This is a genomic window from Croceibacterium salegens, assembly GCF_009827435.1.
Lineage (GTDB): Bacteria > Pseudomonadota > Alphaproteobacteria > Sphingomonadales > Sphingomonadaceae > Croceibacterium_B > Croceibacterium_B salegens.
Genome location: NZ_WTYM01000023.1, coordinates 111,383 through 168,629, shown reverse-complemented (window position 1 = coordinate 168,629; position 57,247 = coordinate 111,383). Strand labels below are relative to the sequence as shown.

Below are 57,247 nucleotides of genomic sequence, written 5' to 3'. Positions count from 1 at the left end.
GGGCATCGATCAGGGCGATGGCCTGCTCCTCCGTCACGTCCTCGGGCTTCACGTCGCGCGGGATCGTGGCGTTGGTGGTGCCGTCGGTGACGTAGGGACCATAGCGGCCCGGCATGACCTTGATCTCGCCACCGCTGGTAGGGTGCGTTCCGAGCGTCTTGATCGGCTCCGCCTTGGCGCGCCCCCCGCCCGCGCCGCGGTTGGCGGCCTGGGCTAGGATGTCGACCGCGCGGTTCATGCCAACCTCGAACACCTCGCGCGTGCCCTGCAGCTTGCCGTACTTGCCGTCGTGACGGAGGTACGGGCCGTAACGGCCTATATTGGCTTCGATTTCCAGGCCCGTTTCTGGATGCGTTCCGACGATCCGCGGCAATGCCAACAGCTTGAGCGCCCATTCGAGATCGAAGTCGGGCAGGTCCTTGGGAATGCTCGCGCGCTTCGCCTCCTTGCCCTCGCCGAGCTGGACGTAGGGTCCGAAACGGCCGACCTTGCGCTCGACCGGCAGGCCGGTCTCGGGATCGTTGCCCATACGCTCGTCGTCGCTCTCGCCGTTCTCGCCCGGTTGGCCAAATTTCCGGCGAAAGTTGCATTCCGGGTAATTGGCGCAGGCGACGAAGGCGCCGAAACGGCCGCCCCGCAGCGACAGGTGGCCGCCCTTGCGCCCCTCGGCGATGCACTTCGGACAGGCGCGCGGATCGCTGCCGTCGGCCTGCGCCGGGAACAGGTAGTCGGACAGGAACTCGTCGAGCACTTCAGTGACTTCGGACGGCTTGCGCTCCATCACCTCGTCGCTCTTCGGCTTGAAGTCGCGCCAGAACGCGTCGAGAAGCGACTTCCATTCTTCGCGACCACCCGAAACGTCGTCGAGTTCTTCCTCCATCCCGGCGGTGAACTCGTAGGCGACGTAGCGTTCGAAGAAGCGTTCGAGGAAGGCAGTCAGCAGGCGGCCTGAGTCCTCGGCGAAGAAGCGGTTCTTCTCCATCCGCACGTATTCGCGGTCGCGCAGCGTCTGGATGGTCGAGGCGTAGGTCGAGGGCCGGCCGATGCCGAGCTCTTCCATGCGCTTGACCAGGCTCGCTTCGGAGAAGCGCGGCGGCGGCTGGGTGAAGTGCTGGGTGGCGGTGACGTCCTTCTTGGCCGGTGAATCGCCCTGGCGCATCAGCGGCAGCAGACCCGAATCCTCGTCATCGTCCGCCTTCTGGTCGCGGCCTTCCTCGTAGACCGCGAGGAAGCCGGGGAACTTCACCACCTGCCCGGTGGCGCGTAGCTCGTGGCGACCGGTGGGGTCACGCAGGGTTACCGTCGTCCGCTCGAGCCGGGCACCGGCCATCTGGCTCGCCATCGCGCGCTTGAAGATGAGGTCGTAGAGCTTGGCCTCGTCACCTGCACCGGCGCGGTCGCGGGAAAAATCGGTCGGGCGGATCGCCTCGTGCGCTTCCTGCGCGTTCTTCGCCTTGGTCTGGTAGAAGCGCGGCTTTTCGGGGAGGTAATGCCCGTCGTACCGATCGGAGATGGCCTTGCGCACGGCGCTGATCGCGCTGCCGTCCATCTGCACGCCGTCGGTACGCATGTAAGTGATTGCGCCGGCTTCGTAGAGGTTCTGCGCGCAGCGCATCGTGTGACTGGCCGAGAATCCCAGCTTGCGCGCGGCTTCCTGTTGCAGCGTTGAAGTGGTGAACGGCGGCGCCGGATTGCGCGTGAGCGGCTTTTCCTCGACCTCCTCGACGGTGAAGCGCGCCGCTTCGACGGCGGCCTTGGCCGCCTCGGCGGTGCCCTTGTCGGAAATCGTCAGGCGGTCGATCTTGCCGCCGTCGTACTTGACAAGCCGGGCCTCGAAACCTGTCCCGTCGTGCTCCATCTGCGCCGCGACCGACCAATATTCCTGCGGCTTGAAGGCCTCGATTTCGCGCTCGCGGTCGACGATCAGGCGCAGCGCGACCGACTGCACGCGGCCGGCGCTCTTGGCGCCCGGCAGCTTGCGCCACAGCACGGGCGAGAGGGTGAATCCGAACAGGTAGTCGAGCGCCCGGCGCGCGAGGTAGGCGTCGATCAGGTCCTGGTCGAGGTCGCGGGGGTGCTCCATGGCCTCGGTCACCGCACCCTTGGTGATGGCGTTGAAGGTCACGCGCTCGACCTCCGCCGGAAGCGCCTTCTTCCTGGCCAGCAGTTCCTTCACATGCCACGAGATCGCCTCGCCCTCGCGATCGGGGTCGGTGGCGAGGATCAGGCGGTCGGCCTTCTTCGCCGCGTCGGCAATGGCCTTGACCTGGTCGCGGTTGCGTTTGTCGGCGTAGACCTCCCAGTCCATCGCAAATGCCTCGTCCGGGCGGACCGAGCCGTCCTTCGGCGGCAGGTCGCGGACGTGACCGTACGAGGCGAGGACCTTGTAGTCCTTGCCGAGGTACTTCTCGATAGTCTTCGCCTTTGCCGGCGACTCAACGATAACAAGCTGCATGTCTGTGAACGGTAGTCCCTACGCGTATACGTACGCGCGAGGGTGAATCGGGATTGGCGATCTCGTCAAGCGGTCAGGAAAAAGTATCTTGTAGGTGCGAAGCCGGAGCGTGCAGCCGGCCATAGACCCATATTCCGAGCGCCATCTTGAATACTCCGACCACCAGCGAGCTGAACTGGGTTACCAGAGTGAAAAGTAGTCCGTCAGTGCCAAGGCCTTGCATAGTGAGGATCCCGCGCATGCCTGCGACGAGGAACCCTGCGAAGACGATGTAGTAGATGATCATTCCTGCAAGGATAGCCAAGGCAATCGCAGTGGTGTTGCCTCTCACGGCGTCCCACGACGAGCCCATGGCCTCGAACACCGGCCCGTCCTCCGCGATCAGAAACGCCACAGCTGCGGACCAGCGCGCCATCAGGAAGAGCCCCGGAACGACAAACAAGATAAGTCCGATGCCGTTGGCCAGGGCCAGCAGAACAATCATCAAGATGTAGGAAAATATTCGAAAGCGCGTCGTTTCGGGAAGGTAGCCACGTTGCCGCAGCAAGGCCTGCAAGAGCAGGTATTGCGCAACGACAGCGGCGATAGCGACAACGATTCCGCTGAGTCCTGCCCCAATGCCGAACCAGTCCAACAGGTCTTTCGGGATGGCCGTGGTCTGCGCCAATGTGGGTGCGGCATTCCTCAGTATCCATTGCAGGAACGAGGTCCCGAGCGTCATGCCTATGACGTAGATGGCTACTACGCGAAGGTTGTCCCCGATGACCGAGAATGTACCGTTGACGACTTCGCCAACGGAAATCTTGTCTTCCATGCGACCCGGCCCCCGCTGATTTCAGAAGCCCAGCTGCCTCCGTTTTCACCTTATAGTCAAGCACCTATGCGCGGATCGACCTTCCCTTCGTTGGCCTTGTCGCGCGCCACGACGATCTGCTGGAAGATCGCAACGCCCATCGCCATCGAGACCGCGCTCATGCAGCTCGCAGCGAGCTGGGAAATGCCGATGCCAATGGGGTCGGTCTGCTCGAAGAGGTAACCCGCGAGCGCCGAGACGATGATCAGCGAGAAAACCAGCGACAGCATGGCGACGAGTATCGGGAATTCGCTGCCGCTCGTGCGCTCCCAGCTTTCCTTGAGAGAATCCACCACGCCCCCGCGGCGGGAAAGCAGCAGCGGCTGGGCGATGATCCACCGGGCCATCACAAACAGTCCGGGAAGGATAAGCAGGATGAAACCGGCCAGCACCCCGAGTGTGTAGAGCACCGAAAGACCGCAATAGGCGAGGAACACGTCGTCGCCGCCTGCCGGCTTGTTGCCGGTCTTGCGAAGCAGCGCCTCGAGCAATTGGTAGGCAGCGACCACGCCGACCACGAAGTTGATACCGGACTTGGCGAGGGCTTGCAGGACCGCCGTGTTCTCGACGGTGTAGTAAGCGACCACGCCGTTGATGATCGTCAGCGCGATGATGAAGATCGCCACCGGCACCTTGCAGAGCTCAATCACCTCGAGCGTCCCCTCGACGATGGCGCCGATCTTCAATTCCCGCGATGGTGTGATTTGCATGGCTCGCCCTCCCCTGTTTCCCTCGCCCGACCGTGGCCATTGCCGACAACGGTCAGGACGACAGGCTTACCCGCCCCCCGGCGTGGCGTACGAGACTGCCGCCGATTTCGAGTTCGAGCAAGGCCATCTGCACTTCGGCGGCACTTGCGCCCGATTGACGGATAAGCTCGTCGACCGACACAGGGGCAGTGGTGAGCAACGCGCCGACATCGGCAGGCTCGGCTTCGGCCCAGTCGTCGGGATCGATTTCGATGTCCTGCACGGGGTCGCGAAAAGTCGAACGAGGCGTACCGTCGAAGCCGGTAAGCAGTTCGATCACGTCGCCGGGGTCCTGCACCAGCACCGCCCCCTCGCGGATCAGCGTGTTGCAGCCCTGCGCGCGGGCATCGAGCGGGCTGCCGGGGATCGCCATGACCTCCCTGCCCGCCTCTCCGGCCAGACGCGCGGTGATGAGCGAGCCCGACTTCGGCGCTGCCTCGACCACCAGCGTGCCCAGCGCGAGGCCGGCGATGATGCGATTGCGGCTCGGAAAGTGACTACCGCGCGGCTCGGTCCCCGGCGGCTGTTCGGCGACAAGAAGGCCCTGCAGCGCGACCTGTTCCTGCAATTCGTTGTGCTGCGGAGGGGAGGCGATGTCGATCCCGCTGGCGATGACGCCGATGGTCGCCGAGAGGGCGCCGCGATGCGCCGCGCCGTCGATGCCTCGCGCAAGGCCTGAAACGACGGTGAACCCGGCATCGGCCAGCGCGGCGGCGAAATCGCGCGCCAGCTTGACTGCAGCCGCCGAGGCGTTGCGCGCCCCGACCATCGCGACGCAAGGCTTTGCCGCCAGCGCTGTTTCTCCCCTGACGATCAGGATCGGCGGAGAGCCGTCTGTCTCCCCGAGCAGCGCCGGGTATTCGGGAGAATCGTGGAACAGGTAGCGCGCGCTGGCGCGACGGACCTCTGCGATCTCGGTTTCGATCCGTTCACGCGGTGCCGGTCGGTAGTCTCGGGTGCCGCGCTTCGCGAGGTCCGGCAGCGCATCGAGCGTTTCGACGGCTGAGCCGAACCGGCGCAGGAGTTGGACATAGCTGACCGGGCCGATATTGGGCGAACGCAGCAGGCGGATGCGGGCAAACGCCTCCTCCTGCGAAAGCGCGATTGCCGTCACTGCCGTCACGACTTGCTGCCGACCTTCGGTTCCTCACCCGCGAGCAGGCGGCGGATGTTGGCCCGGTGCAGCCACAGGACCACCAGTCCGATGAAGGCCAGGTAGGGGACGAACTCGGGTTCTCCGAGCAGCCAGGCAGCAATCGGTGCCGCGATCACCGCGCTGATTCCGCCCGCCGAGGAAATGCGCGTGATCGCCAGCATTCCCAGCCAGACCGCGGCGAAGGCCAAACCGATCTGCCAAAACAGCCCGAAGCACACCCCGGCCGTCGTCGCCACGCCCTTCCCGCCCTTGAACCTGAGCCAGACCGGGAAGCAGTGCCCCAGGACGGCCCCAACCGCGGCGAACCCGGCCATCGCCGGCCACAGGTGCCAGGCGATCATCACGGCAAGGAAGCCCTTGCCGAGATCGAGCAACAGGACCAGTGCGGCCAGCTTCTTGTTGCCTGTGCGGAGCACATTGGTCGCACCGATATTGCCGCTGCCGATCTGGCGGATGTCACCTTGCCCGGCAGCCTTGGCGAGCAGCAGCCCGAAGGGCACGGAGCCGATGAAGTATCCGGCGAGAAGGGCGAGCAACCAGTCCACGACTCCTCCTATCCGCTTGTCTTGCTTGCCTGCAACCGCGAACGCGTTGATTAGGGGCCGCAATGGACGCAACTGCCCCGATCCTGATCTTCGATTCCGGCGTCGGTGGGCTGACCGTCCTCGCCGAAGTCCGCAAGCTTCTGCCCCAGGCACCGCTGATCTACGCCGCCGACTTCGCCGGTCTGCCATACGGCGAGAAGAGCGAGGCAGAGGTAGCCGCGCGGGTTTCGGGGCTGCTTGGCCGGATGAGCGAACGCTACCGCCCGCGCCTCGTCACAATCGCCTGCAACACCGCCAGCACGATCGCGCTGGGAATGGTTCGCGACGTGCTAGAAGTGCCGATTGTCGGCACGGTTCCAGCGATCAAGCCGGCCGCCTCGTTGACGAGCAGTGGCGTGATCGGCCTGCTCGGCACATCGGCAACAATCCGTCAGAAATATGTGGATGACCTCGAGGCCGAATTCGCGAGCGACAAGGTCCTTTTGCGCCACGCCTGCCCCGAACTGGTGAGCGCCGCTGAGCAGAAGCTGCGCGGCGAAACGCCCGACCCGGCCGTCTTCCGCGCCGCAGCCGATGGACTTCGCATCCAGGCCAATGGCGACGCGATCGATACCGTCGTGCTCGCCTGCACGCACTTCCCGCTGGTCGAGGAGGAGCTTCGCGCGGAGTTCGGCACCGACGTGACCTTCGTCCATGGCGCATACGGCATCGCGCGGCGTGTCGCCCATTTGACTCAGGGCAATGATTTCCGGCGCGAACGGCCCGATTTCGCGGTGGTCACCGGTGCCTTGGAGGATGCCGCCGATCTCGCTCCGGCATTCGCCAGGTACGGCTTTGAGGAGGTGGCGGCGTTCTAGGACGAGTGGAAGGAGAATTCCTGTTGCAAGTGGTTCGCAAACTCCGCCCTTTAAAGCCCGTCAAGCTTCGCCTAAGTCGCACCGGACTCGGCAGCCGCAGACCCCCTGACGGCGCGGACGGGAAAAGTACGCTGAATTACGAACACATCTTCGACCAGGCGATCGACCGGCTCCATTCGGAGGGCCGCTATCGCGTGTTCATCGACATCCTTCGCAACAAGGGAATGTTCCCCAACGCGCGCTGTTTCCACCACCACAACGGCCCCAAGCCGATCACCGTGTGGTGTTCGAACGACTACCTCGCGATGGGCCAGCACCCCAAGGTCATCGCGGCGATGGAAGAAGCGCTGCATGACGTCGGCGCCGGTTCGGGCGGCACCCGCAACATCGGCGGCAACACCCACTACCACGTCGATCTCGAGCGCGAACTGGCCGACCTGCACGGCAAGGAAGGCGCACTGCTCTTCACCAGCGGCTACGTCTCCAATGACACCACACTCTCGACGCTGGGCAAGCTGTTGCCGGGCTGCGTCATCTTCTCCGACGAGCTCAACCACGCCAGCATGATCGCCGGCATCCGCAACTCGGGCTGCGAAAAGCGCGTCTTCCGCCACAACGACGTGGCGCACCTCGAGGATCTGCTCGCTGCCGAGAGCCCCGACGTTCCCAAGCTGATCGCATTCGAGAGCGTCTATTCGATGGACGGCGATATCGCCCCGATCCACGCGATCTGCGACCTTGCAGACAAGTACAACGCGCTGACCTACATCGACGAGGTCCACGCGGTCGGCATGTACGGCCCACGCGGCGGCGGCATTTCCGAGCGCGACGCGGCGGCGCACCGCATCGACATCATCGAAGGTACGCTGGGCAAGGCGTTCGGCGTGATGGGCGGCTACATCGCGGCGGATTCGAAGATCATCGACGTGGTCCGCAGCTACGCCCCCGGCTTCATCTTCACCACTTCGTTGAGCCCGGTGCTGGTCGCCGGCGTGCTCGCCTCGGTGCGCCACCTCAAGGCGTCGAGCGAGGAGCGTGACGGCCAGCAGGCTGCGGCCGCCAGCCTGAAGTCAATGTTCCGCGAAGCCGGCCTGCCGGTGATGGACTCGGTGACGCACATCGTTCCGCTGATGGTCGGCGATCCGGTCCGGGCCAAGCGGATCAGCGACATCCTGCTCGCCGAATACGGCGTCTACGTGCAGCCTATCAACTTCCCCACGGTGCCGCGCGGCACCGAACGCCTGCGCTTCACCCCAGGGCCGGCCCACACAGAACAGATGATGCACGAACTGACGGTCGCCCTGGTCGAGATCTGGGACAGGCTCGACCTCGAGCTTTCCAGGGCCGCCTGATCTGGACCGCCTCGTCGCCGCGCCCGAGGCGTCGCATGGCCCGGCAACGGGCGCGGATGGAAGCCGTTACGGCCCATTCGCTCGCTTCTTCGGCAATCGCTCAGGCAGGATAATCGCCTTCACCAGGCTGGTCCTGGCCGTCGTGTTCTGCATCGCGCTTTGGGTGGACCCCGACCAGCCGGTCCGCAGCCACTTTGCAGGCTATGCGCTGCTCTTCGGTTACATTGCGCTGTCCGCCGGACTCTTCGCCCTCGCCTGGCGAAGCTGGTGGTGGGACTACCAGCTTTCCTGGCCGGCACATGCCGTGGATGTCGCGGTGTTCCTCGCCGCAGTCTATTTCACCGAAGGGGCGGCGGACGACTTCACCAGTCCCTTCCTGGCGTTCTTCGCCTACCTCATGCTGGCTTCAACCTTCCGCTGGAGCTGGCGCGTCACCGCGCTGACCGGGCTCACCGCGACGGTCCTCTACATGCTGGTTGGTCTCGGCATGCAGGCACTGCACATCGAGATGGACATTTATCGCTTCGGGCGCCGCGTCATCTACATGCTGGTGCTGGCGATGGTGCTCATCTGGCTCGGTGACCGGCGCTTCACGCTGATCGCCGAACGATTCGTCGAACCTCCCGGCGCCACCGACGACCGGCTGCCCCCCCTCGACGAAGCGCTGCGCTTCGCCATGGCCCAAATCGGTGCGCGCAGCGGCGCAATCGCCTGGGCCGACGACGAGGAGCCGCAGATCGAACTGCGCGTTGTAGGTCTGGATCGCCCCCGCTCGATCCTCGGCCCCGGCGAACTGCCAGGAGAAATGCCGTTTCCGGCCAGCGCGCGCCTGTTCGACAGCAAGCGCCGGAGGGTCCTGCGCAGCACCGGCGACGGCAATTTCGCTGCAAGCCGGAACCAGCCGGACGAACCGCTGGCGGCGTTCTGCGGCATCAGCAGCGGCCTCGCCCTGCCGTTCGAGGGAGTCACCGGCCGCGGGACCTTGCTATTGGCAGGGATCCCCGGTGCATCGGTTGACCACATCGCCCTTGGCGAACCCATCGCTCGCGAAGTCGGTGCCGGTTTCGACCGCCAGTCGACCGTCACGCTGGTCCGCGAAGGTGCGGTGACGCGCATGCGCGACGCAGTGGCGCGCGACCTTCACGACACTATCGCCCAGTCGCTGGCAGGGGCGGCCCTGCGGCTCGAGGGACTGCGCAAATGGATCGCCTCCGGGGGCGACCCCGAACCGGAAATCCAGGCAATCAAGGCAGCGCTCAAGACCGAACAGGTCCAGGTCCGCGCGCTGATCGCACGCCTGCGCCGCGGCGAAGCGGTGATTCCCGATGCCTCGGCCGCAAGCTCGTTCGGCAAGCTCCTCCGGGAGCTGTCGAGCTACTGGGGCATAGAGGCGGTCCTGCAGGCGGAAAGCCGGACCACCGCCATCCCGGGCTGGCAGATGCACGACTTGCGGCAGATCGTGCGCGAAGGCGTCGTCAACGCTGTGCGCCATGGGGCTGCGACGAGAGTCGAAATCTCGCTGGCGGAACGTGCCGGCATGCTCGAGCTGGTGATATCCGACAACGGCAGCGGGTTTTCGGTGATCAATCAGGGTACGCGCCCGCGCTCGATTGGAGAGCGCGTTGACCAGCTTGGCGGGAGCCTAGTTGTCGAGAGCGGTATTCGAGGGACGAGATTGCATATAGTATTGCGCGCGGACGGGGCATGATGATCAGGGTTCTACTTGCAGACGATCACACCTTTATGCGCGCAGGCGTGGAGGCGGTGTTGCGCGGGTCGCGCTTCGAGATCATCGCCACCGCCACCAATGGCGACGACGCGCTGACGGCACTGACCCGTCACGATCCGCAGGTCTGCATATTCGATGTCCGCATGCCCGGCAGGAACGGTGTGGAGGTGCTCCAGCACATGCGCCAGCGGGGCGACGACCGTCCCGTCGTACTGCTCACCGCCGGGCTTGAAGACCATGCGCTGCTCGCCGCCGTAAAGGCCGGGGTGAACGCCATCGTCCAAAAGGACGAGGCTGAGGACAGCCTGCTCGATGCACTGGAGAAGGTGGAAGCGGGACAGCGCTGCGTGCCCCAGCGCCTGTTGCAGCGCGCGCTTGACTTGTCGCTGGCCGGCGGCAACGTCGACCCGCTTGCCCCGCTCGCCCCGCGCGAACGACAGATCGCCACCCAAGTCGGGCGCGGGCTGCGCAACAAGGAAATAGCCGAGGCCCTTACCATGTCGGAAGGCACGGTAAAGGTCTACCTGCACGCCATTTACCAGAAGCTCGGCGTCAAGAATCGCACCGAGCTGGCCCTGATGGCCCACAAAACGGGAGAAGCGGGGGCCAACTTTAGTTAGCGGATCGAAGGCTCAGGGCGTTCCGACCTGGACCCTCATATTAACCATCGATAGGTGTCGATTTGGCCGAACGCCAGATCGTCAGCCGGCACCAGAACGACTAGTCGGACCGTGTAGCCGGGGAAGTGCGATATTGCCCGTTCACCCTAAGCCGGCGACGCGAGCGATTACGGGCGGGATAGCCCCCAAGCACTATCCCGCCCAGCTCAACCCATCGCCACAATCAGGCGGCAATTCGTCTCCATTGTTAGGCTCATGGTAACCAACCTGTGCCATGCCGGATTGGACCGGCGCCACGATTGGTGCGCCTAATTCGCGAGCAGCAATAACACATGGAATTGTCGGGCTTCTTCAAGAGCAAGGCGTCTTCAGCGCAGGACGAAGACTCTGCGCCCCTCCTTCCGGCAGGGGTGATCGGAGCCAATGATTCGGCCGCCCGGCTCTCTGTGATCGACGATTTCGAACAAGCCGGAATCGGCTGGATCTGGGCCTCCAATCACCAAGGCAAGCTGATCTACCTTTCCAACAGCGCGCTGAACCGACTCGAGCTGGAGGGATCTCAGCTACTCGGACAGTCGCTCGTCGACCTGTTCGAGACTGATGCCGAGAACCCCGAACAGGGCAGCGAGCGGCCGCTGAAGTTCCAGCTGACCTCGCGCAACAAGCTCAAGGACCTGGTCGTTCGTCTGGTCCCTGCCAGCCAGAACGGCAGCCGCCGGATATGGTGGGCGATTTCGGCTCACCCGAAATTCGACAGCCGCGGCAAGTTCGAGGGCTATCGCGGCAGCGCCAAGGACGTGACCGTCGAATACGAGCGCAAGCTAGAAGACTCGCGCCTGGCTGAATACGATTCGCTGACCGGCCTCGCCAATCGCCACCGCATGACGCGCCGGCTCGAAGGCACCCTCGCCGCTTTCAAGAGCTCGCGCCGCGCCTGTGCGCTGATGATGCTCGACCTCGACCGCTTCAAGCAGGTCAACGACACGATGGGCCATCCGGCGGGTGACGAGCTGCTGCGACAGGTCGCCGAACGTCTACGGAGCATAATTGGCGAGCGTGGTGAGATCGGCCGCCTCGGCGGTGACGAATTCCAGGTCATCCTCCCCGACCTCGACGACCGCGGCAAGCTGGGCGAACTGGCCAACAAGCTCATCCAGATCGTCAGCCAGCCCTACCCGATCGACGGCAAGCGAGCGATCATCGGCACGTCGATAGGCGTCGCCATCGCCCCCTACGACGGGCTGGAGAAAGACGAGATCGTCCGAGCTGCCGACCTCGCTCTCTATGCCGCCAAGAAAGGCGGACGCGGCGCTTTCCGCTTCTTCTCCGCCGACCTCAAGGACGAAGAGGAAGAGCGCGCGCTGCTGCTCGACGACTTACGCGAAGCGCTGACCAACGACCAGCTCGAGCTGCACTACCAACCAGTGGTGCGGACCAAGGACGACATGGTCGTCGGCTTCGAGGCGCTGATGCGCTGGGAGCACGAGGAGCGCGGCTTCGTCAGCCCAGGGGTGTTCATCCCCGCGGCTGAGGAATCGAACCTTATCAACACGCTCGGCGAATGGGCGCTGCGCACCGCGTGCATCGCGGCCACGAACTGGCCGAAGTCGGTGCGCGTGGCCGTCAACGTATCGGCGGTCCAATTCGCCAACCCGGGCCTCATCGACATCGTCACGAACGCCCTCGCCCAATCGGGTCTCGAACCCGAGCGGCTCGAGCTGGAGCTGACCGAGAGCGTGTTCATGGGCGACAGCGAAACAGTCGACAACACCTTCCGCATGCTCAAGGACCTTGGCGTTCGGCTGGCGCTGGACGATTTCGGTACCGGCTACTCGTCGCTCAGCTACCTGCGCTCTGCGCCGTTCGACAAGATCAAGGTCGACAAGAGCTTCGTCGATTCGTGCACCCAGAAGGACCAGAACAGCGCCAAGATCATCACTGCGATCATCGGCCTTTCCGAGGCCCTGGGCATGGAGACGACCGTCGAAGGCGTCGAGGCGTTCGACCAGCTCGAACTGGTGATCGAAAAGGGCGCGCGCTTCGTGCAGGGCTGGATCTATTCGAAAGCTCTCCGCATCGACGAGATCGAAGCGCGCATGGGCAGCGGTGAATTCAAGATCAAGCCCGACGGGCCCGAGATCTACCGCGCAGAGCGGCGCAGCGTGTTCCGCCGCATTGGCGTGATCCACGACGATCACCGCTACGACGCGGTCATGCGCGACCTGTCCAAGTCGGGTGCGTTCATCGAAGGACTGCTTGGCGTGCCGCTCGATACCGGGCTCGTCCTCGACCTCGGCGCCGGCCAGCTGGTCGTCTGCAAGGTTACCCGGTCTCAGGACGCGCAGATTGCGGTCGAATTCGAGACCCCGCTGGTCAGCGACGGCGCCGGCGGACTGTGCACGCGCCACCGCGTCAGCCCCTATGCGCTGGCCGCGGCAGGCATGCCCCTGACCTCGCTTCCGCAGGGCAACTACCCGATCGAGCAACTCCAGCAGGGCGCACGCACCAAGCCGCAGTTCCTGCAGGTCACCAGCGGCCGCGTCGCCGCCTGAGGATACTCAGCGCAGGCTGATGACGTTGTCGCTGCTGCGCGGGTCCGCCCGGTCGCCGCGGTAGAGGCTCGCCATCGGCTCGTCGGTCACGGTCACGGCAATCGCTTCGCCGAAGCCGTTGAACCCGGTCTTCATCGCCGCGCCATAGGCGCCGAGCATGCCGATTTCGAAGTAGTCGCCGGCCTGGATGTCGGCCGGCAGCATGAAGGGGCCCTTCATGAAATCGGCATCGTCGCAAGTCGGACCGTAGAACGAAAATTCGTCATGAGGCTGGATGAGGTCGAGTTCGAGCGCCTGCACCGGAAAGCGCCATGCGACGTGCGCAGCATCGAACAGCGCGCCATAGGCGCCGTCGTTGATGTAGAGTTCGGTGCCGCGGCGCTTCTCGACCTTGACGATCAGGCTCGAATATTCGGCGCACAGCGCGCGGCCGGGCTCGCACCAGAGCTCGGCCGAATAGGAAATCGGCAGGGCTTCGAAGTGGCGTGCAATGAGCGCGAAATAGTCCTCCAGCGGCGGAGGTTCCATGCCGGGATAGCAGCTCGGGAAACCGCCGCCGACGTCGACGATGTCGACGGTAACCGCAGCCTCGGCGATTGCAGCACGAACGCGCTCGAGCGCCTGCACATAGGCGAAAGGAGTCATCGCCTGGCTGCCCACGTGGAAGCAGATGCCAAGGGCATCACAATGCTGCCGTACGTTGCGCAGCAATGCTGCCGCATCGGCAAGGTCGACGCCGAACTTCGAGGCGAGCGAAAGCTCCGAATATTCGGACGAAACGCGCAGCCGAACGAGCAGGTTGAGGTCCTGCGCACCGCCAGTCGCTTCGACGATCTTCTGCAGTTCCTCAGCCGTATCGAGACTGAAGGTGCGCACGCCGTGCTGGGTGTAAGCCTCGGTAATCGCGCTCTTTGTCTTGACGGGGTGCATGAAGCACAGCGTCGCCTCGGGAAGCAGCGAACGCACCAGCCGCACCTCGGCGATCGAGGCGACGTCGAAGTGCGTCACACCCGCGTCCCACAGGATCTGCAGGAGGTCGGGCGAGGGATTCGCCTTCACCGCATAGAGCGACTTGCCCGGAAACTTCTCGGCGAAGAAACGGGCAGCGCGCGCCGCAGCATGCGGGCGATTGAGGATTACCGGCTGATCCGGCGAAAATGCGCGGACTACAGTCGATGCGTCAGGGTAGCTGTGCAACTCAAGGGACCCCCAAAACTTAGTTCGAGACAAAGCTGCCTTGCGGTTTGGAAGTCCCCATGGGGCAGCGAACGCGGCATATATTCGCCGCTTCGTGAACTGCAAGTGAAAATGGTGCGACAGGAGACGATTGATCGCTCAGTCGAGACGGCGAACGAAGACGTGTGAAATCTCGCGAAATTCCTTCCGCGCGAATAATATGAGAGCCCGACGATTATCGCGGCCCGATTCGATGAAAGCCCAGTCGCAGCCATGTTCCCTTAGCCGGCCAACAAGCCGTTTCACTGCGCCCATGCTGCCCAATTGCGGTTCGACGACATGTCCTCGATCGTTCCGAATTTTGCCGGACTATCAACCTTTCATGCAATGATCCCGATTCTGGCAACCGCCCTCAGTCGAAGAGTTTCGACCACCTGCGCGGCGTGCGGGTCTTCCAGTGCTCGCGGTGATAGGCGTCGCTGGCGAGAAGCGGCATGACCGATCCGGCCTCGGCGAAAACCATTTGCTCGATCGCGGTCGAGACCTTGCCCCAGCTCGCCGCTTCCTGAAGCGTCGAGGACGAGCAGGCGCCGTCGCGCACGTCGGCGACGGTGATCTGCACTGCGTACTTGTGAACCGCGACATCCTCGTGGCCGAGGATTTCGGCGCAGACGACGGTGTCCTGAATGAAGTTCTTCGGCACGCCGCCACCGACCATCAGCAGGCCGGATTCGCCCGCCTCGATCTTGATGTCGGTCAGCTCGCGGAAATCGGCCACGGCGTCGATCATCAGGTAGGGCTTGCCCTCCTTCATCGCGTCGACCTGGTGCTTGACCAACCCGAAGCCGGCCGAGCTGTCGACGAAGGCCGGGCAGAAGATCGGCACGTCATGCTCGTAGGCGAGCTTGACGAGGCTGTTCTCCTTCTTGCCGTGCTCGGCGAGGTAGCGGCCCATCTCGCGGATGAAAGCGCGGCTCGAATAGGCCTTGGGCTCGAGCTCGTTGGCGATCTTGTTGATCGTGAAGTCGCAGTCCTGCAGCTGTTCTTCGTCGATGTAGGTATCGTAGATGCGATCGATGTAAAGCGAGCGCAGCGTATCGTCGTCGGGGATCTCGAGCGCCTGGTAGTGCTTGTGACCGAGCCCCTCGAAGAAATCCATGTCGACGATCGTCGCGCCGGTGGCAACGATGCAGTCGACCATATTGGAGCGCACCAGCTCGGCATAAAGGTCCATGCAGCCGCCCGCGCTGGTCGAACCGGCGATGACGAGGAATATCGTGCAGTCCTTGTCCTCGAGCATCTGGTTGTAGATGCGCGTCGCGCGAGCGAGGTCGCGGCTGGTGAAGCTCATCTTGCCCATCGCATCCACGATCGGGCGCGCGTCGAATTCGCGGATGTCGATGTGCTCGACGGTGGTCGAAAGCAGCTCGGCCTTGCGCGTGTCGTTGATCGTCGATTCGGTCATTCGCAAATCCCTTTCCATCGTGCCCGGGCAACGGCGCGACTGTCGCGCGGTTCCGGCGAAAAGCGGGCGCCCATAGGCGCTGGCGGACCCGAGGTAAATATGCGACGCGCGCCCCATGGCGCATTCTGCATCACTTCGCAAACCCACTCATGCCGGCGTCGTCAGGGCGGCCGAGAAAATCGCCCGCATCCTGCCGCCCACGCCTCTGCTTCCCACTGAGATTCGCGGCTCCCGCGTGTGGCTAAAGGCGGAGAGCCTGCAGCCGATCGGCGCGTTCAAGATTCGCGGCGGCTGGCACCGGCTCACCGACCTCTCCGACGGCGAGCGGGGGCGCGGCGTGGTCGCGGTTTCGAGCGGCAATCATGCGCAGGGCGTAGCCTGGGCGGCGCGCGAACTGGGCAGTGCCGCGACCATCGTCATGCCCAACGACGCGCCTCAGGTGAAACTGGCGGGAACGCGAGCGCTGGGCGCGGAGATCGTGCTTTACGACCGCCCCGGCGGCGAATTGCGCGACGAAGTGGCGGCGAAGCTGGTGGACGAAACCGGCGCCACGCTGGTCCATGCCTATGGCGATCCGTGGGTCATCGAAGGCCAGGGCAGTGCCGGTATCGAAATCGCCGAACAGCTCGGCGAGGAGCCGACGCGGATCGTTGCCCCGTGCGGCGGTGGCGGGCTGTCGGCGGGGCTCGCCCTCGCCTGTCCCGGTGCTGAGATCGTGCCGGTCGAACCCGAAGGCTGGGACGACATGCGGCGCAGCCTCGCGGCAGGCGAGATCGTGCCGGTCGGCCCCACCCCGCCGCCGACCGCCTGCGATGCGCTGCAGACGCTGGCGACCTTTCCGATCAACTTCGAAGTCCTGCATGGCCGCGCCGCGCCGGGCGTAGCTGTAAGCGAGGAGGAGATTCGCGAGGCGCAGCGCTTCGCCTTCGCGCGGCTCAAACTGGTGCTCGAGCCCGGCGGCGCGGCGGCGCTGGCCGCGGCACTCGCCGGAAAGGTCGAACTCGATGGCCGGACGGCGATCATCCTCAGCGGCGGAAACGTCGACGCAGCAGCCTTCGCACGGATCATCGCTGGAATTTAAGTTTCATTTGACAACTTGATTGCCCCCGCGCACTTTGCCGCCGGTTCGACAGGGGAGATCTTCAATGCAGGCGCAAATGCTCGCACCCGCCGCGGTCCTCGTCGCGTGGACGCTCGTGGTGCAGTTCTGGATGGTCTTCACCGGTTTCCCTGCCCTCAAGGCGGCGAACATCGACGTCAAGATCGTCCCGCCCGGCGGCCGCGGGCAGGACCTCGAGGGCCGGCTGCCGGCGAAGGTGATGTGGAAGTCGCACAACTACACCCACCTGATGGAGCAACCGACGATCTTTTGCGCCGCCGTGGCGATCCTTGCGATCGCCGGTGCCGACCGTCTCGACGTGCTGCTGGCCTGGGCCTACGTCGCCATTCGCGTGGTCCATTCGCTGTGGCAATCGACCGTCAATCGCATTCCGGTGCGCGTAACCCTGTTCGCAACCTCAAGCCTGTTCTTGATTGCGCTGTCGATTAAGGCATTGCTGGCAACCGTCTTTGCAGGAGCCTGAGCGTGCCCGAACTTTCGATTCTCCAGCCGGTCGTGGTGCTGGCGGCCTGGACCATGATCATGTGGCTGTGGATGTACGCCACGCGCATCCCCGCAATGCAGGCGGCGCAGGTCGAACCCGACAAGCTGGCCAACGACCCGGAGACGACGCTCGATCGCGTCCTTCCCCCGGGCGTTCAGTGGAAAGCGCATAATTACAACCACCTGCATGAAGCGCCGACGGTGTTCTATGCTGTGGCGCTGGTGCTGTTCCTGACCGGCGAAGGCGACGGTCGCACGGCGATCCTCGGCTGCGCCTACGTCGGCCTGCGCATCCTCCACTCGCTGGTGCAAGCGACCTTCAACAAGGTCATGGTGCGTTTCGGCATTTTCGCGCTGTCCTCCATCGTCCTGATGGCGTTGATCGCACTTGCCGCACGCGCAGTGTTCCTAGGGGGCACTGCGTAGCCCGGGGTTAGCGCCCTGCCAGCATGGCTGCGCTAGTCGTGGCCCACGGTTCAATGGGAACAATGGGGGCCGCGAAGTAGCATTCATCCTTATCGTCGACAGCGACGCCACCGGCGCGGAGCGCGCCGCCGACGCCTTGATCGCCGCGGGATACGCCTGCGGCTGGGTCTGCAACGCCAAACAGGCGCACACGCTGCTGCGCTGGCGCGAGCCCGAACTGATCCTGCTCGACGAAGACATGCCGGGCCAGAAAGAAGGATCCCTGCTGCGCGAACTGCGCTCGACCGAGCCATGCCGCGACACGCCGATCATCCTGCTGTCGACCACAGCGGGCAACGGCAATTCCGAACAACTCCTGCCCTGTGCGGCGCACGATCACATTCGCAAGCCATTCGACCCGCGCTTCCTCGTCTGGCGAGTCAACCACGCCATCGACACGGTGGAGGCCAAGCCGAAGCGCGAACAGGCAAGGGAGTGGCTGGCGCAGAAATTCGAGTCGACGCAGCGCCGCTCAATCGGCTGAACCGCCAGGCCGGTATGAAAGCGTCAGCCGGAATGTGCGCGGCTGCTGGGGCGTGAACTGCGGCGCCGTGCGCACGCGCAGAGGGTTGCCATAGGCAAAGGTATCGTGCCGCCCGGCGAGCAGGTTAAGTACTTCGAGCGACAGGCCGAACGGGCCGCGGCTGGCCCGCAGTTCGGCCGTCGCGTCGAAGACCTTGCCCATCTTTCTGTCGAGCGCCGGATCGAAACTTAACCGCGCCGATCCGAAGTAGTTGAGCTGGGCCCTCGCGCTCATGTCCCAGTCGCCGAGGTAGAAATCGTGAAGCACGGCGGCGCGAAACGTCATGTCGGGGACCACCGGCAGACGTCGGTCCCCATCGCTCGATGCATTGACGGGATCGATCTTGGCCGATTGCAGCATTGCCCCGCCCTGCAGGCGCCAGCGCTCGGCCGGTTCGGCTTCGACCGACAGTTCGGCCCCGGTGATTTCTCCATCGCCGACGTTGGCAGTCTCGATCAGCCCGTTGGGACGCAAGACGTCCGACTGAATTTCGCTCCACCAGGAGTGATAGAGACCGAGGTCGAAGCGGATCATGCCGAGAGTGTCGCGCCACCCGGCGGACAACGTCGCAAGCTCGTCTCCTTCGAGGGCTTCGATCGTGCCGTCTTCACCGATCCCCGTTCCGCCCTGGCGAAAGGCGGAGCCATAGTGGAGGTAGATCAGTCGCCCCACCTTCGGCTTCCACGACAGCCCGAAGTCCGGGGTAACGCCATAGCGGATGAAGCGAAGTTCGGCCGCCTCGGCCCCTTCGGCGCGGCGCTCTTCGATCAGGCTGCGGAATACCCGCGCACCGGCGGTCGCCTCGATCCTGCCCGTCAGCGGAAGCGACAGTTCACCGAACAGCGCCAGCTCCTCCGCAGACCGGTCATCGCTGTCCACGTTCATCGTGCTGCCTGCCAACCCGGTCAGGTCGCGCGAACTGTCCTGTCTGGCGGAGAGGTACGATATGCCGCCCAGCCATCCGAGCCGCCCGATCTGCCCGTTGGCACGAATTTCATTGTCCCAGACCTTGTACCTGTTGGCGTCGAGCAGGCGCTCCGGATCGGTCATGCCAAGCAACTCCGCGCCCTGCGTCGCGTCGATCTGCTCGTCAACGACATGGCTCGTGTAACCGCTGGACATGACGATCCGGATTGGCCCTTCGTCACGCGCCACACGCAGCGATCCGTGGAGGAGGTCATTGTCGTGCTTTTCGGCAAGTTGCGCGGGACGGCGGCGGGCCAGCGATTCGTAGACGTAGCGGCTGTCGTCGACGCCGAGCCACTGGCCGAAACCGGTCGCATCGGCCCGCCAACCATCTCCGAGGTCGACCCCGAGACCTGCGCGGACTCCAGACAAACCGGAGGTGTTGCTGTCCTTCTTCGTCCCCGTATCGACCCAGCCAGGCGCGAGTTCGCCGTAAGCCACCAAGCGAAGTCCTACCTTGTCGCGGGCCAGCGGCAGGTTGGCGACGACTGCACCGCTTGCGCCCGAAGACCCGTGTTCGACAGTCTCGGCGGTCAGTCCGATTGCGAATTCCATATTCGACAGGTCGGCGCGACGGGTCACTACCCGGTAGATTCCGCCGAGCGCCCCTGTGCCGTAGAGCGAGCCTTGCGGTCCCTTGAGCAGCTCCACTCTTTCGACATCGACGAGCCGGATGTCGGGATCGGGCGCGGCATAGGTGATGCGCGCATCGTCGAGAAGGACAGCCACGGTCGACTGGGTTCGACCACCAAAGGCGCTGTCGGCCACGCCGCGAAGAAACATCCGGTTGCGGCCGGGCCCCTGTCCGGTCAGCGAAAATCCCTCGACGTTGACGGCGACGAACGCGCTGTCACTCGTTACGCGAACCTGCTGGATCGCATCGGGACGGACAACGGCGACAGCGATCGCGGCGTTATCGAGCGAGAGCTCGCGCTTGGTCCCGGTGACGAGGATTTCCGCGCCGATGGTCGGCGGGATCTCCTTGGGTCGGCCCCCCACGGCTGCCTGGCGCTGGGGCGTTCTTTCGATCCGCCATGCCGTGGCGCCGACGCGGCGGGCTACGTAACCGGTGCCCGCGAGCATGTGCGACAGGGCCCGATCGACCGACATCCGGCCCTTTACCGGATGGCTGCGCAAGCGTGGGAGAGTGCCTTCGGTCCCGATCGAAACGCCCGTCTCGCGCGCCAGCTCGGCGATCGCCTCGGGCAGGCTGGCGGATTCTACGTCGATTGCGGAACGCTGGTCGACCTGAGCCTCAGCCGGCGGGCTCCAGGCGATAAGTATCGCTGTCGTGCACCAGCACCAAGCCCATGAGCTGCGCCAGGTCCCTGACCGCGGTATCCCCATTGCCGACCGACAAAGTCCCCGAAAACCGGCGGTTCGCGATTGCCGGCGTGATGTCCAAACGCAGCCCGGCATAGCGTGCGAGGTCGGCGGCGACCAGTGCCAGAGGAGTGGACTCATAGGTCAAGCGACCCTTGCGCCATTCGCCAACGTTCTCGTCAGAGACCGTGGCAACTGTCGCCGTCTTGCTTTGGGGATCGAACGAAACCTGCTTGCCTGCGTCGAGTTCGATCGGGCCCGCGAGGGCCTCGCCGCGTACCTGCACCCGGCCCTCAGCCACTTCGACGCGCGTAGACTGGCCGACGACCTGCACGTCGAAACTGGTGCCGATATCGGAGATTTCCAGCCCACCCGCCTTGATCACCATGCTGCGTGCGGGATCGTGGCGGATTTCGAAGAATGCCCCGCCCTCCAGCGCCAGCTGGTCCTGCTTTCGTCCCGCCACGGTAAGCGTGCTGCCAGGAGCGACGACGATGCTCGAACCGTCAGCGAGCGCGACGGTACGGCTGGTCTCGTTGGCGGTGTAGGTCACCGGATCGGACTGGGTGATTTGCGGGACGACAAGCAGCGCAATAAGCGATGCTGCCACGGCCCCGCCCATCCAGACCGGCCAGCGCGAGCGGACAGGTTGCTCCACAAGTTCGGCGGCGAATTCTTCCGCGAGTGCCGGACCTTGGCGGGCGGCAAGCTCGTCGGCCAGCACAACCTCGTCGAAAGCCTCGCGATGACGCGCGTCGGCTTCGAGCCAGGCGGTGAACCCGTCCCAGTCCATGTCGTCGCGCAGCGAAGCGAGATGCCAATGCACCGCCTCGTCGCGAATATTGTCGTCAGCCCCGTTCATCGTGTCTTTTCCAGCGTCGGGTCGGGCCGCCCCGGCCGTTCCCGATTATCCGACGACACGGAACTGAAATATCCGCAGTCGTCGAGGTGTTTTCGGAGATGTTTCATCGCCAGCGCGAGGTGCTTTTCCACCCCGCTGCGGCTGATGCCCATCATCGTCGCGATGTCGCCCTGCGCCATGCCCTCGAAACGGTAGGCGACGAGCGCGCGCCGGGCTCCTGCGGGCAAGCTGGCGATAGCGGCGCGCAGGACTTGCGTTTCCTCCTTGTCGAGCAGTTCCTGCTCCGCGTCGGGCGAAGGGTCGGGCCGGTCCTCCGCGGTCGCGGTGCCCACGGGATCGCGCTCGAGCCACGCCCTGTCGCGGCGCATCGACCGGTGGCGGCGACGGACGCGGTCTAAGACGAGGTTGTTCGCCATGCGGAAAAGGTAGGCACGGCCGTTGCCGATCGGCCCCACGCTGAGGTCGGCAAGCTTGAGCCAGAGCTCCTGCAGCAGGTCCTCGGCCTCAACCGGATCGCCGCAGCGCGCGCTGATGAAGCGCTTCAATTCGGCGCGATGATGTTCAAACAGGCCGTTCAGCCCACTCGACACTACCGCTTCATCGCCGTCCGCCATGAACCTCCTCAGTGCCGGGCGCATACGAGAAGCCCCCTGACGCCCGGGCCGACGGCGCATTCCTGCACGGAAATGGCGCTGCTGGCAAAGCCGCCCTGCTCCAGCAGCGAGATGAGGGACGGAGCGTCGAACAGGCGATGCAGCCCGGCGCGGGCGAAAGACCAGCGCTCCATTGTCTCGCGATGGGTGGCGTAGCCGACCAGCCTTCCGCCGGGCGCGAGGGCTCGCCGCAAGGCCCGGACCATCGCGCCTGTGTCATCGGCGAAATAGAGCACGTTAAGCGCGAGGATCGCGTCGAAAGGCCCAACAGAAGGCGGCAGGTCCTCGATCCTGACCGGGGCAAGTGCGACGCGCTTGCCCAACCGGCGGCGCGCGGCGGCGATCATGGCCGGCGAGGGGTCGATGCCTGTGCAGAGGCAGTCGGCGCGCCGGAGGACGGCGGCCAGCGCCGCCCCGGTGCCGCAACCGGCATCGAGCAGGCGTTCGCCGTCCTGCGGATCGAGAAGGTCGATGGCGAGCGCGGTGCAGCGCCGGTTGGCAAGGTCCATCGCACGGCCCAACAAGGTGCCGGGCAGCCCACGAGGTCGCGCGAGCTGCCCGGCGAGACGGACCGCGAGTGGACCCGGCATCGGGATGCGGTCAGCCGATCTTGTTCAACAGTGCCGTGGCTTCGCGCCGCCGCCCGGCATCCCAGGCCGGACGGGCCGGATCGTGCGGCGCCTTGAGCGCCTTCTGCAGGTAGGTCTTGGCCCCGGCCTTATCGCCTTGGTCGAGCAGGAAATCGCCGTAGAAGTAGTTGGCATCGAGACCCGCGGGATCAAGCGTCAGCGCCTCGCGCAGCAGGCGCTTGGCCCTCTCGTCGTCTCCGAAGCCGATCGGCGAGCCGGGGACCTTGTAGTACAGCACCCCGAGGCTCATCGCCGCGCCGCCGCCGGCGGCCTTGGGATCGATCGAATAGGCCTTGGCGATGATGTCACGCGCCCGGGTCGCGAGGCCCAGCTTGTGAAAGACGTTGGCGCGGTTGGCCTGCTCGCTGACCACGATGCCCTGCCACAGCAGAGGCTCGGCCTGCCCGGGGTACTTGGCGACCAGCGCAGCGGCCTGGTCGGCGAGCTTGTCGAGCGCCTTGGTCTGGGTGCTCGATCCCTTCACCTCGTAGGTGATGTGCGCCCAGCTGTCGTTGATGCTCTTGACCTCCTGGCTCATCGAGCCTGCGGCATAGGCGGGTACGGCCAGCGCCAGCAGCGCAGCGGCCAGTGTCAGGCGGGTCTTGCCGATCATCGGATGGTTCCTCTCTTTGGCGGTTGGTTGAAGGCGGCGCGGGCGCGCCTGACCTGCGATTTCAGACCGTTGTCGATCACGGCCGGGGCGAGCGCGTTGAGCGCGGCATAGACTCGCTCCATCGCGCCGATGCTGACGTTGGCGCGACGCCCCTCGATCGCCGCGACGATGCGGCGCGCGACCCAATCGGGGTCGTCCGCCTTCATTCCCGCAAGGTCGAGAAAGCGTTCAACGTCGCCGTCGTTGAGCTTCGTCTTCGCTGCGCGTGGGCTGACGTGGGTGACGGTCACGCCCGAACTAGCAAGCTCGCGGCGCAGCGCCTGGCTGAGCGCGGCGAGGCCGGCCTTGCTCGACGAATAGGCGGCGAACCACGGATAGGGAATCGAGCCGAGCATCGAGCCGATGTTGACGATCTGCCCCGAACCGCGCGCGCGCATCGGCCCCGCAACCGCCTGCGCCAGCGCCGCGGGCACGACGAGGTTGATGCGGTAGCACAGCGACAAGGCGTCGAACGGCTGGCTCTCGTGCAGGCCGAACCGCATGATCCCGGCAATGTTGACGAGAATGTCGGGCGGATCTGCCGCAAGCCTACTGCACAGGTCGAGAAGTGCGGTGTCGTCGGACAGGTCGGTGACGATCGAGGCCGCGCAGTCCGGGCAGTCGAGCCGGTCGATCCCGGTCACGATCGCGCCGCGCCCGGTGAGCAACTGCGCCACTGGCGTGCCGAGGCCGCCCGCCGCGCCGGTAACGGCGATGCGCTTGCCCTCAAGCAGGTTCAAGGTCCGGCTCCAGGTCGATGGCGGCGAACATTCCCCCGAACAGCGCGAACATCTCGCGCGCCATGCGACGCACGCTGGCCATGTCCGCTTCGCCGAACCCGTTCACCAGCCCGGCGAAGAACTTCATGTGCGACTGGTCGAGCGCACCGTGCGAAGTCAGGTAGGTGAAGGCTTGGGGCGGCAGCCCAAGCCGCTCCGCGACGGCCCCTGCCCCACGCGTCGCCAGCGCCACGCTGACGCTTTCCAGCACGTAGACCATGCCGAAGAAGGCCACAGGGTCGTCCGCGGCGATCCGGCCATAGGCGTGGTCGACCATCGCCTTCGTGGCGGGGTGCGGCGTGCTGGCCCGCGCTGCGTTGGCATCGCCCCCGGCGGCGGCGATATCGGCGAGGATCCATTCCTCGTGCCCGGTCTCCTCGGCGATATATTCGTCGAGCGCCTCGACCAGCTCGGGCCGGTCCATGAGCCCGTCCCGTGCCGCCTGCATCAGCGGCACGGTGTGCTTCACGTGGTGATAGGCCTGCGTGAGATAGGCGATGTAGACCACGCGGCTGATCGATCCGGCGAGCCCGGCACGGACTTGCGGCACGGCGAGAAACGCCAGCCGCTCGCGCACCGTCTCGTCCTCGAGCTGGGTGAATCTATCCGGCGCGCCGATGCAGCTCCGTAAGATCTCGGCGCGCCGGAGCCGCCCATTACCGGTCAGGCGGCTATTCTGCGGCGTGAAGTGGGCAACCTGGCGCCAAGTCGCAACTCGGGCATAGGCCGGGAGAGTCGCGTTGGCGGCGTCGACTGCCGCTGAAAGGTCGGCATTTGTCGATGCCGGGACCAGCAATGCACATGGAAACGGCATCCCGTCGCCGTGCACGAAGGCCTGGGCGATATCCTGCTGGGCCAGCAGTGCCTCTTCGACCCATTCCGGAGAGACGTTGCGGCCGTGCGCGGTGACGATGAGGTTCGACTTGCGCCCGGTGATCCACAGCCTTCCGTCAGCATCGATCCGCCCGATATCGCCCGTGGCAAAGGGACTGACCGGCGGTGCGCCGCCGATCTCGCCAAGGCAGAGCGGTCCGTCAAGCAGGATCTCGCCGTCGTCCGCCAGCCGGACGGCCATGTGCGACAGGGGACGGCCAGCCGATCCGATCGCATCGCCGGCCGCATCCTCGAGGCTGACGACGGACCCGCATTCGGTCAGGCCGTATCCCTGCCGCACCGGCAAGCCCAGCCCCCGCGCCCGTTCGAGCAACGGTAGCGGGACACGCGCCCCGCCGACTGCCACCAGGGACAGACAGAGCAGCAGTCCGCCGCTCGCTTCGAGCGCGGAGACCAGGCCGGCAAGCAATTCCGGCACGAGGATAAGGGAGGTGATATTCCATTCGGCGATCCGCGCCGCCAGCGCAACGAAATCGGGCCGGAAGGGATCGCCGAGCCCGCACAGGGACTGTGGCGGGCAGACGTAAGTGCCTCCCGCCATCAGCGTGGCAAAGAGCCCTGCGACGGTTTCGAGCAGGATGCCCGGCGGCAGCAGCGCTAGATGCCGTCCGGCGTGCTCGACCCCCACTGCCTCGACCACTGAGGCCGCAACCTGCTCGAGGTGCCCGGCGGACAGGCACACACCCTTGGGCGCACCTGTCGATCCCGAGGTGAAGGTGATCCGCGCGGAGCCGGCGGGGAGCGGGACGGGGCGCAAGGGGCACGCTGTCCGTCGATCCGCTCCCACGCCGGACAGTATCGCCGCGACTCCGCTCGAATGGAGTGCGTGGCGACGCTGTTCGGAAGTGAAGAAGGCAGGAAGGGAAAGAACCGGGATTCCCGCTTCGAGGAGCGCCAGTTCGAGCATCACCTCGTCGGCGCCGTGGTCGATTTCGAGTGCCGCGGCACCGCCAGCGAATTCCTGCGCCAGTTGCGGCGCCAACGCATCGACCCGAGCAGCAAGAGCGGCGTAGGTCAGCGGTGGCGTAGTAACCGGATCGACCGCGACCTGGCCGGGCGTGCGGCGTGCATGGTCGCGAATGGCCTCTAACAACGTGCTCACGCGGCAGGATTCGGTACGCGGCGGGCGCGAAAGGCGGAAATCGCCGCCTGACCCTGCCAAATGTCTCCGGCACAGACGCGCGGGTCCTGTTCGTAGTAGCTGCCCCACCCTGCTCCTGCCCCGGCTAGGCGGTGCCTTTCAGCCGGGCAGAGGTCATGGATGACGATGCCGATGCGGCGGAACATGGTGCGCAGCGAGCGGGTCAGGGTTGCGACCACCACTTCGCCGTTTGCACCGAGATCGTTCGCCGCCGCACCCCACAAGTGGACCATCGCCATCGCGTTGGTCGCAGCGAGGTTGCCGATCTCGATGATTGCGCGCCGCTCGACTCGCCGCCCCAGCACCGGGACGAGAAGGTCCTCTATCGGCGCATCGCAATAGGCCTCGAGAAATAGCGGTTCCGCGCTGGCCCGGCGGTAGCCGAGAACAGCTCCGGAAGCAGATGCAAGGTAGGTGGAGAACGCGGCAGCGCCTTCGGCGCCGTACTCGCGATGATATACCTGATCGACGAAATCCCTTGCGCCGAAGGCGTCCATGTTCCGGCTCCGTTTGTTCACGGACGGGAGACGCCACGGCGCGGACGATTCCGGAGTTTGGAGGTGAAATTTATTCGCCGGGCGCGGCGAAGCCTACATCGCGCCCCAGCTCTTCCACATCATGTAGGCCGCGACGACGAAGATCAGCACCGCGAAGACGGTGCGCAGCGCGTTGCCTTGCGACAGCTTCTGGGCGAGCAGCGTTCCGAGCAGGCTCCCGACGACGCCACCGAGGATGAAGACTGCGGCCAGCGCCCAGTCGACCAGCCCCGACAGCGCATAGTTGGCAGCGGTCGTGAGGCCGAAGGCAGTCACCGCGACGAGGCTGGTGCCGACGGCATTGATCATCGGCATGCGGGTCGAAGCGACGAGACCGGGGACGATCAGGAAGCCGCCACCGATCCCGAAGAAGCCGGAAAACACACCGGTCCCGAATCCGAAACCCACCAGCCGCGGGGCGTTCTCGCGGTCGAGGCGGACGTCAGGCTGGTCCGGGGCCTTGCTGCCGCGCAGCATGAGCACGCCAACCAGGACCATGACCAGCGCGAAGAGGAACAGAAGTTTCTGGCCGTCGAAGTTCTTGCCAAGCGTCGATCCTGCGAAGGCACCGACGATCCCGGCAGTTGCGTACAACGTCCCGCAGCGCCACTTCACGGTGTGCTTGCGGGCGTGCTGCAGCAGGCCCAGGGCGGCGTTGGCCGCCACGGCCAGCGCGCTGGTGCCAATGGCCACGTGGGGGCTTTTCACGCCCACCAGGTAGACCATCAGCGGCACCGCGAGGATCGACCCGCCGCCGCCGACCAGTCCGAGCGTGAACCCGACCAGCGCGCCCGACAGTCCGCCGAGCGCAATATGCAAAGTATCGATCATGCCGGAAGTGCCGGTTCAGCCGCCGCGCTGTTCGAGCCGTGCACGGATGCCGGAGATGTCGCAGCCGGCGCCGGCTGCGCATTCGATCGCATTATCTGCGCCGATCTCGCGGGCATTGGAGAGGGCCCAGAGCATCGCAGCGCGCGTCCCTGTCCGGCAGAAGCCGACGATCGGCTTGGGCATTTCCGCGATGCCCCTTTGGAACGCATCGATCGCGTCGTCGGTGATCTGGCCGGGAATGACCGGGATATGGCGGTATTCTAGGCCAGCCGCATGCGCCGCGGCGGCGACCTGGTCGGACGTCGGCTGGCCGGGCTCTTCGCCGTCGGGCCGGTTGTTGATGACCGAGCGGAAGCCGAGGCGGGCCGCTTCGGCCAGCTGTTCGGGCAGGACCTGCGGGCGGATGCACAGCGTGTCGTCGAGTTTCTTCGTTTCCATCGGATTGCCTTTGCTCGGTCTGGAGGGGTCAGAGCCCGTCGAGCGGGATCTTAAGGTAGCGGGTCCCGTTGGACTCGGGTTCGGGGAAGTGCCCGGCGCGCATGTTGACCTGCACCGAAGGCAGGATCAGCCGCGGCATGCCGAGCGTCCGGTCGCGGTCGGTCCGCATCTTGACGAACTCGTCCTCGCTGACGCCATCGTGGGCGTGGACGTTGCCGGCGCGTTCGGCGGCGACGGTGGTCTCCCAGACAAATTCGTCGCGTCCCGGGGCCTTGTAGTCGTGGCACAGGAACAGCCGCGCGTCATCCGGCAGCGAGAGCAGGCGGCGGATCGAGTTGTACAGCGCATGCGGGTCGCCGCCCGGAAAGTCGGCCCGAGCGGTGCCGTAGTCGGGCATGAAGATGGTGTCGCCGGTGAACACCGCATCGCCGATCACGTAGGCCAGATCGGCCGGGGTGTGGCCGGGGACGTGCAGGACCACTGCCTCGAGCTCGCCGATGCGGAAGGTGTCGCCATCGTCGAAGAGGTGGTCGAACTGCGAACCGTCGAGCGCAAACTCGGTGCCCTCGTTGAACAGCTTGCCGAACACCTCCTGCACCCGGACGATGTCCTTGCCGATGGCGATCTGGCCACCGAGCTTCGCTTGCAGATAAGGCGCGGCGGAGAGGTGGTCGGCATGGGCATGCGTTTCGAGCAGCCATTCCACATGCAGGCTCTCGGCCTCGACGAAGGCGATGATCTCGTCCGCTGAGCCGTACGAGATGCGGCCCGCCGCCGGATCGTAGTCGAGCACCGAATCGACGATCGCTGCATGGCGTGTCGCCGGGTCGAACACGACGTAGCTGGCGGTGAAGGTCTCCTCGTCGAAGAAGCCTTGCAGGACCGGCCTGGTAGCTTCTCTGGCCAGTGCCTTTTCGACGATCGCCGAAGCCGCTTCCAGCGCACTATCGTTGCTGTTGCCAAGCATCGCGAAACACCTCCAAACTACTTCTCGATATTTAATTAGCTCCATCTAATATATCAAGGATCGGAGTCCACCAAGAGGCACGAATCCTCCCAAACAACAATGCGACCGTTCCCGGAACATGCAGACGGCCCTGCTCGAATACAGTCTCGTTGCGCGCGAGGTTGATCGAGTCTGGAGGAGGAGAGCGTAAGAGATTTTCGTAGAAGAAGCTCAACAAAAAAGATTCGAAACTCCGAAACTCTAAGTTTTTCTGGGCCAGCTTGCGGTGAAGTCACAATCGCTCATGACCTCAGCGTCGTAACGCGTGCGAGCAAACTTGAACTCGCAAATAAGCGAAGCTCTGAAAGCAGCGAGCTTCCTATACCAAACACGACCGCGTGGCATAAACAAGAGCATGGATAAAGCGGCAAATCTGCTCGAACGGGTGCCATCGGAGGACGCAACGGGGTCGTTCCTTTTGTTCAGTCGCTGCCCGTTGCATTGCGTGTTGTTCGTGAGACCAACGTGCACCTTGCTGGTTGAACCAATATCGGAAATAGATTCTCATAAATCATTCTGACTCTACCTATTGGCATATCGCCTGAAATTGGGCAATTCGTATCACCTTAATTATGGTAAACAAATCTCAATTCGATACTTTCTGAATATTTTTTGTAGTAACTGCAAAGCATAGACTCATAGGTTCGCTTAGCCTTGACGGCGAGCGACGAAACAGACGGCATTTTCAGTGAAAGTCCAAACTTTTGTTTTCTGTAGGTTTGAATGCTGAGCGTAACTGCCGGGTTATTGGAGTGGAGTTGCCATTCCGCACAAGTTTGAATGGCTTCTCAGGAATGACAGTCGGCTACCGGCCCTACGCGTCAAGAGCAAACGAGTGTCGCTCAAATGCCACAAGAAATTTCTATATACCTTGTTGTTTATTAGGCCGCTCTTGAGTCACAATGATCAATAGAAGAGGAGCCAAACAATGGCGACACAGAATACTTCTGCAGGAGCGGAATTTTCCAATATTCTAATCGAGCACACTACCGATATCGTCTCATCCTATTTGGCCAACAACTCACTCGGCGCAAATGAGGTGAGTTCGCTTATCAAAAGTGTCTATGCCTCACTAGAGAGTCTTGGTGTACCTGAAGATGAGCCTCGACCTGTTCCCGCTGTTCCGATTCGTTCTTCAGTTAGGAGGGAATTCATAGTCTGCCTTGAAGACGGCAAGAAAATGAAAATGCTTAAGCGCCACCTAATGACTGAACATGGCTTAACACCCGACGAATATCGCGGAAGATGGGAACTTCCCTCCGACTATCCGATGGTGCCGCCCGACTACGCTGCCAAACGTAGAGATCTGGCTAAGAAAATCGGGCTCGGCCGCAAATCTGGCCAGAAGCGAGGCCAGCGCAAGAAGACCGAAAATGGCGACTGAATTTTCGGCTATTGAGTGGCTGGTTCCAGTGACCGAAGAGGCCGCCCCCCTCGTTAGATCGATTCACTTTCAATCCGAACAATCTGCCGTCATGAACAGCAATTCTACGACGCCCATTAAGGTATGGGTCAATGATCAACGCCGCGACACTGAATTTGGCTGACACGATCGTTGCCCGCGCACCAAAATCCGCCGCGAAACGCAGCACGTCGAAAGAAACTGCAGACGTTGTGAGCAGTACACAGCGAAATAATTTACATACAAGAGAAAAATCAAAAATGAAGTGACAAGATACGTATTTCTTAAAAGGATTCAATTGATAAGTTCAATATAGCCAAGTCTAACACGACTTTCATTGTGTCTAGACTTCAGTTGTGGGCATTCCTGAACCAAAAACTCCAGCAACCGAGCGTTCCAAGCATGGCGAGACCTAGGCCGCCGAAAGTAAGAAAAAGCTTCCAGACCGTCCCTCCAATCTTGCCCGAGTGAATTGGGTAGAGCGCTTCAGCGATAACAGCACTGCCGTTGCTAGGGGGTTCTTTGCTCGCAAGGAGCGCTCCATTTGACGGGTCAAGCCAGACAAGGCTTCGGCCGTTAGGCGTCCATTCAAACGGCTGCTTAAGCCGCACAGTAATAGCAGCACCCGGTTCCGGAAATGTGATGCGACGCAGTACAGCGCCGGGGAACGCGGACCGAGCATTGGCTATCGCTTTTTGCCAGTCGGTTTTTGAGCCGGTCAACGGAAGACCTTTGGGCGGTGTTGAGTTGCCTATTTCTGGTCCCGCCCAAGGCGAGCTCAGTATTTCATACGCGACAGGGAAAAGAATTAAGGTGCCCGTAATGCCCGAAAGCATTAGCAATGGCGCTGCGACGATACCAAGGTCTCGATGTTGGCGGATGATTCCGCTGCGCGTCATCCGAGCAGGCCAAAGGCGGAGCTCAAAAGTCTTTCGCGTTTGCCACCAGAGCCCGATTCCGGACGCAGAAAAGGCAAACAGCACCAGACCCAACAGCCCCGTGATGTATTTACCATTCTGACCCAACAACAAATGTTGGTGAAGTTCGAACAACCATAGTTCGGGGCGATCCCAAATCGACGTCCAGCGATCGACAAGCACTCCATCCTGCGCGAAGTAGGCCCCGCTACCATTGGAATAGATTGCTTCGTGCAGGCCAATCTCCTCGCTGGCGAAAGTGATCCGCTTCAATCCAGGCTCTTCCGTCAGCGCAGCCTCGACCGACGCCCCAAGTGTCTTGGAATCTGTCACGAGTCGCTCGTTTGATCTGGGAAGGCAAAGCCAAGTGTGTTCCCACACCATTAGAGCACCCGAAAGCCCAATCACAGCGAGGAGAAGCCCAACGATCCCGCCTGTCCAACGGTGCGCGAGGCGGAGCAGTTTCAGCAGAAACTACGACGCCAATACAACGAAAACAACGAAGTACGTCTCTTGCTAGCGATCACCCTATGGCCTACTTTGTTATGAGTCGTTCCCCAACGGAATCGTCTAGCATTTTGAACGGCAGACTCAACCACCGTACTCACCTCACTTCGGGGATTTGTTGCCAATAAATGCGAAGGGAGCATCGCAGGCGCAACTCCGTTTATTATTCACACTAGCAGCGAAAGGATCGCTAGCGGATGGTCCGCTCCAGGCAGCTAACTAGCTCGGTGGTGAGGTCACAAATTTGGGTAGAAAGATGCCGAAATTGCATTCCTTAAATATGTAAAATCCAGCCTGTCCCACATCCAGTTTCGCGGCAGTCTTCATTGGTCAAATTGTAACTGCCGTCATCATGATCCCAGAAGGGATTGAGAAGACTATTGCCCGTCGATCCGACACTCTCCCCGGTATAAGGATGAGCTATTGGACTTATCGTCGGCTACTTCAACGAACGCAGCTTGTTTTCCGCAAAGCAGCGGCGGCCTACTAAAATCGGTGGTGGACCGTGCGAGCATCTGCCGGTTGCCCTCATTATCCAGCAGAAGAATGGTTCTCCGAGTTTGCGCAGAGCGAAATAGCCTCTCTAATCCTAACCTCTTCCGGTCGATTGTCCGCGTATCCCGTCATTGCGGAAGCCAAAAAAGGAAAACACCCAACAGCCTATTCATGCTGACAAATTGGCGCGCCACCGAATGTCCTCACTTGGGTCGAACGCGGAAGGTTGCTCGCTAACCTATCGAGCCTTGAGGCCAAACTCTATGAGTATACGATCCTGCTGATATGGCTTTGCAGTGGCCAAGACTGCGCTCGCAATGACAATTAACACCGCAAGGGCAGATGCAATCGTCTGCTTCGGAACATCACTCATTCTCGCCTCTCCTTCTTCGTAAGAGATATACGAGCGAAGCGGGTCTGCAAATGTGGTGTCTCCAGCCGGTCCGCTTCTGGCATCGGCCACGCCTATCGGATTGGTCATGAACGGGAGCCAGGAAGTGATAATGGTGGTCCCACCGCAGTGCCAATCGTTCAACGCTTTGCGTAGATAAGGGCGGCGGCCCCGCACATTGAGATTCCACCTGGTTCAAAGATCAAATTCCACTTGGCGCCCATCATAGATCTTTGCAGGAAAACATCGACATGATGGAATGACGCTGTGCGCAGGATTACGAAGGCCAATGTCATGCCAAAGCCTGCGATTGCCAGCTTGATCGAATGAGCGAGGTGTCCCCTTGTTGTAAGCCCAGCTGCCAAGTTCACAGCAAATAATACAGCAAGCATCTCAACGAATATCTTTTGAACGAAGCGGCGATCCCCATACCAACCTTGCTCTTTCGCCAGTGCTCTGGAAAGCTCCGTGAATAGACTCTGGATGCCGAGCTGTTTGTTGATTCCGAGCAAGAAAAGAGCGAACCCCAGCAGGCGCCAAAATCGACGCTCGCTTCTTGGCGACGTCCTGAACTTTGCCGTAGAGAGTTGAGAAGCACGAATTGAGAGGGCTGCAGCAACGCACTAGCCGAGCGTCGAAATCCAGCCCAAAGGACTCGGATCGCCAATACCCGGTGTCCAACCAGTTCCCATTTATTCACTATCGCGAAAATTGCACGCATATCAATGGCAGCGACTTGTGCAAAAGCCCGCAATCGGGTCGTAATCCTGCACTCACTCAACCGGCGCGATCAGGTCCTCTGCGGCCACGATCTGCCATTCGCCGTTCCGCTTCAGCCAGGTGTCGGTCCAGACGAACCTGCCAACCATGAGCAAGTTCCGGGGCATTCCCGGCTTCCTCTCCCTCGTTTCGCTGCCTTGTACGATGGCCATGTCGCCGTTGGAGCGCACCGTCACTTCGTTCACGTGGTTGGAAACGAACTTGATATCGCGCTTTCCCGAACCTGAGGGCGGGGGTCGCTTATTGTATTGATTTCCCAGCGGGCCGACTCCGATGAAATCGTCGGCAAGAATCCGCTGAGTAACGCTTTCGTATCCGGTGACGGTCGTTTCCGCCCATTGGCGCTCGGACTCGCGAATTTGGGCTTCCGCCGCTGCCTGGTCGGACGTCACTGACTGTGCCAACGCGATCGAAGACGACGAAGCGGCAAGGACAAGAATTGCCGTGACGAAATGGTGCACGTAGAGTTCCCCCAGTCCGGATGCACTCCCTTATACCTGTGAAGGACGTTTCTGATGTCCTCAACCGGCTCGGCAGCGATCAAACCGCCTCCACCAGTTCCGCCACCTTCCTGATCGTCGCGGCGAAAACCTCCGGCTCCTGCGCGCCGGGGACGAGGTAGCGGCCGGCGAAGACGAAGCTCGGAACCGAATTGATGCCGGCCTCGACCCCGCGCCGTTCTTCCATCCGGGTGGCGATGGCGAGCGCCTCGTCGTCGAGTGCGGCGGCGGCGGCTTGGCGGTCGAAGCCCTGTTCCTCGGCGATGTCGAGCAGGACTTCGCGCTCGCCGACATGGCGGTGCTGCTGGAAGTGGGCTTCGAGCAGCGCGACCTTGAGGCGGGTCTGCGCCTCCGGCCCCGCGGCGGTAAGCGCCCAGCGCAGCAGCTTGTGCGCCTCGAAGGTGTTCCACATCATCGCTGGCTCGCCGTCGTCGCCGGTGAAGCTGAGCGGGAAGCCCGCGGCCTCGCCGCGTGCCTCCATACCCTGCTGCATCTCGCTGATCTGCTCGGGCGTGCGCTGGTGGACCTTGGCGATGTGATCGGCCTGGCTCTTGCCCTCGGGCGGCATGTCGGGGTTGAGCTCGAACGGCATCCACCGCGCCTCGACCTCGATCTCGCCATCGAGCTCCTTCACCGCCCTCGCGAACTGGGCGTAGCCGATGGCGCACCACGGGCACATCACGTCGGACCAGATGTCGACCATCACTTTTGGCTTGTCGCTCATGCCTTCTTCTCCAGCCACCAGGTCAGCAGGTGCCAGGCCACCGCGACCGGCGGCGGCGGGATGAAGGTCGGGCTGTCCTCGCCCTTCTCCATCGCCTCGGCCACTTCGGCGCGGGTGAACCAGCGGGCATCGGCCAGCTCGGTCTCGTCAATGGTGAGTGTATCATCGTCGGCGTGGGAATGGCAGGCGATCATCAGCTGGCTCGGAAAGGGCCAGGGCTGGTTCATCACGTAGCTGACGTCGCGCACGCGCACGCCCGCCTCCTCCAGCACCTCGCGGGCGACGGCTTCCTCGATCGTCTCGCCCGGCTCGATGAACCCGGCGAGCGCCGAGTAGCGCCCCGGCGGGAAGCGGCTGTTGCGCCCCAGCAGCAGGCGATCGTCATGCTCGACCAGCATGATCGTGACCGGGTCGGTGCGCGGGAAATGCTGCGCCTTGCACGCCGGGCAGTCGCGCTGCCAGCCGCCCTTGGCCGGTTGCGTCGGCTGCCCGCACTGCGCGCAGAAGCGGTGCCGGGCGTGCCAGTCGAGCAGGCTGCGCGCGCCGCCGTAGAGCGCAAGGTCGTCGAGGTTGAGCCGGGAAAGTGCAGCGAAGGTCTCGCGCCGGGAATAGGCCGGGTCGGGATCGCCGCCCTCGGGCACCGCGCCGAAGCACGCCTCGCCATCGAGCAGGCCGAGGAACACCAGTTCGGCGTCCTCGCCCGCCTCGGCCAGCGTGGTCCAGGTCAGCCGGTCGCTGTCGAACTGCGGGATGAGGCCATCGAGCTTGAGCACCCTCGCCTCGGGCACCGCCAGAGCAGCGAGCCGCGCGGGGTCGGCACGGACGTGGTCGGCGCGGTCGAGCGGGTGGCCCGTGAACGCGAGCCTCATGCGCGGCCCGTGAAAGTGGCCAGGTCGTCGCGGATTGCGGCGGGGAACTGCTCGATCAGCGGATAGGCGCCCGACGGCATGTACTGGGTAAACAATCCGCCGCGGATGCCCTTGGCGATATCGGCGAACCCGACCGTCCCCGCGGCCCCGGCCCAGCCATAGACCCCGGCATCGTCACCCTTGCCGACGCGCCCACCAGCCCCGAAGCCGTAAATGTCGAGATCGAGGCCGAGACCCTGCCGGCCCGGCTTCTGGCGCACGGTATCGGGCAGCAGGTTCGAGGTTCCGAGCCTCACAGCCGCCTCGCTCATTACCCGCGTGCCCTTGTAGGTGCCAAGGCCGACGAGCATTTCGAGGAAGCGGTCGTAGTCCTTCGGCGTGCTCGCGAGGCCCGAACCGCCCATCGGGAAGGGAATGGGGTCGAAGAAGATCGAATCCGAACCGAGGTCGATCGGCAGCAGGTTGCCGTTCATCAGGTAATAGCTGGTCGTCATCCGGTCGGCCTTGCTGCTCGGCACGCGGAAATGCGTGTCGACCATGCCGAGAGGATCGAACATTCGCTCCTGCAGGAAGGCGTCGAAGGTCTTGCCCGAAACGACCTCGATCACCCGGCCCATCAGGTCGAGCCCCATCGAATAGCTCCAGTAGGTTCCTGGCTGGTAGACCAGCGGGAACTCCGCCAGCCGGTCGGCGAACAGTTCGAGGCTCGGCACGGCGGTGCCGCGAAATACCGGCAGGTTCTGCAGCCGAGTCACCAGCCCGGGCACCACGCCCGCATCCTGGAAAGCCTTGGCGATGGGGCCCTGCTGGACGATCCCGTAGCCCAGCCCCGCAGTGTGCGTGAGCATCTGGCGGATCGTAATCGGGCGGACGGCCGGCTCGAGATTGTCCGGCGTGATCGGCCCGTCGTAGACCTTCTGCACCTGCATCGATTTGAACTTCGGCAGGATTTCGTAAAGCGGCTGGTCGAGCGCCAGCTTGCCCTCGTCGACCAGCATCATCGCCGCCATGCCGGTGATCGGCTTGGTCATCGAATAGATGCGGTAGATGCTGTCGCCGTCGGATTGCCGCGCCTGCCCCAGGGTATCGACACCGCGCGCGAACACGTGCGTCGGACGGTCGCTGAACCCCACCGAGGCGACCAGGTTGGCGACCTTCCCGTGATCGACGTAGTCGGCCAGCAGGGAGTTGATCGCGGGCCAGGCGAAGCGCCCCTGCGCGGCGGCGGTAACCGGTGCAAAGGCGGCCATCGTGCCCAGCGCGGCGGCACCGCCGAGCCATTCCCTGCGGGTCAGTTCGAACGGGGGCATCGCGACTCCTCTCAACTGCGCGGCGCTCTTCCTAGCGGCAAATCGGCTTGCCGCGCCACGCCCTTGCAAGTCATAACTGTATTGTCCATATAACACACATGCTGAACCTGCTCTCGATCCTCACCGGGATTATCGCCCTCGTGCTAGCGATCCCCTCGACCATTCCGCTGCTCGGCTGGGGCAACTGGTTCGTCCTGCCGATCGCCGTGCTCGGAATCGGCCTCGGCGCGTTGTCTAGCAGCAACGGCGGGCGCAACTTCTGCATCATCGTGTTCGCCATCGCGGTGATCCGCCTGATGCTGGGCGGCGGGATTATCTAACGCCGGTCAGGCGATGATCTCGAAATCATCGTCGCCCAACGGCCGGGCGAAATCGCCCCAGTTGCCGGTCGTTCGCCAGTAATCGTAAACGCCGTTGTCGCGCATGAGCTGCTTGAATTCGGGCGTCTGGCGAGCCTCTCTCAGGCTCGGCCACCAAAGCAGGTAATCCATCGCCACACTGTAGGAAGTGCCGCGCCGCATTGCTTCCAATGCCAGCTTTGTGTCCCCGAGCAGCCCAGCGTGGAAGGCAAGCAGCACCAGCACCGTGGTGTTCTGCGCGCTCTCCTGCTCCATTCCCTTCCGCAGGATCTCGAGAGCTTCGTCGGGTCGCTCGAACGATCCGAGATATTCGACCATGAGAGGCCACGCGAGCCGCGCCAATTCGAGATAATTGCGAATGTGGACTCTCGCGGCCTCAACATCGCCCATCTGCCAGTTGCGGAAGAAAGCCGTGTGTTCGGCGACTTCGCGATTGGTTGGAATGTCGCGCACGCGCTCATATTCGGCCTCGGACTCCGCGTTCCTGCCGGCGATATGATAGGTGAATTGCAGGAAGACCGAGTTGAAGGCCTCGAGCGGACCGGCGGCGCGAATACGCTCTGCCTCTTCGATCGCATCGCTGCCGCGCCCGACCGTCAGCAGGCAGACCGCGCGTACAGACGCGATTTCGCTATCGTAGGTCGGCGATGCGGCCATGGCCCTGTCGTAACTCTCCAGCGCCAGCGCGAACTGCCGGTTGCGCAGGTAGGCGGTCGCCCGGATTAGATGGGACGAGGCGTCCTCGCGCCCAAGTTCGGTGGCGCGGGCAAGCAGGCGCTCGATGGTCAGCTCATTGCTCTCGCGTAGGTGCGGGGCGAAGACCAGTTGCTGCTGCAGCATCAGCGCCATGCCGCTCAGCGCGGGCGTGAAATCGGGATCGACCTCCAGCGCTTTGCGATAAAGCTCCAGCGCGCGGGTATAATCCTCCCCCGTAATTGCTGCATTTGCGGCAGAGCGGGCACGCAGGAAGACATCGTATAGTTCGAAATTCTCGGTCTCGCGGCTTTCGATGGCCTGCCTCTCCTTGGGCCGCAGCTTGACCTTGAGAGCCTTGACGATTTCCTGGCTGAGTTCGTCCTGCAGGGCGAAAATGTCGTCGAGATCGCGGTCGAAGCGCTCGGCCCAGATATGGCCATTGGTCTTGCCGTCGATGAGCTGGGCGGTGACGCGAACCCGGTTCCCGGCCCTGCGGACGCTGCCTTCAAGAACGTGGGTGACGCCGAGCTGGCGGGCGACTTCCGGGATGTCGACGTGCTTGCCCTTGAAGGTGAAAGCCGAATTGCGGCTGATTACCAGCAGCGAGGAAACCTTCGAAAGGTCGGTGATGATGTCCTCGCTGATGCCGTCGGCGAAATACTCCTGCTCGGGATCGCCGCCCATGTTGGCGAAGGGCAGGACAACGACCGAGGTCTGCGTCGACTTGGGGGCCGGCGGAGCGGGCACCGCGCTCGGCACGGCAGCTTTGGGCTTGCCAAGCACCTCGCGAACGTGGGCAACGAAGCCCTGCCATCCGGGGTCTCCGGCATCGCCGTTCCAGTGACTGAGTTCGGCAGTCTGGACCAGCTCGAACATCACCGGGCGGCGGCACGGTTCGATCGTCGCCGGGACCAGCGTCTTGTTCTGGTCGGCGATGGTCGCTTCCGAGCGAACCCAGCGCGACACCACCGAGCGCGGTGACCACAGCACTACCACCGCCTTGGCCTCGTGCAGCGCGTTCTCGGTCACTTGGTCGTAGGCTTCACCCGAGCGCAGGTCGACATCCCACCAGACATCGAGCCCCTCCGCCGCGAAGCCGTCGGCGAAGTGCTTGGCCCGCGCGGCGTCCTCGCGGTTGTAGGAGAGGAAGATGTCGGGGCCGCTCACGCGATGATCTCGAAGTCGTCCTCGCCCACTGGCCGGGCGAAATCGCCCCAATTGCCGCTGGAGCGCCAGTAATCGTAGATTTTCAGGTCGCGGATCATTTGCTTGAAGGTCTCGGTCTGACGGACCGCGCGGAACTGCGGTTGCCACATGAGCATCTTGGTGAAGAAGTCGTAGTCGAGCATGGATTTGCGCAAGCCGACCGCGGCCAGTTCGATTTCGCCATGCATGGCGATATGGCTGGCGACGATCAGCATGCGCGTACCGTGCTGGTTTTGGGGATTTTCCATTGCCCGGCGCAGGATCTGCAGGGCTGCTTCCGGCTGCTCGAGCACGTCGTTACACTCGGCCATTTCCGGTACGGGGACGACCTGCGATTCGAGATAGCGGTGGAACTGCGCGCGCGTAGCCTCCCCGTCGCCCTCCAGCCACAGGCGGAAAAACTCAGTGTTCTGCGCGTCCTCACGGGCACCCCCGAAATCCTTGATCCGGACGAACTCTGCATGGCTTTCTGCCGAGCGGCCCACTGTGTGATAGGCCATCTGCAGCAGGACGCTCAGCGTGCCGGCCAACGGATCCTTCCGGCGCGAGGTTTCGAGTAAAGCGATACAGTCTTTGACCCGCCCGACACTGCCGAGTTGCCAGGCAAACGAATTGGCAATCTCCGCCTCGAATTCGACGCCCACCGTTGCGGCTTTCTCCAGCGCATCGAACGCCGCCGACCATTCATATCGGTAGCACATCAGGATACCGCGCAAGGTCTGGGCTCCGGGGGTTCCCATATCCTCGGGTGAGATGTCATGGAAATGCCGCTCCAGTCCTTTCAGCCGCTCGGCACGGTCGGCCCCGAATGTTATCGCGAGGGTCGCGTTCTGCGCGATCCCGGCAAGCGAAGCAGTAAAATGCGGATCGATCGCCACGGCCTGCTCGAACAGCGACTGGGCAGCTATGTGATCCTCGTAGGTAAGCGCGGTGCTGGCCATCGCCCGTCCGCGCATGAACAGATCGTAGGCCTCGAAGCTGTCCGTCCCGCGTTCGGATATCGCCTGCTTTTCCTGCGGACGGAGCTTTACCTTCAGAGCGGCGACGATTGCCTGGCTGAGCTCGTCTTGTAGTGCGAAAATGTCGTCGAGATCGCGGTCCCAGCGTTCGGACCAGACTTGCGATCCGCTCGTGCCGTCGATCAGCTGGACATTGACTCGCACCCGGTTGCCCGCCTTGCGCACGCTTCCTTCAAGTACATGCGTGACATTGAGCTGGCGCGCGACCTTTTGCACGTCGACCAACTGGTCCTTGAAGGTGAAGGCTGTGCTGCGCCCGATCACGGAAAGCGCCGAGACCTTGCCGAGATCGGTAATCACGTCCTCGGTGATCCCGTCGGCGAAATATTCCTGTTCGTCGTCCTTTCCCATGTTGCTGAACGGAAGGACAGCAACCGAAAGCTGGTCCAGGCTCGGCAGCGGCGCCTTGGCCTTGCCGGGAAGCGGCGCGGGCGCGGGGACCGGGCCCTTACCGACGAACTCGCGCACGTGGCCGGCGAAGTCGCGCCACGCGGCGTCGGAGGAATCACCCTGCCAGTGCGATAGCTCGGCGGTCTGCACGAGCTCGAACATGATCGGCCGCTCGCACGGCTCGATCATCGCCGGCATCAGAGTCTTCTTGCGGTCCGCCAGGGTCGCCTCGGCCCGCACCCAGCGGCTGTCGACCGAGCGCGGCGACCACAGCACGACCACCGCCTTGGCGTTCTTCAGCGCATCTTCGGTGACCTTGTCGTAGGCCTCGCCGGAGCGAAGAGCGACGTCCCACCAAACGTCCAGTCCTTGCGCCGCGAAGCCGTCGGCGAAGTGCTTGGCCCGCGCGGCGTCCTCGCGGTTGTAGGAGAGGAAGATGTCGGGGCCGCTCACTCGGGGATTCCCGCGGCGGCGAACGCATCGATCCAGGGGCGCGTATCCAGGGCGGTGGCCTTGAAGAACTTCTTGCGCAGGGAACCGCTCGTTACATTCGGGTCGAGGGCCAGTATCTTCCGGCCAAGCCGCGTCGCATCGTCGAGCCTGTCCAGATTGACCAGGATGACGATGCCCTGCGCAAGCGCCACGACCCAGTCGGGCTTCCTTGCCATGGTGCGTTCCCAGACCGGCAAGGCCTCTTCCCACCGTTCCTGCGCCATGATCGCCATCGCAAGGGCATGGAGAAAGATTCCTAGGTTGGGATCGAGCGGATTCTGACGGATGGCCCGCTCGGCAAGCACGATCGCCCTGTCACTGTTTCCGGTGTAGTTCTCGACCATCGAACAATAGAAGTTCGTCCACACCGCATTGGCGTTGAACAGCAGCGCCCTGTCCTTGATTTCACGCGCTGCCTGCAGGTCCCCGCCGACGATTGCAGTCATGAAAGCGCAGAGGGCAATGACGTCCGCATCCTTTGTCTGAGTCTTCAGGCAGCGATGCACCAGCTCCATGCACCGAGCTTCGTATGCGGCATTGTTGTCCGAACTCTCGAACCACCTGCGTTGCTCGTAGGCCCAAGCGGCAAAGGCCAGTGCCTGAGGGTAGTCGGGGTCGATCTTCAGCGCGGCCTCGAGCAGTTCGATGGCCGGTGCGTTAGTCTCCGGGGCAAAATCCCACAGCATCGGAAGTGCGCGCAGGTAAAGTTCGTATGCATCGAGGCTCTCGGGCGGCTTGCGCCTCGCGCGTTCCATTTCGTTGCGCTGGATGGTCGGAGCGATCGCGCCGACAACCGCCTCGGTGATCTGGTCCTGCAGGTCGAACACGTCCTCCAGTGCGCCGTCGAATTTATCGGCCCAGAGGTGCTCTCCGCTTTGCACATCGACGAGGTGACCGGAGATGCGCAATCGGTTTCCCGCCTTGCGGATGCTGCCTTCCAGGACGAAGCGCACACCCAGTTCGTCGGCGACGGTGCGGCAATCGACCTGTCGCCCCTTGTATGTAAAGCTCGACGAGCGGGCGATCACGAACAACTGGTTGAAGCGCGTCAATGCCGAGATGATGTCGTCAACCACGCCATCGGCAAAGTATTCCTGCTCGGGATCGCCGGACAAGTTGAGGAAAGGGAGGACCGCGATCGAGGGCTTGGACGGCAAGGCGCGCTTGGGCGCAGGAGCCACAGATGACTTCACTTTGCCGCCCTTGCCGACGAATTCGCGCACGTGACGGGCAAAATCCTGCCATGCCGGGTCGTCGGCATCGCCCATCCAGTGCGAAAGCTCGGCAGTCTGCACCAGTTCGAACATGATCGGGCGCTCGCACGGTTCGATCATCGCCGGCATCAGTGTCTTGTGGCGATCCGCCAGCGTCGCCTCCGCGCGGACCCAACGCGAGACGACCGAGCGCGGCGACCACAATACTACCACGGCCTTGGCGTTGCGCAGGGCCTCCTCGGTGACCTGGTCGTAGGCTTCGCCCGAGCGCAGCGCGACGTCCCACCAGACATCGAGCCCCTGCGCCGCGAAGCCGTCGGCGAAGTGCTTCGCCCGCGCGGCGTCCTCGCGGTTGTACGACAGGAAGATGTCGGGGCCGGCCACGTCGCGATCAGGCCCCTTCGGCCGCATTCCAGACGGTGGCGAACAGAGCCTGGTATTCGTCGGCGATCGTGGGGTTGAGGACGCTGCCCTTGTGCATTCGCCCGACGTGTTCGAGCGTCAGGCCGGGCCACATGGCCTTGAGCTCGGCAAGGGCTTCCAGCGCCTCCTCGCGCCGGCCGAGCTTCTCGTTGTAAATCACCATGTCCTTGACCGCGAAGGGGAATTCGGGAGCGGTCATCATGGCGGTGCGATTGGCTTCCAACGCCTCTTCATAGCGGCCCGCCATGTAGAGCGCTCCGGCCCGCTGCACGGCACGGATATGTGCGTCACCGCTCCGCGGAGCGAGGCGCCGGATGGCATCGAGATGCTCGAGCGCCTCCTGAGGCCGATTGAAGTAGTTGCACACCATGACCATCGCGACGTGGCTCGCCTCGAGGTCCGGATTGATTTCGACCGCGCGTTCCGCCCAACGCTGACCTTCCTTCCAGCGCCCGGTCAGGCAAACCGCCTGCGCCGCCAGAACGAGAACCTTGGGGTTCTCGCTGTCGAGCTTAATCGCCTGCCGCGCGGCCTGGTACACCTCCTCGCGGATTTCCTCGGTGCGAAAGCCGGGAACCTGCCAGTAGTTGCCCGACAAGTTCATCGCCAGCTGGGCGTGGGCGAGGCCGAATTCAGGCGCCAGTTGCACTGCGCGGCGAGACTCCACGAGACTTTCCTGCAGTGATTGTATCGTTTGGGCCAGGCCTAGCGCCGAGGCGCGCAGCATCGATTCCCAGGCCGTCAGGTTGCCCGGCTTGCGCAACGCCCTCTCGACCTCGATCTTGTTGACCTGCACGCCGAGGTGAGCGGCAACGTCGACGACCATGTCCTCCTGCAGCGCCGCCATGTCGGCCAGCGGCCGGTCGAAGCGCTGGGTCCAGAGGATTTCGCCACTGCCGGCCTCAACCAGCTGCGCGGTCACCCGCATGTTGTCTCCCACCCGGCGGATATTGCCTTCGAGGAGGTACTTGGCGCCGAGTTCGCTGCCCACCTGGCGCACGTCGTATCCGGATTCGCCGTAGCTGCGGGTCGCGCTGTTCGAGATGACCCTGAGTTCACGGTTCATCGAAAGCGCCGCGATCAGGTCTTCGGCCATGCCTTCGGCGAACAGGTCGTCGGTTGCCTGCCCCGAGCGGTTTACAAACGGCATGATCGCCAGGCCGGGCCGTGGATCCTCGAACGGTGCCGCAGCGGCGATCGACTGCGCGGCTACCGGTTCTTCCTTGGCCCGCGCCCTTTCGACGAACCCCTGCACATCAGCAAGGAACGCCTGCCACGCGCGATCGAAAGGATCACCGTCCCAGTGCGACAGTTCCGCCGTCTGGGTCAGTTCGAACATGATGGGCCGGTCGCACGGTTCGATCGTCGCCGGAACCAGGACCTTGTTGCGGTCTGCCAGCGTCGCCTCTGCCCTTACCCAGCGCGATACGACCGAGCGCGGCGACCACAGCACGACAACCGCCTTCGACTTGCGCAGCGCGTCCTCGGTGACCTGGTCGTAAGCCTCGCCCGAGCGCAGGGCGACGTCCCACCATACGTCAAACCCCTCGCCCTCGAATGCCTGGGCGAACTGCTTTGCCCGCTCTGCATCCTCGCGGTTGTAAGACAGGAAGATATCAGGGCCGGCCAACATTTCCCCCAAATCGGGCCAGCATGGTGCAACTCGCGAATCTAGCGCGCCATGCGGCCGGATGATTGAGGTACTCTATGCGTAAGTCGGCGCGAGATGCGAAGAACTATTATGCCTGCGCCAGCCGTGCGGCCTTTGCGAAAAGTGTCGGCAGGCCCGCTTCCTCGATGTCCGCTATCGGCCACCATTCGCCCTCGCCCAGTTCGGCGAACCGCTCGCCAGCATAGATCGCGAGGCCCAGTTCGAGGTCGAAGTGGCTGAAGCCGTGGCGCACCACCCCGCCGGCGCGCCAGCCGCCGCCGATCGGCGCGTCGCCCGAACCGTCGCCGCTGGCCGCCCAGCCGTCGTCGGGCAGCGCGCGCATTCCGCCGAGCATGCCCTTCCCGGGGCGCCGGACCAGCCAGACTTTCGCGTCGCGTTCGATCCAGAAGGCGGTGCCCTGGCGCAGTGGCTTGGCCTTCTTCCCCGCCTTGACCGGCAGGCGTGCCGGGTCACCCTTGGCACGGCCTTCGCATTCGGCGCTAAGCGGGCAGAGCAAGCATTGCGGATCGCGCACCGAGCAGGTGGTGGCGCCGAGGTCCATCATCGCCTGCGCGAAGTCGCCGGCGCGCTTGTCCGGCGTGATCGCGTCGGCCTTGTCGCGGATCGCCTTGCGCGCGCCCGGCAGAGGCTCGTCGATGGCGAAGAGGCGCGCGACGACCCGTTCGACGTTGGCATCGACCACAACGGCGCGCTGCCCGAAAGCGATCGCCGCCACCGCCGCGGCGGTGTAGTCGCCGAGGCCGGGAAGCTTGCGCAGCTCCGCCTCGTTCTTGGGAAACCCGCCCATTCCAGCCACTTGGCGCGCGCATTTCACGAGATTTCGCGCCCGGGAGTAATATCCGAGCCCGGCCCAGGCGGCCATCACGTCCTCTTCCGGCGCAGCGGCGAGCGCCTCGATGGTCGGCCAGCGTTCGGTGAAGGCGGCGAAGTAGGGCGCGACCGCGGCCGTGGTGGTCTGCTGCAGCATGACCTCCGACAGCCAGACGCGGTAGGGATCGGCCTCGCCCCCGCCCGGCGGCACCCGCCACGGCAGTCGACGTGCGTTGCGATCGTACCAGTCGAGCAGCTTGCTTGCGATGGACCCTGTGGCGCTCACGTCGTGGCTATGGCATGGCGGCGGCGACCATGGGAAGCGACAGCGACACACCAAAGCGGGGAAGAAAATCCCCGGCCTCAGGCAGCAATGCGGCAGGCCGCAAACCCAAGGAGTATGAACGGCCTCGGGGAGGACCCGCGCGCGCCGTCGCCGACCTCGTGCCGCAGATCGGCCGCGCCGCGTTCCGCCGCTTCGGCTTCGTGCAGAGCTCGGTCGTCACCCGCTGGCCGGAAATCGTCGGCGAGCACCACGCCAAGGTCTGCCTGCCCGAATCGATCCGTTTCCCGCCGGGCGAGAAGAGCGAGGGCATCCTCCAGCTTGTCGTGCTGCCGGCGCACGCGCCGCTGATCCAGCACGTGATCCCCGAGATCATCGAGCGGGTGAACCGCTTTTTCGGCTACAAGGCCGTGGCCCGGGTCAAGATGCGGCAAGGCGAGGTTAAGCCGGCTCGTGCTCAGGAGCGGCCCAAGGCGCCACCGTCGCTCAAGCCGATCCCGATGGAACTGGGGGAATCCTTGCGCGATATCGGCGATCCGGAATTGAGGACGGTGCTCGAATCGCTCGCCCGCAGCCTGGGCGACAAGGAGGAGCGAGAGGGATGAGGAAATACCTGCTGGCCGCGCTGCTGGTCGCGGCCGTGCCGCTCACCGCGGTGGCGCAGAACTGGCTCGGCACTTATGCCGTGACCGCCGCCGGGCACCGCATCGGCAATCCCAACGCGACGACCAAGCTGGTCGAATACGTCAGCTATACCTGCCCGCACTGCGGCGAATTCTACAAGGAAGCCGACGCGACGATAAAGCTCTCGCTGGTCCAGACCGGCAAGGCTTCGGTGGAAGTGCGCCACATCATCCGCGACCCGGTCGATCTTGCCGCGACGGTGCTGGTCAACTGCGGCGATCCGGCGAAGTTCTGGGGCAACCACGACATGTTCTTCGCACGGCAGGACCGCTGGACGACGACCTGGCAACTGACCCTGCCCTCGCAGCGGCAACGCTGGCAATCCGGCCCGGTGGCCGACCGCATGCGCGCCATCGCTTCCGATCTCGACTTCTACGGCATGATGGAATCGCGCGGTTATAGCAGGGTCGAACTCGACAAGTGCCTGACCGACGAAAAGGCGATCGAGGCGCTGTCCAAGAAGACCGACGCCGTCGCCGATGCGGCCGGAGTCAATTCGACTCCCAGCTTCGCGCTCAACGGCAAGGTGCTGCAGGGCGTCCACACCTGGGGGCAGCTGCAAACCGCCATTGCCCCGCCGAAGAAGTAATCCCGCCGGGCACAAGCCTGTGCAAAAGGCGCGCGCGCAAGGTTACCGTGCTTTGACGCCCGTGCCCGCTGGGCTAGCCTCCCTATCCGTATCCAAGCTGACAGGCCTGCCATGACCATGTTCCGACGTATCGTCCTCACCGCCCTGCTCGCCGCCGGCCTCGCTGCCTGCAGCGGCGACAAGACCGACGATGCCGTGGCGGTGTCCGAAGCGATTGCCGCGATCCCTGCGCCGAACGGCGGCAACTGGCTCGACGTCGCCGCGGTGACGCCCGAAGGCGGCCATCAGATCGGCAACCCCGACGCGCCGGTGAAGCTGGTGGAATATGCCAGCCACACCTGCCCGCACTGCGCCGAATTCGACGCCGAGGCGGGTGAGACGATCAAGAACAAGTACGTCGCCAGCGGTGTCGTCAGCTACGAACTGCGCAACCAGATCCACGACGCCATCGACCTGACCATCGCCCGCCTCGCGCGGTGCGGCAACGACCCTTCGGCCTACATCCCGCTTTCCGAGCAGGTGTGGCAGAACCTCGCGCAGATCGTCGCGCCGGTGCAGCAGAACCCCGCGTTGATGGAGAACGCGATGAAGCTGCCGGAAAACCAGCGCTTCCCGGCACTGGCGCAGCAACTCGGGCTCGTCGACTTCTTCGCGGCGCGCGGGATCGCCGCCAACCAGCAGCTGCAGTGCCTGTCGGACTTCGCCAGCCTGACCGAAATCGCCGACCGCTCGGAAAAGCAGTCCGACGAGCTCAACGTTACCGGCACCCCAACGTTTTTCATCAATGGCCGCAACCTCGGCACGCTGCGTTGGGCCGAACTTGAAGCCAACCTGCAGAACGCCGGGGCCCGTTAAAGCGGCGTAGGGGGGGAGAAAACGGCGGCCATGCAGTTCAGGAAGCTCAAGCTCTCAGGCTTCAAGAGCTTTGTCGAACCGGCCGAGCTGCGCATCGAACCGGGCCTGACCGGGGTCGTCGGCCCCAACGGCTGCGGCAAGTCCAACCTGCTCGAAGCGATCCGCTGGGTCATGGGCGAGAATTCGCCCAAGTCGCTGCGCTCGGGCGGGATGGACGACGTCATTTTCGCCGGTACCGCGCAGCGCCCGCAGCGCGACTTCGCGGAGGTCGTGCTCGACGCCTACTCCGCCGACGGCGAGGAACTGCAGGTCACTCGCCGCATCGAACGCGGTGCCGGCAGCGCCTACCGCGTCAACGGGCGCGACGTGCGCGCCAAGGACGTGGCGCTGGTCTTCGCCGATGCCGCCACCGGCGCGCACTCGCCCGCGCTCGTCAGCCAGGGCAAGATTGCCGCGGTCATCGCCGCCAAGCCGACCGAGCGGCGCATGATGCTCGAAGAGGCGGCGGGCATCGCCGGCCTCCACGTCCGCCGCCGCGACGCCGAGGGCAAGCTGCGCCAGACCGAGGCCAACCTCGCCCGGCTCGAAGACCTCATGGCCGGCCTCGACAGCCAGATCGCCAACCTGCGCCGCCAGGCCAAGCAGGCCGAGCGTTACAAGGCGCTGTCCGACCAGATCCGCGTCGCCGAGGCGCGACTGCTGTTCGCCCGCTGGCGCGATGCCGCCGCCGCTGCCGAGGCGGCGCGCGAACAGGCGAAACTCGCCGACGGGCAGGTCGATGCTGCCAAGGCCGCCGCCGACGCGGCTCAGAAGGCGCAGGCCGCGCTCGCCGAAAAGCTTGCCGAAGTGCGCGACGAACTCGCCGACCGGCGCGACGATGCGAGCGCCCACGGCCACCGCATGGCCGCGCTGACCAGCCAGCTCGAAGCGGCGGAGGAACGGCTCGCCGACCTCGACCGCCAGAAGCAGCGCCTCGAGGAAGATCGCGGCGAGGCCGACCGGCTGACCGGCGATGCCGCGGAGGCGATGAAGCGGTTGCAGGGCGATCTCGAAGCCAACGAACGCGCGCTCTCCGAGAACGAAGCGCGCCGCCCAGCCATCGCCGCCGATACCGAAGAAGCCGAGCGCGCCGGGCGCGCCGCCGAACTGGCGCTGGCCAAGGCGACCGCCGACCACGCCGGGGTCGAAGCCGAATGGCGCGTCGTCGAGGCCGAGGTGGCGCAGGCGCAGATCCGGCTCGACCGCATCGCTGCCGAACGGCGCCGGCAGGACGAAGCCCGTGCGGCGCTGACCGGCGAGGCCGATCCGGCCGAGGCGGTGGCGGCGGCAAAGCAGGCCGCGGAAACCGCCGGACTGGCACTGATCCGGCTGCGCGCCGACCTCGAAGCCGAACAGGTGCGCAAGGAAACGCTCACCGAAAATCGCGAGGCGGCATCGAGCGCGCTGGCCGCGGCGAAGGCCGAGCTGGCCGGCGTCGAGCGCGAATACAACGCGTTGGTCCGCGACCGCGAGGCGCGCGCCCGCCAGGCGGCGAACAAGCACGGCCTGCCTGCTGCGCTCGACAAGGTCTCGGCTGCCAAGGGCTACGAACGTGCGCTCGCCGCCGTGCTCGGCCGCGATGCCAAGGCGCCGCTCGGCCAGCCGGGCTCGGACAGCGAAGGGCGCTTCTGGACCGGATCCGCCGCCCCGGCAAAGGTCGCCGACAGCCTCGCCGACCACGTGCCCTTGTGCCCTCCCGAACTCGCCGCACGCCTTGCGCTGGTCCATGTTGCCGAAAGCGACGACGGTCGCGCACTCGGCCCCGGCGAATGGCTGGTGACCAAGGCTGGCGCGCTGCGCCGTTGGGACGGCTTTATTGCTCGCGGTGAAGGCGCGGCGGAAGCGGCGCGGCTCGAGGCCGAGAACCGCTTCGCCGATCTCGAAGCCGAGCTTCCGGCGCTCCGGCAGGCCTCGAACGACGCGGAAACGACGTGTTCGGCGGCAATTGAAGCGCTTCAATCACTGCAGCGCGAACTCGTCGGCATGGAGCGCGAGGTCGCGCAAGCGTCCGAACGCGAGCGTCAGGCGCTGCGCGCACTCGACCAGGCCGAGGCGGCGCGCGAGCGGCTCGCGGCGCGCCTCGAGCAGCTTGACACCAACGCCGCCGACCTCGCCGAGCAGCGCGCATCGGCGGAAAAGGACCTCGTCACCGCGCAGGACAAGCGCACTACCCTGCCCGATCCCGAAAGCGGCCGCGCCACGCTCGAAGCCGCGCGCGCCCGGCACGAGGCCGCGCGCACCGCGCTGCAAGGGGCGCTCGCCGCCCTCGCCGCTCACGACCAAGCCCTCGCCGTAGCGCGCGAAAGAACTGGAGCGCTGCGCGCCGACATGAAGGGCTGGGAAGCCCGCGCCGGCGATGCCGCCCGCCGCCTTGCCGAGATGGAGCGGCGGTTCGAGGAGATCGCCGAGGAACGCGCCGTCGTCGCCGCCAAGCCCGCTGGGCTGATGCGCGAGATCGAGCAGGGCGACGCGGTCCGCAATCGGCTTGGCGAGGAACTGGCCAAGGCCGAAGCCGCCGTCGCCGCGGTAAACGAGGACATGAAGGGCGCCGAAGCCGCGCTGGCCGACGCCGCCGAGGCGCTCTCCACCGCGCGCGAGAACCGCGCCGGCACCGCGGCTCGCGCCGAGAACGAGGAACAGCGCCGCGAGGAAATGGCGCGCATTTCGGGCGAGCGCTTCCAGTGCCCGCCGCCACTGCTCGCCGGCCGTTTCGAATTCGCCCCCGAGGCGATCAGGAACTCGCACGACGAGAGCGAAGAGATGGACCGCCTTGTCGCCAACCGCGAGCGGATCGGCCCGGTCAACCTCGTCGCAGCCGACGAACTGGCCAAGCTCGAACAGGAACACGGCGCCAGCGTCGAGGAACAGGCCGAGCTGGCCGAAGCGGTCAACCGCCTGCGCGGCTCGATCGGCAACCTCAACCGCGAAGGCCGCGAGCGCCTGCGAGCCGCGTTCGAGGAGGTCAACGAACACTTCCAACGGCTCTTCACCCGGCTGTTCGAGGGCGGCCAGGCGCACTTGGCACTAGTCGACAGCGACGATCCGCTCGAAGCGGGGCTGGAAATCTATGCCCAGCCGCCGGGCAAGCGCCTGCAATCTCTGAGCCTGCTCTCGGGCGGCGAACAGGCATTAACCGCAACGGCACTTATTTTCGCGCTATTTCTAACCAATCCGGCACCAATCTGTGTGCTCGACGAGGTCGACGCGCCGCTCGACGACGCCAACATCGACCGCTTCTGCGACTTGCTCGATTCGATGGTGCAGGAAACGCAGACGCGCTACCTCATCGTCACCCACAACGCCGTGACCATGAGCCGCATGCACCGCCTGTTCGGCGTGACCATGGTCGAAAAGGGCGTCTCGCGTCTGGTCAGCGTGGATCTGGGCGCGGCGGAGGAATTGCTCGCAGCCGAGTAGGACCGACCGACTGCCCGCCAGCAGGTCCAGCCAGACTCACGGCGCTCTACATTATCCTGTCTCGAAATAGTCAACCAGCGATGCATCTACCCATCTTGCGACGCTTTTGAGGCAGGAATAAATGCCGCATTTACAGACCAAAAAGCTCACCCGAGTTCACATGGCAATGCCAGCAAGGCCACGCCTTGTCAGGGCGATTGCTCGGCGACGACTGGGAAGGCTGCCGTTCACGCCGTGGGGGCAATATGAAGGTGATGTTCGTGCTCGCCGGTCTCGGTGTTGGTGGGGCTGAGCGCGTCATTTCGCTGATCTCTCGCGATTGGGTTTCGCGAGGCGTTGAGGTGACGATTGTCTCCTTCGATTCGCCAGATGAACCAATCGGATTTGCTTTCGACAGCCGGATAGAATTGGTTCGGCTGGCTATTCACTCATCCGGCGGCCCGTTCCGGCACGGCGTGGCGGCAACAATGTATCGATGCGCCTCCTTGCGCAAAATCATGCGGGCGCAGCGGCCCGATATCGTCCTGTCGTTCCTTACCAAGATCAATGTCATCACGCTTCTGGCGTCGTATTGGACGGGCATCCCGGTCATTATCTCCGAACGAAACAATCCCAAGGCCCAGCAAGCGCATCCGCTGTGGTACCTGAGCTGGAAAACTCTGGCACGCCGAGCACAAGTAATAGTCCTGCAAACGAATTCGATCCGCCGGCTCTATCCTGCCGTGCTGTCGAAGCGGGCGACTGTCATTCCAAACGTGGTCGAACTGCCCGAATTCGAGCATCAAGACCACGAAGGGCATGTGCTGGTTTCAGCCGGCAGGCTGGTCCCTCAAAAGGGATACGACCTGCTGATCCGGGCGTTTGCGAAGATAGCCGCGGCGAATCCGGACTGGCGTCTGGTCATCTGGGGCGAAGGCAAGGAACGGGAAAGACTGGAGGCGCAGATACGCGATTGCGGTCTCGAAGCGCGAATATCGCTGCCCGGCAACAGTCCGCGGCCCCTGTCCTGGGTGGAATGTGCGGACCTGTTCGTACTTTCATCGCGGCACGAAGGCTTTGGCAATGTCCTTGTGGAGGCCATGCTCGCGGAATTGCCGGTGGTCAGCTTCAACTGCGATTTTGGCCCGGGCGACATCATCAGCGAAGGCGTGGACGGCTTGCTCGTCCGCGCGGGCGACGCCGACGCACTGGCCAGGACCCTGGCGCTCGCCATGGCGGACCCGGCACTGCGAAAACGCCTGGCCAGCCACGCGATCAAGAACGCGCAGCGCTTTCGCCGGGAACACATCGTGAGGCAATGGGAAGCCCTGATCACCAGGATCCTTAGTCCGCAAGCTGGAGCCTTTCCCGACCCGATCCAGCATCCGCCGCTGACCGGCACGTGAGCGGCCTGAAGGGTATCTGATCCATCACGAAACGCGGACCGGGCCGGGCCGTGCCGGCGCGGTCGTCGTTGTCGCAAAGGGTCTGCAGCGACGAAGCCAGATCCGGCCGCGGGCCAGCGGTCAAAGGGGCCAGAGCAGGGGGATCGCGACCAGCGTGACCACTGCCACCACCACCGTCAGCGGCGAGCCGAAGCGCATGAAATCGCCGAACCTGTAGCCCCCCGCGCCGTAGACCAGCGTATTGGTCTGGTACCCGATCGGCGTGAGGAAGCTCGCGCTTGCGGCGAACATGACGGCGATTACGAACGGGCGCGGATCGGAGTCGAGCGCGACGGCCAGCTTGATCGCGATGGGCGTGACCACCACGGCAACGGCGTTGTTGGTCACCAGCTCGGTGAGCAGCAGGCTGAGCAGGTAGATCGCCGCCAGCGCGACCCACGGTGCGAAGCCACCCAGCGCGGGGGTTACGGCAGCCACGGCCATCTCGACCAGTTCCGCCTTCTCCAGCGCCGTGCCGATCGCCAGCATGGCCACGATGAGCGCGATAATACGCCAATCGACAGAGCCGAAGGCTTCTTCGGGCTCGATGCAGCGGGTGACCAGCACGGCGGCCACACCAAGCGTTACGAGCGCGGGCAGCGGCAGCACGTTGAACGACGCCCCGGCGACGATGGCGACCAGCGCCGCCAGCGCGATCGGCGCCTTGCTGGTGCGAAATCCGCGCGCCTTCGGCTCGGCCAGGTTGACCAGCTTTTCGCTCTCCACGAAGCGATCGATGTCCTCGTGCTCGCCCTCGAGTAGCACCGTGTCGCCCGGCTCGAGCACGACGTTCTCGAAACGCTCGCGCAGGTTGCTGCCGCGCCGGTGCAGCGCGATCGGGTGGACGTTGTAGCGACGGCGGATCGCAAGGTCCGAGAAGCGGTGCCCGACGATCTGCGCATCGGGCAGCAACAGCGCCTCTATCACCGTCGAGGTGCGGCTGGTCAGCGCGATCAGGTCTGGCTCGTCGTCGGGCCCGGCGAGGCGCATGCTGGCGCTTTCCTTGATCGTCAGCAGGTCCTTCGCCGGGCAGCGCAGGATCAGCACGTCGCCAGCCTGGAGCAGGGTCCGGGCAAGGTTGTCGCGCATCGAGCTCTGGCCACGGATCAGGTCGATCAGCCGCCTATCGCCGCGGCTGAAGGCGGAGATGGAGGCCGGTGCCTGGCCGATGAAGGGCGAGCCTTCCTCTATCGCCACCGATACCGTGAAGCGCTTGTCGTCGGCCTTGTCCGCAAGCGAAGCGATGGTCACGCGGTCGGGAAGCAGGGGACGGGCGACGACGAGATAGATCACCCCGGCTATCGCCACGATGATACCGACCGGGGCGATTTCGAAGATCGAGAACGGGGCCAGTCCGGCCTCGGTGGCGACACCGTCGACAAGCAGGTTGGTGGAAGTGCCGATCAGCGTACAGGTGCCGCCAAGCACCGCCGCGAACGAAATCGGCATGAGCAGCTTGGACGGGGCCTCACCGAGCTGCTTGGCGAGCACGATCCCGACCGGGACCATCATCATCACCAGCGGGGTGTTGTTGGTGAAGGCGGACAGTGCGGCCACCAGCGCCAGCAGCATGGCCACCGCGGCGCGCGGGGATTCCTTCGCCCGCGCCGTTACCATCCCTGCAAAGTCGTCGAGCAGCCCGGTCCGGACCAGCGATGCCGAAACAATGAACATCCCGGCGATGCTCAGAGGCGCCGAGTTGCCAAGCGCCTTGAGCAGGTCGTCGGACGTCAGGATGCCGAGCGCGAGGAGCAGCGCGACAGCCGCAATCGCAACCACCTCGGGAGGGCGAACCTCGAACGCGAAGGCGAGCAGTAGAAGCAACAGCACCGCGGCAACCACCAGCGGCGCGTAGGCATCGACGACAAGAACCATGAATCAACTCCATCACAGTCCGGCCGCGTATGCCCTTACGGACGGCAGGTCTGGATCAAGCATAGACGAGCCATTTGCCGCCGCACGCAGATTTCTCGACTGGCCCGAGAACGAATTCTACTTCGGCGGGCAGGCCAGGCTCACTCCGCCGGCACGATCCGCAGTACGCTCCCGTCCTTCTGCTCGGTGACCATGTAGATGTAGCCTTCCGGCCCCTGCTTCACGTCGCGGATGCGCTGGTGGAGGTCGTAGAGCAGCGTTTCGCGCCGCAGTTCTTCCATGTCCTTGTTGACGAGGATGCGTTCGAGGTGGCCGGTGCCGGGGATCTCGCCGGTGCGCAGCGCGCCGACGAAGATGTCGCCCTTCCACTTGGGCAGGGCGTCCCCGGTGTAGAACATCAGGCCGGAGACCGCGATGGCCGGCATCCAGTAGATCACCGGCGGCTCGAACACCTCGTGGCCCGGGCGGCCGCCCGATTGCCAGGGACCCGGATAGGCACGGCCGAGGCTGACGAAGGGCCAGCCGTAATTGTGGCCGGGCTTGATGATATTGATCTCGTCGCCGCCGTTGGGGCCATTCTCGCTCTCCCACAAGTCACCCGTCAGCGGATGGATCGCGAGGCCCAGCGCGCCGCGATGGCCGAGCGAATAGACGTCCTTGCGCGCCGCGGAATTGCGCAGGAACGGATTGTCGGCGGGGATCGAACCGTCGTCGTTGATGCGCAGGACCTTGCCGCCCACGGTGCCGAGGTTCTGCGCGTCCGCCCCGGACGTGGTAAGGAACAGCGTGCCTTCCTTGCCGAAAGCCAGCCGCGTCATGCCGCCCGCCCCGGATGGGGCCAGCCATACGTCGGCGAAGTCCTCAAGGCGGCTACCTGTCCAGCGTCCGCGACCGACTGCCATCCGGGGGGCTTCGCCATCCGGCTTGTTGTAGGCGATGTAGACCAGGCCGTTAGTGGCAAAGTCGGGGTGGAGAACCACGTCCATGTAGCCGTGCGAAGTCCCGGCATCGCCGGATTCCCCGGCGAACACGCTGGCGGGTCCGCCGGAGACCACGCGCGGCTTGTTCGTCCCGGGCGCAAGCTGAAGCAGCTCGCCCTTGCGCGTCACCACCAGCATCGAACGGTCCGGCAGGAAGGTGAGCGCCATCGGGTATTCGATGCCCCGCGCCACCACTTCGACACGGATGTCCATTCCTTCGGCGGTGCGATAGGTGAACGGCCCCTCGGGCAGCGGATTATCGGCAAGTCCGGTCGGGGCGACGGGGTAGCCGCCGGGGTTCATCGCGACGTCCTGCTGCGCTTGTGCCGCGCCCGACAGCACCGCCGACGCAACCAAAGCCGCTGCGAAGCCGCCAGCCCGCTGCAAATAATCCCCCACAAGGTTCATGACTTTCTCCCCCTATTTACGCGCGAACCAGATCGTGTGTTTCGCACCTTTCCCATTGCTCCGCGCACGAACCTGCACCTCGTCGACGGTAAAGCCCGCACGGCGCAGGCGATTGGCGAAGACGCTGTCCTTGGCCGCCGACCAGATTGCCAGCACGCCGCCGGGGCGCAGCGCCGCCTTGGCGGTCGCCAGCCCCTCACGCGAGTATAGCCGGTTGTTGTCGGCGCGAACGAGACCATCGGGGCCGTTGTCGACGTCGAGCAGTATCGCATCGTAGCTGTTCCTGCCTTTCGCGATCTGCAGCGCGACATCGGAATGGAGCAGCGAAACGCGCGGATCGTCGAGGCAGTCGGCAGTCAGCTCCGTCATGGGCCCGCGCGCCCATTCGATGATCTTGGGCACCAGCTCGGCCACGGTCAGCTTCGCGTCCTGCCCGAGCACGGCGAGCGCGGCGCGCAGGGTGAAGCCCATGCCGTAACCGCCGACCAGCCAGTGCTGGCCCTTGCGACCCGCCAACCGATCGGCGGTCATCGTCGCCAGCGCCTCTTCCGATCCGCTCATGCGGCTGTTCATCAGCTCGTTGCGGTCGAGCACGATCATGAAGTCGGCTCCGCGACGCATCAGCCGCAGTTCCTCGCCGCCGGGGACCTGCGCGGTGTCGAGCTGTTCGAGCGCGATCATGGCCGGTAGCCGGGGAGCGGTTCGATCAGGCCGAAGCGCTCCTTGGACGGAGGGCCATCGAGCGGCGGGAGCGGGACTTCTTCGGGCGGAACGTGACCGTCGGGAATCCGGTCGATGAAATCGCGGATCAGCGTCAGGCGGCCGCGCCTCTGGTCGTTGAAATCGACCAGGGTCCACGGCGCATAGTGGGTGTGCGTGGCGCGCAACATCGCCTCGCGCGCTTCGGTGTACTCGTCGTAATTCTCGCGTGCCGCGGTATCCATCGGCGAGAGTTTCCAGCCCTTGAGCGGATCCTGGTGGCGTTCGGCGAACCGTTCTTCCTGCTTCTCCTGGTCACAGGTAAGCCAGTACTTAACGAGAGTGAGGCCATCGTCGGTGAGCAGCTTCTCGAACTCCGGCGCGGCAGCGAGGAAAGCCTCGACCTGATCCGCGGTGGCGAAGCCCATGACCTTTTCGACCCCGGCGCGATTGTACCAGCTGCGATCGAACAGCACGATTTCGCCGGCGCACGGCAAGTGAGCGACATAGCGCTGGAAGTACCACTGGCTCTTCTCGTGCTCGGTCGGCTTGGCCAGCGCCACAACGCGGACCTGACGAGGATTGAGATGTTCGCGCAAGGCATTGATCGCCCCACCCTTGCCCGCGCTGTCACGCCCTTCGAACAGCACGACGATGCGGGTGCCGGTCTCACCAACCCAGCGCGCAAGGTCGACCAGCTCGCGCTGCATGCCCTTCAGCGCACGCTCGTAGTCCTTCTTCTTGAGCTTGCTCATCCGCGGGCTTTTGGGCCTGACGCTCGCCGGTGACAACCATCGCGTTCGCTCGGCGAAAAATCGCTTTCCTACAGGCGACCGGATGTGGCCTATGCTTTCGGATGACGCTCCACTCCGAAACAGCCGATCCGTTCAGTGCCCACCGGGCCTTAACGCGAGACTCTGAGTTTTACCCCAGGACACTGTCAGACCTGTCAGGCCGGTGTAAACTTCACCGGCCAGTCGGCCGCGAATCAGTCAAGCACCAGCCGCG

General features: G+C 64.4%; 51 protein-coding genes (2 of these 51 cut by a window edge). 17 read left to right on the top strand and 34 right to left on the bottom strand.

Annotated elements, in window-relative coordinates:
- From topA to plsY, 5 genes are all read right to left on the bottom strand, one after another.
- Nucleotides 1-2,455, bottom strand: partial view of a type I DNA topoisomerase gene (gene topA, locus GRI89_RS02460; RefSeq protein ID WP_159791827.1) — the 5' portion only. It extends 110 nt beyond the left edge of the window; 2,455 of the gene's 2,565 nt are visible here — the first part of the coding sequence; it begins with the start codon at nucleotides 2,453-2,455; the stop codon falls past the left edge of the window.
- Between the two features lie 73 nt (nucleotides 2,456-2,528).
- Nucleotides 2,529-3,269 (bottom strand): hypothetical protein, encoded by a 741-nt coding sequence (locus GRI89_RS02455; protein WP_159791825.1) that lies wholly within the window; start codon nucleotides 3,267-3,269, stop codon nucleotides 2,529-2,531.
- Between the two features lie 56 nt (nucleotides 3,270-3,325).
- Complete coding sequence (locus GRI89_RS02450; protein ID WP_159791823.1) at nucleotides 3,326-4,018, bottom strand: hypothetical protein; 693 nt, start codon at nucleotides 4,016-4,018, stop codon at nucleotides 3,326-3,328.
- Between the two features lie 52 nt (nucleotides 4,019-4,070).
- The gene (gene dprA / locus GRI89_RS02445; protein WP_407924958.1) at nucleotides 4,071-5,180 is read right to left on the bottom strand and encodes a DNA-processing protein DprA; all 1,110 of its coding nucleotides are present in this window, start codon (nucleotides 5,178-5,180) and stop codon (nucleotides 4,071-4,073) included.
- Nucleotides 5,177-5,758, bottom strand: a complete 582-nt coding sequence (gene plsY / locus GRI89_RS02440; RefSeq protein WP_328598044.1) for a glycerol-3-phosphate 1-O-acyltransferase PlsY — start codon at nucleotides 5,756-5,758, stop codon at nucleotides 5,177-5,179. The genes dprA and plsY overlap by 4 nt, the downstream gene beginning before the upstream one ends.
- A gap of 62 nt (nucleotides 5,759-5,820) precedes the next feature.
- On the opposite strand from plsY, the gene murI reads away from it, so the two are divergent.
- The 5 genes from murI to GRI89_RS02415 all read left to right on the top strand — a co-directional run bounded on the left by murI (nucleotide 5,821) and on the right by GRI89_RS02415 (nucleotide 12,868).
- Entirely contained in the window at nucleotides 5,821-6,615 is a 795-nt protein-coding gene (murI, locus tag GRI89_RS02435; RefSeq protein ID WP_159791819.1) for a glutamate racemase, read from the top strand.
- A gap of 131 nt (nucleotides 6,616-6,746) precedes the next feature.
- Nucleotides 6,747-7,967 carry a 5-aminolevulinate synthase gene (hemA, locus tag GRI89_RS02430; protein WP_159791881.1) on the top strand — a complete coding sequence of 407 codons (1,221 nt, stop codon included), beginning with the start codon at nucleotides 6,747-6,749 and terminating at the stop codon, nucleotides 7,965-7,967.
- 163 nt (nucleotides 7,968-8,130) lie between these two features.
- On the top strand, nucleotides 8,131-9,675 hold the full coding sequence (locus GRI89_RS18225; protein WP_159791817.1) for a sensor histidine kinase: 1,545 nt from the start codon (nucleotides 8,131-8,133) through the stop codon (nucleotides 9,673-9,675).
- Nucleotides 9,672-10,316: a response regulator transcription factor gene (locus GRI89_RS02420; protein WP_328598043.1), complete on the top strand. Its 645-nt coding sequence runs from the start codon at nucleotides 9,672-9,674 to the stop codon at nucleotides 10,314-10,316. The genes GRI89_RS18225 and GRI89_RS02420 overlap by 4 nt, the downstream gene beginning before the upstream one ends.
- 332 nt (nucleotides 10,317-10,648) lie before the next feature.
- A complete protein-coding gene (locus tag GRI89_RS02415; protein WP_159791815.1) occupies nucleotides 10,649-12,868 on the top strand; it encodes an EAL domain-containing protein in 2,220 nt (739 codons plus the stop codon).
- 6 nt (nucleotides 12,869-12,874) lie between these two features.
- Here the strand turns inward: GRI89_RS02415 and GRI89_RS02410 are convergent, their stop codons facing one another.
- Both GRI89_RS02410 and GRI89_RS02405 read right to left on the bottom strand, forming a co-directional pair.
- Entirely contained in the window at nucleotides 12,875-14,065 is a 1,191-nt protein-coding gene (locus GRI89_RS02410) for a type III PLP-dependent enzyme (RefSeq protein ID WP_159791813.1), read from the bottom strand.
- 391 nt (nucleotides 14,066-14,456) lie between these two features.
- Nucleotides 14,457-15,509, bottom strand: coding sequence for a 1,9-bis(guanidino)-5-aza-nonane synthase (locus GRI89_RS02405; RefSeq protein WP_159791811.1), 1,053 nt, complete (start codon nucleotides 15,507-15,509; stop codon nucleotides 14,457-14,459).
- A 115-nt stretch (nucleotides 15,510-15,624) separates the two neighbouring features.
- Between GRI89_RS02405 and GRI89_RS02400 the strand changes: the two genes are divergently transcribed.
- The 4 genes from GRI89_RS02400 (at nucleotide 15,625) to GRI89_RS02385 (ending at nucleotide 18,061) form a co-directional block, all read left to right on the top strand.
- A complete protein-coding gene (locus tag GRI89_RS02400) occupies nucleotides 15,625-16,590 on the top strand; it encodes a threonine ammonia-lyase (RefSeq protein WP_159791809.1) in 966 nt (321 codons plus the stop codon).
- Between the two features lie 64 nt (nucleotides 16,591-16,654).
- Entirely contained in the window at nucleotides 16,655-17,092 is a 438-nt protein-coding gene (locus GRI89_RS02395) for an MAPEG family protein (protein WP_159791807.1), read from the top strand.
- 2 nt (nucleotides 17,093-17,094) lie between these two features.
- On the top strand, nucleotides 17,095-17,538 hold the full coding sequence (locus GRI89_RS02390; protein WP_328598042.1) for an MAPEG family protein: 444 nt from the start codon (nucleotides 17,095-17,097) through the stop codon (nucleotides 17,536-17,538).
- Nucleotides 17,531-18,061, top strand: a complete 531-nt coding sequence (locus tag GRI89_RS02385; protein WP_159791875.1) for a response regulator — start codon at nucleotides 17,531-17,533, stop codon at nucleotides 18,059-18,061. Before GRI89_RS02390 ends, GRI89_RS02385 begins: the two co-directional genes overlap by 8 nt.
- On the opposite strand, the gene GRI89_RS02380 is transcribed toward GRI89_RS02385, so the two are convergent.
- The 11 genes from GRI89_RS02380 to GRI89_RS02330 all read right to left on the bottom strand — a co-directional run bounded on the left by GRI89_RS02380 (nucleotide 18,050) and on the right by GRI89_RS02330 (nucleotide 28,771).
- On the bottom strand, nucleotides 18,050-20,413 hold the full coding sequence (locus tag GRI89_RS02380) for a TonB-dependent receptor domain-containing protein (protein WP_159791805.1): 2,364 nt from the start codon (nucleotides 20,411-20,413) through the stop codon (nucleotides 18,050-18,052). The genes GRI89_RS02385 and GRI89_RS02380 overlap by 12 nt on opposite strands.
- On the bottom strand, nucleotides 20,322-21,251 hold the full coding sequence (locus GRI89_RS02375) for a FecR family protein (RefSeq protein ID WP_235912690.1): 930 nt from the start codon (nucleotides 21,249-21,251) through the stop codon (nucleotides 20,322-20,324). Before GRI89_RS02375 ends, GRI89_RS02380 begins: the two co-directional genes overlap by 92 nt.
- A complete protein-coding gene (locus GRI89_RS02370; protein WP_235912689.1) occupies nucleotides 21,248-21,865 on the bottom strand; it encodes an RNA polymerase sigma factor in 618 nt (205 codons plus the stop codon). Before GRI89_RS02370 ends, GRI89_RS02375 begins: the two co-directional genes overlap by 4 nt.
- An 8-nt stretch (nucleotides 21,866-21,873) precedes the next feature.
- Nucleotides 21,874-22,494, bottom strand: a complete 621-nt coding sequence (locus GRI89_RS02365) for a class I SAM-dependent methyltransferase (protein WP_159791801.1) — start codon at nucleotides 22,492-22,494, stop codon at nucleotides 21,874-21,876.
- 10 nt (nucleotides 22,495-22,504) lie between these two features.
- Nucleotides 22,505-23,146 (bottom strand): tetratricopeptide repeat protein, encoded by a 642-nt coding sequence (locus GRI89_RS02360; protein WP_235912688.1) that lies wholly within the window; start codon nucleotides 23,144-23,146, stop codon nucleotides 22,505-22,507.
- A complete protein-coding gene (locus GRI89_RS02355) occupies nucleotides 23,143-23,925 on the bottom strand; it encodes an SDR family NAD(P)-dependent oxidoreductase (protein WP_159791799.1) in 783 nt (260 codons plus the stop codon). Before GRI89_RS02355 ends, GRI89_RS02360 begins: the two co-directional genes overlap by 4 nt.
- Complete coding sequence (locus GRI89_RS02350) at nucleotides 23,912-25,960, bottom strand: AMP-binding protein (RefSeq protein ID WP_328598041.1); 2,049 nt, start codon at nucleotides 25,958-25,960, stop codon at nucleotides 23,912-23,914. The genes GRI89_RS02355 and GRI89_RS02350 overlap by 14 nt, the downstream gene beginning before the upstream one ends.
- The gene (locus tag GRI89_RS02345) at nucleotides 25,957-26,496 is read right to left on the bottom strand and encodes a thermostable hemolysin (protein WP_159791795.1); all 540 of its coding nucleotides are present in this window, start codon (nucleotides 26,494-26,496) and stop codon (nucleotides 25,957-25,959) included. The genes GRI89_RS02350 and GRI89_RS02345 overlap by 4 nt, the downstream gene beginning before the upstream one ends.
- 93 nt (nucleotides 26,497-26,589) lie before the next feature.
- Nucleotides 26,590-27,366, bottom strand: a complete 777-nt coding sequence (locus tag GRI89_RS02340) for a sulfite exporter TauE/SafE family protein (RefSeq protein WP_159791793.1) — start codon at nucleotides 27,364-27,366, stop codon at nucleotides 26,590-26,592.
- A 15-nt stretch (nucleotides 27,367-27,381) separates the two neighbouring features.
- Nucleotides 27,382-27,804 carry a TIGR01244 family sulfur transferase gene (locus tag GRI89_RS02335; protein ID WP_159791791.1) on the bottom strand — a complete coding sequence of 141 codons (423 nt, stop codon included), beginning with the start codon at nucleotides 27,802-27,804 and terminating at the stop codon, nucleotides 27,382-27,384.
- Nucleotides 27,805-27,832: 28 nt separating this feature from the next.
- The gene (locus GRI89_RS02330) at nucleotides 27,833-28,771 is read right to left on the bottom strand and encodes an MBL fold metallo-hydrolase (RefSeq protein WP_159791789.1); all 939 of its coding nucleotides are present in this window, start codon (nucleotides 28,769-28,771) and stop codon (nucleotides 27,833-27,835) included.
- Between the two features lie 967 nt (nucleotides 28,772-29,738).
- Here GRI89_RS02330 and GRI89_RS02325 point away from each other — a divergent pair.
- Nucleotides 29,739-30,194, top strand: coding sequence for a MucR family transcriptional regulator (locus GRI89_RS02325; protein WP_159791787.1), 456 nt, complete (start codon nucleotides 29,739-29,741; stop codon nucleotides 30,192-30,194).
- A gap of 131 nt (nucleotides 30,195-30,325) precedes the next feature.
- The gene (locus tag GRI89_RS02320; RefSeq protein WP_159791785.1) at nucleotides 30,326-30,481 is read left to right on the top strand and encodes a hypothetical protein; all 156 of its coding nucleotides are present in this window, start codon (nucleotides 30,326-30,328) and stop codon (nucleotides 30,479-30,481) included.
- Nucleotides 30,482-30,562: 81 nt separating this feature from the next.
- Here GRI89_RS02320 and GRI89_RS02315 read toward each other — a convergent pair whose 3' ends face one another.
- The 6 genes from GRI89_RS02315 to GRI89_RS02290 all read right to left on the bottom strand — a co-directional run bounded on the left by GRI89_RS02315 (nucleotide 30,563) and on the right by GRI89_RS02290 (nucleotide 36,705).
- On the bottom strand, nucleotides 30,563-31,591 hold the full coding sequence (locus GRI89_RS02315) for a PepSY-associated TM helix domain-containing protein (RefSeq protein ID WP_235912702.1): 1,029 nt from the start codon (nucleotides 31,589-31,591) through the stop codon (nucleotides 30,563-30,565).
- A 1,071-nt stretch (nucleotides 31,592-32,662) separates the two neighbouring features.
- Nucleotides 32,663-33,034, bottom strand: a complete 372-nt coding sequence (locus tag GRI89_RS02310; RefSeq protein WP_159791783.1) for a hypothetical protein — start codon at nucleotides 33,032-33,034, stop codon at nucleotides 32,663-32,665.
- A 261-nt stretch (nucleotides 33,035-33,295) separates the two neighbouring features.
- Nucleotides 33,296-33,763: a nuclear transport factor 2 family protein gene (locus GRI89_RS02305; RefSeq protein ID WP_159791781.1), complete on the bottom strand. Its 468-nt coding sequence runs from the start codon at nucleotides 33,761-33,763 to the stop codon at nucleotides 33,296-33,298.
- 79 nt (nucleotides 33,764-33,842) lie between these two features.
- On the bottom strand, nucleotides 33,843-34,526 hold the full coding sequence (locus GRI89_RS02300) for a DsbA family oxidoreductase (RefSeq protein WP_159791779.1): 684 nt from the start codon (nucleotides 34,524-34,526) through the stop codon (nucleotides 33,843-33,845).
- Nucleotides 34,523-35,395 (bottom strand): NAD(+) diphosphatase, encoded by an 873-nt coding sequence (gene nudC / locus GRI89_RS02295; RefSeq protein ID WP_159791777.1) that lies wholly within the window; start codon nucleotides 35,393-35,395, stop codon nucleotides 34,523-34,525. Before nudC ends, GRI89_RS02300 begins: the two co-directional genes overlap by 4 nt.
- On the bottom strand, nucleotides 35,392-36,705 hold the full coding sequence (locus GRI89_RS02290; protein WP_159791775.1) for a serine hydrolase domain-containing protein: 1,314 nt from the start codon (nucleotides 36,703-36,705) through the stop codon (nucleotides 35,392-35,394). The genes nudC and GRI89_RS02290 overlap by 4 nt, the downstream gene beginning before the upstream one ends.
- A 98-nt stretch (nucleotides 36,706-36,803) precedes the next feature.
- Here GRI89_RS02290 and GRI89_RS02285 point away from each other — a divergent pair, with 98 nt between their 5' ends.
- The gene (locus tag GRI89_RS02285) at nucleotides 36,804-37,025 is read left to right on the top strand and encodes a hypothetical protein (protein ID WP_159791773.1); all 222 of its coding nucleotides are present in this window, start codon (nucleotides 36,804-36,806) and stop codon (nucleotides 37,023-37,025) included.
- A gap of 6 nt (nucleotides 37,026-37,031) precedes the next feature.
- On the opposite strand, the gene GRI89_RS02280 is transcribed toward GRI89_RS02285, so the two are convergent.
- From GRI89_RS02280 to GRI89_RS02260, 5 genes are all read right to left on the bottom strand, one after another.
- Entirely contained in the window at nucleotides 37,032-38,927 is a 1,896-nt protein-coding gene (locus tag GRI89_RS02280) for a TIR domain-containing protein (protein WP_159791771.1), read from the bottom strand.
- On the bottom strand, nucleotides 38,924-40,828 hold the full coding sequence (locus tag GRI89_RS02275) for a TIR domain-containing protein (protein WP_159791769.1): 1,905 nt from the start codon (nucleotides 40,826-40,828) through the stop codon (nucleotides 38,924-38,926). Before GRI89_RS02275 ends, GRI89_RS02280 begins: the two co-directional genes overlap by 4 nt.
- Nucleotides 40,825-42,465 carry a TIR domain-containing protein gene (locus tag GRI89_RS02270; RefSeq protein WP_328598040.1) on the bottom strand — a complete coding sequence of 547 codons (1,641 nt, stop codon included), beginning with the start codon at nucleotides 42,463-42,465 and terminating at the stop codon, nucleotides 40,825-40,827. The genes GRI89_RS02275 and GRI89_RS02270 overlap by 4 nt, the downstream gene beginning before the upstream one ends.
- A 7-nt stretch (nucleotides 42,466-42,472) precedes the next feature.
- Nucleotides 42,473-44,137 (bottom strand): TIR domain-containing protein, encoded by a 1,665-nt coding sequence (locus GRI89_RS02265; RefSeq protein ID WP_159791765.1) that lies wholly within the window; start codon nucleotides 44,135-44,137, stop codon nucleotides 42,473-42,475.
- A 106-nt stretch (nucleotides 44,138-44,243) separates the two neighbouring features.
- On the bottom strand, nucleotides 44,244-45,272 hold the full coding sequence (locus tag GRI89_RS02260) for an A/G-specific adenine glycosylase (protein WP_328598039.1): 1,029 nt from the start codon (nucleotides 45,270-45,272) through the stop codon (nucleotides 44,244-44,246).
- A gap of 14 nt (nucleotides 45,273-45,286) precedes the next feature.
- On the opposite strand from GRI89_RS02260, the gene GRI89_RS02255 reads away from it, so the two are divergent.
- The 5 genes from GRI89_RS02255 (at nucleotide 45,287) to GRI89_RS02235 (ending at nucleotide 52,238) form a co-directional block, all read left to right on the top strand.
- Nucleotides 45,287-45,874: a DUF721 domain-containing protein gene (locus GRI89_RS02255; protein WP_159791761.1), complete on the top strand. Its 588-nt coding sequence runs from the start codon at nucleotides 45,287-45,289 to the stop codon at nucleotides 45,872-45,874.
- Nucleotides 45,871-46,542: a DsbA family protein gene (locus tag GRI89_RS02250; RefSeq protein ID WP_159791758.1), complete on the top strand. Its 672-nt coding sequence runs from the start codon at nucleotides 45,871-45,873 to the stop codon at nucleotides 46,540-46,542. Before GRI89_RS02255 ends, GRI89_RS02250 begins: the two co-directional genes overlap by 4 nt.
- A 111-nt stretch (nucleotides 46,543-46,653) precedes the next feature.
- Nucleotides 46,654-47,397 (top strand): thioredoxin domain-containing protein, encoded by a 744-nt coding sequence (locus GRI89_RS02245; protein WP_159791756.1) that lies wholly within the window; start codon nucleotides 46,654-46,656, stop codon nucleotides 47,395-47,397.
- Between the two features lie 30 nt (nucleotides 47,398-47,427).
- Nucleotides 47,428-50,853, top strand: a complete 3,426-nt coding sequence (locus GRI89_RS02240) for a chromosome segregation SMC family protein (RefSeq protein ID WP_159791754.1) — start codon at nucleotides 47,428-47,430, stop codon at nucleotides 50,851-50,853.
- 197 nt (nucleotides 50,854-51,050) lie between these two features.
- Nucleotides 51,051-52,238, top strand: a complete 1,188-nt coding sequence (locus GRI89_RS02235) for a glycosyltransferase family 4 protein (RefSeq protein ID WP_235912686.1) — start codon at nucleotides 51,051-51,053, stop codon at nucleotides 52,236-52,238.
- Nucleotides 52,239-52,358: 120 nt separating this feature from the next.
- On the opposite strand, the gene GRI89_RS02230 is transcribed toward GRI89_RS02235, so the two are convergent.
- The 5 genes from GRI89_RS02230 to soxR form a co-directional block, all read right to left on the bottom strand.
- The gene (locus tag GRI89_RS02230) at nucleotides 52,359-54,152 is read right to left on the bottom strand and encodes an SLC13 family permease (RefSeq protein ID WP_159791750.1); all 1,794 of its coding nucleotides are present in this window, start codon (nucleotides 54,150-54,152) and stop codon (nucleotides 52,359-52,361) included.
- A gap of 140 nt (nucleotides 54,153-54,292) precedes the next feature.
- Nucleotides 54,293-55,540, bottom strand: a complete 1,248-nt coding sequence (locus GRI89_RS02225) for a PQQ-dependent sugar dehydrogenase (RefSeq protein WP_159791748.1) — start codon at nucleotides 55,538-55,540, stop codon at nucleotides 54,293-54,295.
- 12 nt (nucleotides 55,541-55,552) lie between these two features.
- Nucleotides 55,553-56,221 carry a spermidine synthase gene (locus tag GRI89_RS02220; RefSeq protein ID WP_159791746.1) on the bottom strand — a complete coding sequence of 223 codons (669 nt, stop codon included), beginning with the start codon at nucleotides 56,219-56,221 and terminating at the stop codon, nucleotides 55,553-55,555.
- Complete coding sequence (ppk2, locus tag GRI89_RS02215) at nucleotides 56,218-56,994, bottom strand: polyphosphate kinase 2 (protein ID WP_159791744.1); 777 nt, start codon at nucleotides 56,992-56,994, stop codon at nucleotides 56,218-56,220. Before ppk2 ends, GRI89_RS02220 begins: the two co-directional genes overlap by 4 nt.
- Before the next feature lie 233 nt (nucleotides 56,995-57,227).
- Nucleotides 57,228-57,247, bottom strand: partial view of a redox-sensitive transcriptional activator SoxR gene (gene soxR / locus GRI89_RS02210; RefSeq protein WP_159791867.1) — the final stretch only. 433 nt of this gene lie beyond the right edge of the window; 20 of the gene's 453 nt are visible here — the last part of the coding sequence; the start codon falls outside the window, past its right edge — the gene reads right to left on this strand; it ends in the stop codon at nucleotides 57,228-57,230.

What these genes read in the sequence shown, in the direction of transcription:
- GRI89_RS02455 (WP_159791825.1), bottom strand. Translation starts at nt 3,269, where the DNA reads ATGGAAGACAAGATTTCCGTTGGCGAAGTCGTCAACGGTACATTCTCG.
- GRI89_RS02450 (WP_159791823.1), bottom strand. Translation starts at nt 4,018, where the DNA reads ATGCAAATCACACCATCGCGGGAATTGAAGATCGGCGCCATCGTCGAG.
- murI (WP_159791819.1), top strand. Translation starts at nt 5,821, where the DNA reads ATGGACGCAACTGCCCCGATCCTGATCTTCGATTCCGGCGTCGGTGGG.
- GRI89_RS02420 (WP_328598043.1), top strand. Translation starts at nt 9,672, where the DNA reads ATGATGATCAGGGTTCTACTTGCAGACGATCACACCTTTATGCGCGCA.
- GRI89_RS02415 (WP_159791815.1), top strand. Translation starts at nt 10,649, where the DNA reads ATGGAATTGTCGGGCTTCTTCAAGAGCAAGGCGTCTTCAGCGCAGGAC.
- GRI89_RS02405 (WP_159791811.1), bottom strand. Translation starts at nt 15,509, where the DNA reads ATGACCGAATCGACGATCAACGACACGCGCAAGGCCGAGCTGCTTTCG.
- GRI89_RS02400 (WP_159791809.1), top strand. Translation starts at nt 15,625, where the DNA reads ATGGCGCATTCTGCATCACTTCGCAAACCCACTCATGCCGGCGTCGTC.
- GRI89_RS02395 (WP_159791807.1), top strand. Translation starts at nt 16,655, where the DNA reads ATGCAGGCGCAAATGCTCGCACCCGCCGCGGTCCTCGTCGCGTGGACG.
- GRI89_RS02380 (WP_159791805.1), bottom strand. Translation starts at nt 20,413, where the DNA reads ATGGGGATACCGCGGTCAGGGACCTGGCGCAGCTCATGGGCTTGGTGC.
- GRI89_RS02375 (WP_235912690.1), bottom strand. Translation starts at nt 21,251, where the DNA reads ATGAACGGGGCTGACGACAATATTCGCGACGAGGCGGTGCATTGGCAT.
- GRI89_RS02370 (WP_235912689.1), bottom strand. Translation starts at nt 21,865, where the DNA reads ATGGCGGACGGCGATGAAGCGGTAGTGTCGAGTGGGCTGAACGGCCTG.
- GRI89_RS02365 (WP_159791801.1), bottom strand. Translation starts at nt 22,494, where the DNA reads ATGCCGGGTCCACTCGCGGTCCGTCTCGCCGGGCAGCTCGCGCGACCT.
- GRI89_RS02360 (WP_235912688.1), bottom strand. Translation starts at nt 23,146, where the DNA reads ATGATCGGCAAGACCCGCCTGACACTGGCCGCTGCGCTGCTGGCGCTG.
- GRI89_RS02345 (WP_159791795.1), bottom strand. Translation starts at nt 26,496, where the DNA reads ATGGACGCCTTCGGCGCAAGGGATTTCGTCGATCAGGTATATCATCGC.
- GRI89_RS02340 (WP_159791793.1), bottom strand. Translation starts at nt 27,366, where the DNA reads ATGATCGATACTTTGCATATTGCGCTCGGCGGACTGTCGGGCGCGCTG.
- GRI89_RS02335 (WP_159791791.1), bottom strand. Translation starts at nt 27,804, where the DNA reads ATGGAAACGAAGAAACTCGACGACACGCTGTGCATCCGCCCGCAGGTC.
- GRI89_RS02330 (WP_159791789.1), bottom strand. Translation starts at nt 28,771, where the DNA reads ATGCTTGGCAACAGCAACGATAGTGCGCTGGAAGCGGCTTCGGCGATC.
- GRI89_RS02325 (WP_159791787.1), top strand. Translation starts at nt 29,739, where the DNA reads ATGGCGACACAGAATACTTCTGCAGGAGCGGAATTTTCCAATATTCTA.
- GRI89_RS02320 (WP_159791785.1), top strand. Translation starts at nt 30,326, where the DNA reads ATGATCAACGCCGCGACACTGAATTTGGCTGACACGATCGTTGCCCGC.
- GRI89_RS02300 (WP_159791779.1), bottom strand. Translation starts at nt 34,526, where the DNA reads ATGAGCGACAAGCCAAAAGTGATGGTCGACATCTGGTCCGACGTGATG.
- nudC (WP_159791777.1), bottom strand. Translation starts at nt 35,395, where the DNA reads ATGAGGCTCGCGTTCACGGGCCACCCGCTCGACCGCGCCGACCACGTC.
- GRI89_RS02290 (WP_159791775.1), bottom strand. Translation starts at nt 36,705, where the DNA reads ATGCCCCCGTTCGAACTGACCCGCAGGGAATGGCTCGGCGGTGCCGCC.
- GRI89_RS02285 (WP_159791773.1), top strand. Translation starts at nt 36,804, where the DNA reads ATGCTGAACCTGCTCTCGATCCTCACCGGGATTATCGCCCTCGTGCTA.
- GRI89_RS02265 (WP_159791765.1), bottom strand. Translation starts at nt 44,137, where the DNA reads ATGTTGGCCGGCCCTGATATCTTCCTGTCTTACAACCGCGAGGATGCA.
- GRI89_RS02255 (WP_159791761.1), top strand. Translation starts at nt 45,287, where the DNA reads ATGGCGGCGGCGACCATGGGAAGCGACAGCGACACACCAAAGCGGGGA.
- GRI89_RS02250 (WP_159791758.1), top strand. Translation starts at nt 45,871, where the DNA reads ATGAGGAAATACCTGCTGGCCGCGCTGCTGGTCGCGGCCGTGCCGCTC.
- GRI89_RS02245 (WP_159791756.1), top strand. Translation starts at nt 46,654, where the DNA reads ATGACCATGTTCCGACGTATCGTCCTCACCGCCCTGCTCGCCGCCGGC.
- GRI89_RS02240 (WP_159791754.1), top strand. Translation starts at nt 47,428, where the DNA reads ATGCAGTTCAGGAAGCTCAAGCTCTCAGGCTTCAAGAGCTTTGTCGAA.
- GRI89_RS02230 (WP_159791750.1), bottom strand. Translation starts at nt 54,152, where the DNA reads ATGGTTCTTGTCGTCGATGCCTACGCGCCGCTGGTGGTTGCCGCGGTG.
- GRI89_RS02225 (WP_159791748.1), bottom strand. Translation starts at nt 55,540, where the DNA reads ATGAACCTTGTGGGGGATTATTTGCAGCGGGCTGGCGGCTTCGCAGCG.
- GRI89_RS02220 (WP_159791746.1), bottom strand. Translation starts at nt 56,221, where the DNA reads ATGATCGCGCTCGAACAGCTCGACACCGCGCAGGTCCCCGGCGGCGAG.
- ppk2 (WP_159791744.1), bottom strand. Translation starts at nt 56,994, where the DNA reads ATGAGCAAGCTCAAGAAGAAGGACTACGAGCGTGCGCTGAAGGGCATG.